Here is a 57,671-nt window from a genome sequence, read left to right as displayed (position 1 = left end):
CGCTTCGACCCGACCGATCCTCTGGTGGACTGGGCGCTGAATATCATGCAAATAACAACCGGTAAAAAGCCGGCATTGCTGCCGAATCTCGGCGGTTCACTGCCTAACGATGTCTTCGCCGATATTCTCGGTTTACCGACGTTATGGGTGCCGCACTCTTATCCGGCCTGCGGTCAGCACGGCGTGAATGAACACATGCTGATCCCCGTTGCGCGCGAAGGGCTGGCGATCATGACCCATCTGCTTTGGGATCTCGGTGAAAACGGTGCGTCCGTTCTGGCCCGTCACCACGCCCATACAGGAGGTGTGCAATGAGCCAGTTAAGCGCCAGTTCCGCTTCCGTCAGCACCACGGCTGAGAAACCGAGCCTGTTGAAAACCCTTTTTGCGACCTGTATCGGGAACGCGCTGGAGTGGTTTGATATCGCCATTTACGGCTTTTTCGCCAGCTACATTGCGCATGCCTATTTCCCGACGTCCGACCCGACCGTTTCACTGTTGCTGGCGTTCGGCAGCTTCGGGGTTTCATTCCTGATCCGGCCACTCGGCGCAATCGTTCTCGGTGCGTATGCCGACAAACACGGACGTAAAGCGTCGCTGCTGATGTCCATCAGCCTGATGATGATTGGCGGCTTAATCATTGTGCTCACACCGTCCTACGCCACTATAGGCATGGCCGCTCCGCTGCTGATCCTCGCGGCACGCCTGATTCAGGGCTTCTCGGCGGGTGGTGAGTTCGGCAGCTCAACGGCGTTTCTGGTTGAACATTTCCCCGAACGCAAAGCGTTTATCGCCAGCTGGCAGTTCGCCACGCAAGGTGCAAGTACCTTGCTGGCCTCGGCATTTGGCCTGGGGTTGTCTGCCATTCTGAGTGAAACGCAGTTGCAGGACTGGGGATGGCGCATTCCGTTTATTTTCGGTCTGCTGATTGGCCCGGTCGGTTTGTATATCCGCCGCCATATCAAAGAATCGGAAAGCTTCAGTAAAGCCGAGAAAACCGCGTCGCCGCTGAAAGAAATCGTGCGCTCGCAAAAAGGCCTGTTCTTTACGGCTATCGGCCTGATGGTGGTTTCCACCGCCATCAACTACATGCTGAACTATGTACCGACGTACGCCACAAAAACGTTGCATTTGCCTGCTTCCGCGGGCTTTAGCGCCACGTTATCGGCGGGGATTATCCTGACCGTCGTTACGCCGGTGATGGGGCTGTGGGCGGAGAAAATCGGTCGTCTGCCGCTGATGTGGGGCTCGCTTATCCTGCTGTTGCTGACCATTTATCCGGCCTTCTGGCTGATGCTGCAATACACATCGGCGCTGTCCTTACTGCTGCTGATAAGCTGGCTGGCGTTGCTGAAATCGGTGTATTTCTCCACAGTGCCGTCGATGATGGCGGATTTGTTCCCGATCACCACCCGCGCCAGCGGCATGGCGATCAGCTACAACGTGGCGGTCACCGTGTTCGGCGGCTTTGCGCCGTTCATCTGTACGCTGCTGATTTCCGCCACCGGCAGCAGCCTGGCGCCAGGTTACTACCTGATGATGGTCGCCCTGCTCAGCGTCTGGGCACTGTTTAAAGCGCAGAAAACACAGCGCTGATTTTCCGTAATCCCATTCAGCGGCGGGGAAACCTGTCGCTGAGTGTTACGCTTAACCCTTCGCAAAACCCCTTCACCTGCCCTATAGTCATTGCCATTGTGCTGGCTAACGTTCTGTTTATTTACCCTTTTCAAATGAGGAGTTCTGAATGATCACCCTGTGGGGCCGCGATAACTCAACGAATGTGAAAAAAGTCCTGTGGTTACTGGATGAACTGAAACTGCCTTTTCAGCAAATTAACGCCGGGGGCGCTTATGGTAAAAATCATGAGCCACTTTATCTGTCACTCAATCCGAACGGACTGGTGCCTTGCCTGCAGGATGATGATTTTGTCTTATGGGAATCGAATGCCATTTTGCGTTATCTCGCCGAACGCGCAGGCAATGAAGCATTCTGGCCTTCTGATCTGCGGGCTCGCGCAAGCGCGGATAAATGGCTGGACTGGACCGCAAACACCCTGACCATTCCTTTCCGTCAGGTCTTTCTGACGCTGGTTCGCGTTCCCGAACCCGAGCGTGATATGAATCTGGTGGCGACAGGCATGGAGGCATTTGAAAAACACTGGGCGATTGTCGACAAGGTGCTGGCGCAGCAGGCATGGTTATCTGGCGAACATTTCGGGCTCGGGGACATCCCGCTGGCGATCTACGCCTACGCCTGGTACGGGCTGAATATTGAACGTCAGGCCCATCCGAATGTAGAGCGCTGGTATAAGCAAATCACCCAGCGCCCGGATTTCCAGAAACGCGTGATGATCCCGCTAACGTAGACTTAAACATAAAAGGCGTGCCGCAACGACACGCCTTTTTTAGCATCCGGCAGTTACTGGCCCGGCGACACCTTCAGCAGTTTCCCGTCACTTTCATCCGTCAGCACATAAACAAAACCGTCCGGCCCGACCTGTACTTCGCGAATACGCTCATTGCGGTCGCTTAGCAGACGTTCTTCATGGGTAATTTTTTCGCCGTCTACGGTCAGACGGATCAGCGATTTCCCGGCCAGCGCGCCCGCAAACAGCGAGTTTTTCCACTGCGGGAATTTCTGCGCGTTATAAAATGCCATGCCGCTCAGCGCCGGAGAAATTGCCCAGTAATAAATCGGATCTTCAGCGCCCGCCAGCGTGGTGCCTTTCGCTTCCGGGATAGGCTGCCCGGAATAGTTAATCCCAAACGTCGCCAGCGGCCAGCCGTAATTTTTTCCCGCTTTCAGCAGGTTCACCTCGTCCCCGCCGCGCGGCCCGTGCTCCGTTTCCCATAACGCACCGCTCCACGGATTCACCGCCAGCCCCTGCGGATTGCGGTTGCCGTAAGTCCAGATCTCCGGCTTCGCGTTTTTGTCACCTGCAAACGGATTATCCTGCGGAATGCCACCTTCCGGCGTCAGACGCAAAATCTTGCCTTGCAGCTGATTCAGGTGCTGAGCGTTGAGGCGCTGATTATTATCCCCGACTGACAGGAAAATATTGCCCTGCGCATCGAAAGCCATGCGCCCGCCCAGATTAATGCCGCTTTCCAGCGCCGGTTGCTGCACAAAAATCACTTTAAAATCCGTCAGACTTTGCTTGTCTGCCGACAACGTGCCATAGCCGAGCGCCGCGTGAGGCTCGCCCTTTTCACCCGGCTGCGCGAAAGAGAGATAAACCCGGCGGTTGTTCGCAAAATCCGGCGACAGGCGCACATCCCACAGCCCCGCCTGCCCGCTGACCCACACGCGCGGCACGCCTTTGAGCGGCGCGGAAAGTGCCTGGTCTGGCTGCCACAGACGCAGCTGGCCGCTGCGCTCAGTAATCAGCGCCCCTTGCGACTGCGGCAGAAATGCCAGCGACCACGGGTGATCCAGACCTTTCGCCAGTTCGGTGACCTCCGCGCGGGCAATCGCAAAGGGAACCGGCGATTTCGGTGCGGCAAATGCGTTCTCCGCCAGAAGTGAAGTTGAGAAAACGAATAAAGCGGCAGCGCGGAAAGAATATGACATCAGGCTTCTCCCGGAGACATTGATCAGCGTTGAATGTTCAGTTTAGGCCATGTACCTGATTTTGCTCAGCGCCACTCAGCGTTCTATAACCAACAGGAATAACGCCAGCCGGAAATATACTATCAACAAAGCATTCCCTACTTCTTAACATACCGGTAGACTGCGTTGTCACAATGGACGTCCAGACAGACGGACTTCCAAACATCCTCAATTTGGTCCGTTCTTTTTGTTCCGAATTTTTATGCCAAAAAACACCTGTGAAACACACATCGCACCCGACGACGGAGTTGTTAAATAATGAAAAAAATATCCGCATCCCTGCTGGCGCTTAGCCTGTTCTCCGCCCTGCCCGCGTTTGCCGCTGATGCCCAGCTGGCACCGGTTCCGGCTGCGATTGCACAACACAACGGCCCGGTGCGCATTGCCGTTATCCGTAACCTCGGCTCCGATGACAACACCACGCAATTTCTCGCGGGAGCCATCAAGCAAGGCCATGCGCTGGGCTTTAAAGTCGATACATTCCTGAGTAACGGCGACGACGCCAAGTTTCAGGATTTCGTGAATCAGGCCATCAGCCAGAAATACGACGGAATAATCCTGTCGCAGGGCCGTGGACCGTATTCCGAAGCGCTGGCAAAACGCATTGCCGCCGCGGGCATTGCGGTTTCAGCGTTTGATACCGAAGTCCCGGATACCATTGCGGGCGTCACCGTCACCCGTCAGGACGACGCGTCTCTGGCGAAAGCCTCCGTCGGCCAGCTGGTTAAAGATTTCAACGGCAAAGCCAACATCATCAAACTGTGGGTGGCCGGGTTCCCGCCAATGGAACGCCGCCAGAAAACTTACGAAGCCATCCTGAAAGAGAACCCGGGCATTCACCAGCTTGAGTCTATCGGCGCGGTTTCTTCAGACGTTCAGGGCGACACCGCCAACAAAGTCGGGGCGATTCTGGCGAAGTATCCGAAAGGCCAGATTGATGCCATCTGGGGTTCCTGGGATGCCTTCAGCCAGGGGGCTTACAAAGCGCTGAAAGAAAATGGCCGGACTGAAATCAAACTCTACAGCATTGATGCCTCGAATCAGGATCTGCAACTGATGCGCGAGAAAGGCAGCCCTTGGTTGTTCACGGCGGCGGTGGATACGCAGCTGATCGGCGCAGTAAACCTGCGTATTGTGGCGCTGAAAATTGCTGGTGAAAAAACGCCGCAGACTTATGAATTCCCGGCGCAGACGATTCCGCAATCCCTGCTGGTCAGCCAGCCGGATGGCCTGAACGTCAGCGGCCTGAGCAAAATCATTCCGGGCTGGGGGAAATCAGAAGATTTCACCGCGCCATGGTTTGCCACGCTGGAAGCAAAATACAAAAAGTAATTGCCTCAGACCTCCCGGAAACGGGAGGTTATTTCATCACTTATCCCCTCAGTGCATCTCCGTTTCCCCCCTGCGATCACAGAAATAAAGAAACATAATTTCAGAATTAAAAATCTCAATAGCCGCAACCGCTTACAACCGTTAAAACCTGTACTCTCCCTTTTCATATGGACATTGAAGCAATGAGTACAGAAATCCTTTCGGTCAAGGAAAAGATTGGATATGGATTAGGCGACGCCGCCAGTCATATCATTTTTGATAATGTCATGCTGTACATGATGTTTTTCTACACCGACATTTTCGGCATTCCCGCTGGATACGTCGGCACCATGTTCCTGTTGGCCCGCGCACTCGATGCTATCTCTGACCCCTGCATGGGATTGCTGGCTGACCGCACCCGCACGCGTTGGGGCAAGTTCCGCCCTTACGTCCTGTTCGGCGCGATCCCTTTCGGCATCGTCTGCGTCTTCACCTACACCACGCCGGAACTGAGCATGACCGGCAAAATGATCTACGCCGCCATCACTTACACGCTGCTCACGCTGATGTATACCGTGGTCAACATTCCGTATTGCGCACTCGGCGGTGTGATTACCTCGAACCCGACACAGCGTATTTCGCTGCAATCCTACCGCTTCGTGCTGGCGACGGCGGGCGGCATGCTGAGCACCGTGCTGATGATGCCGCTGGTAAAACTCATTGGCGGCGAAAATCAGGCGCTGGGTTATCAGGGCGGCATTGCCGTACTGGCGATTGTCGCGGCCATCATGCTGGCAATCTGTTTTGCCACGACCAAAGAGCGTATCGATCCGGGCAAACCGACCGGCACCATGCGCGAGGATTTGCGCGACATCTGGCATAACGATCAATGGCGTATTGTGGGACTGCTGACCATCCTTAACATCATCGCCGTGGCGGTACGCGGCGGCGCCATGATGTATTACGTCACCTATATTCTCGGCAATCCGCTGCTGTTCGTCTGGTTCCTCGGCGTCTATTCCGTCGGCAATCTGTTCGGCAGCGCACTCGCCAAACCGCTCACCGACTGGAAATGCAAAGTGAGCGTGTTTTGGTGGACCAACGCTATTCTTGCCGTACTCAGCGTCGCTATGTTCTTCCTGCCGGTTCATGGCAGCATCGCGATGTTTGCGTTCATCTTTGTTATCGGTGTACTGCATCAGCTGGTGACGCCAATTCAGTGGGTCATGATGTCCGACACCGTGGATTACGGTGAATGGAACGACGGCAAACGCCTGACCGGCATCAGCTTTGCGGGGACCTTATTTGTACTCAAACTCGGTCTGGCATTGGCGGGCGCGATGATCGGCTGGATGCTGGCCGGTGCCGGTTATCAGTCCGGTGCTGCCACGCAGAACGCGACCACGCTGGCCTGCATCGTCGCGCTGTTCACGCTGGTGCCCGCCGCCTGTTACCTGCTGAGCGCGATCATCTGCAAGCGTTATTACATCCTGCGCACGCCGCTGCTGCGCCGCATCCTTGACGAAGTTGCGCAAGGCATCCGCCGCAATCAGCAAGAATTTATGAAATGACATTTTTTGACTTAACGGAATATGCCCCAAATCATTCGTGCTGAATCAAGGCGACAGCTGCCAACGCACAGTCAGTGCGAAGGATGAAGGGCAAAAGGAGGACACAATGAAGATAAGTGACGGCAACTGGTTGATACAAGAGGGTTTAGTTTTAACGCACCCTTTACAGGTATTCGAAGTTCAGCGCGCCGGAAACGAAATGGTGATTTACGCGGCGCCGAAAGACGCCTCTGAGCGCGCCAGCCAGCTCGATTCCCCGCTGTTTACGCTGCGTTTTTTCTCGCCGCAAACCGGTGTGATTGGCGTACGCATTACCCATTTTGACGGCGAAACGGACAAGGGCCCGCATTATCCGCTAATCCAATCCGACACACCGGAGCTGCGCTTTGAAGACAATGCGGAATTCGCTGCATTGCACAGCGGTTCGCTGAGCGTCCGCGTGACCAAAGGCGATAACTGGACGCTCGATTTCCTGCGCGATGGCCGCCGAATTACCGGCAGCGTAGCGAAATCCAACGGTTACGTGCAGGACAACAAATCGCACAAAACCTACATGATGGAGCGGTTGGATCTGGGCGTCGGCGAAACGGTTTACGGGCTGGGAGAACGCTTCACCGCGCTGGTTAAAAACGGGCAAACCGTCGAAACTTGGAACCGCGACGGCGGCACCAGCACCGAGCAATCCTACAAAAACATTCCGTTCTATTTGACAAACCGCGGCTACGGTGTGCTGGTGAACCATCCGGAATGCGTGTCGTTTGAAGTCGGTTCCGAGAAAGTGTCGAAAGTGCAGTTCAGCGTGGAAGGCGAATACCTCGAATATTTCGTCATCGACGGTCCGACGCCGAAAAAAGTACTCGACCGTTATACGCGCCTGACCGGCCGCCCTGCGCTGCCGCCCGCCTGGTCATTTGGCCTGTGGCTGACCACATCCTTCACCACCAATTACGACGAAGCGACAGTCAACAGCTTTATCGACGGCATGGCCGAACGCAATCTGCCGCTGCACGTTTTCCATTTCGACTGCTTCTGGATGAAAGCTTTCCAGTGGTGCGATTTTGAATGGGATCCGCAAACTTTCCCGGATCCTCAGGGCATGTTGCAGCGCCTGAAAGCACGCGGTCTGAAAATCTGCGTGTGGATAAACCCGTACATCGGGCAGAAATCTCCGCTGTTCCACGAAGGCAAAGAGAAAGGGTATCTGCTCAAACGTCCGGACGGCCGCGTATGGCAGTGGGATAAATGGCAGGCCGGGATGGGCATTGTCGATTTCACCAATCCGCAGGCCTGCGAATGGTACGCCAGACACCTGAAACGGCTGGTGGATATGGGCGTGGATTGCTTCAAGACAGACTTCGGCGAGCGCATTCCTACCGATGTGGTCTGGCACGACGGCTGCGACCCGCAGAAAATGCACAACCATTACGCGTTTGTGTACAACAAGCTGGTGTACGAAACGTTGCAGGATAAACTCGGCGCATCCGAAGCTGTATTGTTTGCCCGTTCGGCCTCCGTGGGCGCGCAGCAATTCCCGGTTCACTGGGGCGGCGACTGTTACGCCACTTACGAATCCATGGCGGAAAGCCTGCGCGGTGGCCTGTCCATCGGGTTGTCCGGGTTCGGGTTCTGGAGCCACGACATCGGCGGTTTCGAAAACACCGCACCGGCACATATCTACAAACGCTGGTGCGCCTTCGGCCTGCTGTCGAGCCACAGCCGCCTGCATGGCAGTAAATCCTATCGTGTACCCTGGGTTTATGACGACGAAGCCTGCGATGTGGTGCGCCAGTTCACGCAACTGAAGTGCCGCCTGATGCCGTATCTGTATCCTGCCTCCGCGCAGGCCGCTAAAAGCGGAACGCCGGTCATGCGCGCCATGATGCTGGAATTCCCGGAAGATCCGGCCTGCGATTATCTCGACCGGCAATACATGCTCGGCGATAACCTGCTGGTCGCGCCGGTCTTCAGTGAACAAGGCGACGTGGATTTTTATCTGCCTCAGGGCCGCTGGACGCACCTGCTCAGCAACGAGGTGGCACAAGGTTCACGCTGGCACCGTCAGCAGCATGGCTTCGACAGCCTGCCACTGTACGTCCGCCCGAACACGTTACTGGCGACAGGCAGCCACAGTGAAAAACCGGATTACGACTACAGCGAGCGTCCGGAATTCCATCTGTTCGAGCTGGAAGATGGCGCAATTGCTGAGAGCCGTCTGACCGACCTGCATGGGAATGTGGTCTTTACGCTGAACGCACACCGCAGCGGTAACACGCTGACGCTGACCACGGAAGGCCACGCCACCGGCTGGACGTTGTGCCTGCGCAATATTCACAGCGTCTCGAAATGCAGTCTGGCGACCACTTCGGCGACAGCGCAAGGAATACGCGTGACGCCGGAACACGACAGCCATCAGTTTGTTATTGTTTTATAAATGACGTTATAAAAACCGTCGTATCAGCTTTAATACACAGCCCCGTCGCGAGTTCAGCGCGGGGCTTTTTTCTGGCTTTAGCACTCTGATTTATACGTCCTGATAGACGCTTTCGCCGTGAATACTGCGGTACTCTTTCGGTGTCATTTCATAGCCTTTCCTGAATACTGAATAGAAATATTGCAGTGACGGATACCCGCACATTTGCGAGATCTCATTGATGGAAATCGACGTGGCGGCCAGAAGGTTACGGGCGCGGTCGAGCTTTTCTTCGTGGATCACGCCGTGAATGGTTTGCCCGGTTTCATCTTTAAAACGCTTCTCCAGGTTAGATCGTGACATGCCGATAGCGTCCAGAACCTGCTCGACTTTGATGCCTTTACAAGCGTGATAACGGATGTAATGCATCGCCTGAATCACCGCCGGATCCCGCAAAGAGCGGAAATCCGTTGAACGACGTTCGACGACTTTGACCGGAGGAACCAGAATGCGCTGCAACGGCAGGTCGCGCTGATCCAGCAACTGATGCAGAAGTTTTGCCGCGCGATAGCCCATCTGCCGCGTGCCCTGCACCACGGAAGACAACGCCACGCGGGAAAGATAGCGGGTTAATTCCTCGTTATCGATTCCAATGACGCTGAGCTTTTCAGGCACGGGAATATTCAGATGTTCACAGACCTGCAATAAATGCCGGGCGCGGGCGTCGGTGACGGCGATAATGCCGGTTTGCTGCGGCAGCGTTTGTATCCAGTCCGCCAGCCGGTTTTGCGCGTGCTGCCAGTTCTCCGGTGCGGTTTCCATTCCCTGATACACCACGCCCTGATACTGCTCGGCTGACACCAGTTTCCTGAAAGCAAATTCGCGCTCCTGCGCCCAGCGTTTTCCGCCCGCATCGGGCAAGCCGTAAAAGGCAAAACGGTTGATGCCCTTCTCTTTCAGGTGCATAAACGCGGCTTCGACCAGCGCGTGGTTATCGGTCGCGATGTAGTGAACCGGCGGGTAATCTTCTTCCCGATGATAAGACCCGCCGACACCGACAATCGGCACGTTAAGATCTTCGAGCAGGGTTTCAATTTCGCGGTCATCAAAGTCTGCGATGACACCGTCGCCCAGCCAGTCTTTAATGTTGTCGATACGGCAGCGAAAATCCTCTTCAATGAAGATATCCCAGTCGCTTTGCGAGGCCTGCAAATATTCGCCAACGCCTTCCACAACCTGACGGTCGTAAACTTTGTTCGCGTTAAATAACAGCGTGATCCGATAGCGTTTCTCAAACATGCCTGTTTCTCACCGATGATCAAATAGGCTAAAGCCCTGTTCAAATGCGCGCATGAACAGGGCGGGTTACATGGGTCTGGTGGTCAATAGCACAACGCCGGTTCTGCGTGGCGTTGGCAATCATAATATGTGAAGCTCCTCGGAGTTTTGTGAGTGACTGTCCGTAAACGTACGATTTACCAGCGGTGTTATGCGCGGCTCTTAGTCGCAGAATCCATCCACACCGCCAGCAGTAAAATCGCGCCTTTGACGATGTACTGCCAGAACGTCGGGACATCGAGCATGCTCATGCCGTTATCGAGCGATGCCATGATAAACGCGCCCATCACCGCACCGGCTACGCTGCCGACACCCCCGGCCAGGCTGGTGCCGCCAATGACACAGGCCGCAATCGCATCAAGCTCAGCAATGTTACCTGCAGATGGCGAACCTGCGCCCAGACGTGAGCTCAGAATTAACCCGGCAATCGCCACCATCAGGCCGTTGATGGCAAATACCGCCAGCTTACTGCGCTCGACGTTAACACCCGACAGTCTGGCGGCTTCGATGTTGCCGCCAATAGCATAAATACGGCGGCCAAAGGACGTGCGCGATGCCATGAACATTCCGCCGAGCATCAGCGCCACCAGAATCAGCACCGGCGTCGGTACGCCGCGATAATCGTTGAGCAGATAAATCGCGCCCAGCGCAATAATTGCAGTCAGCGCCTGACGGGTGACGTGGCTTTTCGCCGCCGTGACCGGCAGGCCGAGTGCAGCACGCTGGTTGCGGCGGCGCCATTGCCAGCCGATAAACAACGCTAAAGCAACTGCGCCGATGCCAAAGCCGAAGGAATCGGGCAGATAACTCTGGCCGATTAAGGACATCGCCGGCGTGGTCGGCGCGACGGTCGTCCCGCTGGTGATCCCAATCAAAATGCCACGAAACGCCAGCATTCCGGCGAGGGTTACGATAAACGAAGGCACTTTGCGGTAAGCCACCCACCAGCCGTTCCATGCACCCAGTAGCAGTCCCAGCGCCAGCGTGACGATAATAGTCACCGGTAACGGCCAGCCTAACCAGACGTCAAAAATGGCCGCTGCGCCACCGAGCAGGCCCATCATCGAACCGACGGACAAATCGATTTCGGCAGAGATAATCACAAAGACCATGCCCACAGCCAAAATGCCGGTGATGGCGGTCTGGCGCAGCAGGTTGGAAATGTTACGCGCACTGATATACGCGCCATCAGTTGTCAGGCTGAAAAAAACGATGATCACTGCAATGGCCGCCAGCATGACAAAAACCTGAAGGTTGATGTTCTTCAGCTTCGGTACAGACAATGCACGGCCGTTTTCACCCTCGCCCGCCGCAGCGGATGGGTTTCCCGGTTGGGGAAATTTAGACATGAGCTTCACTCCTCAGGGCAGCTTCCATAACCTGTTCCTGACTTAAATTATTGTTATCCAGACAGGCCTTTACCTGCCCGAGATGCATAACCACTATGCGGTCGCTGAGCCCCAGCACTTCGGGTAATTCGGAGGAAATGACAATAATCGCCATCCCCTGTGCCGCCAGCTGGGCGATCAGTTTGTAGATTTCATGTTTCGCCCCGACGTCGATGCCGCGCGTCGGCTCGTCGAGAATTAAGATTTTGGGTTTGAGTAACAGGCAACGGGCAAGAATGGCTTTTTGCTGATTACCGCCGCTGAGACGACCAATCGCCAGCTCAGGCGAGGACGTTTTAATCTTGAGCTGTCTGACCGATTCGCTGATGGTGTGCTGCTCCTGCGCTTCGCGCAGCACACCACCGCCGCTGAACTGGTCTAATGCCGCCAGCGTGATATTGCTGCCCACCGCCATTACCGGCACAATGCCGTCGCGTTTGCGATCTTCCGGCACCATCGCCAGGCCACGGCGCATGGCGTCACGGCAACCGCTGATTTCCACCTTCTCTCCGCCAAGCCAGATATCCCCACTCCAGCGTCCCGGATACACTCCGAATAAACACTCCATCGTTTCTGTTCTTCCGGCTCCGACCAGCCCGGCCACGCCCAGCACCTCGCCTTTATGCAGGGTAAATCCGGCGTTATCGACGCGTTTGATGTGGCGGTTTACCGGATGCCAGGCCGTGAGATTTTCGATGCGGAGCACTTCCTCGCCAATCTGGCGTTCACGGGGAGGAAACAGCTCGGTCAGCTCACGCCCTACCATCATCGAAATAATGTCTTTTTCCGACGTGCTGGCAGCCTCACAGGTCGCAATGTGCCGACCGTCGCGGATCACACACAGCTTGTCCGAAATGGCTTTGACCTCATTGAGCTTGTGCGAAATATAAATACAGGCGATATCGTGATGCCTCAGGTCGCGGATAATATCGAGAAGCACGGCCGTTTCGCTTTCGGTAAGCGACGCGGTCGGTTCATCCAGCACCAGCAAACGCACCTGTTTGTTCAGCGCTTTGGCGATTTCCACCAGTTGACGCTGACCCAGGCCGAGTTCACCCACCGGCGTATGCGGGTCGATATCCAGCTTCACCTGCGCCAGCATGCGCTGGCAGCGCAAATACATATTGTCAGTATCAAGCATTCCGTAACGGCCCCACTCGTTACCCAGAAACATGTTTTCCAGCACGCTGAGTTGTTTCACCAGCGCCAGCTCCTGATGAATAATGGCAATCCCTTTTTGTTCGGTATCGCGTATCCCTTTTGCGATCAGACGCTCCCCTGCGAAATAAATTTCCCCTTCATACGTGCCGCCGGGATAAATACCGCATAACACTTTCATTAATGTGGATTTACCGGATCCATTCTCTCCGCACAGTGATAACACTTCCCCGGCCGATAACGTCAGGCTGATATTATCTACGGCTTTGACCGCGCCAAATTTCTTGGTGATATTGCGCATATCCAGCAGGGCTGATTTTTCATATTTCTCTGGCATAGTATTTTATCCTGATAAAAACAACACGCCGCAAAGACGTGTTGTTTTCATAGAAAATATTGAAAAATTAAAGGTCGGATTTTTTATGGAATCCGTCAGCCACCACGGTACTTTCGATATTATTTTTATCGACCTGAATCGGTGTTAATAAATAAGAAGGAACTTCTTTTTTCCCGTTATTTAACGTGGCGTTAGATTTTGGTGTTTCCCCCTTGCCTAACTGAACAGCAATTTCCGCCGCATCGTTGGCCAGTTTTGTGATGGGTTTATACACCGTCATGGTCTGTGTGCCAGCTTCGATACGTTTGATAGCGGCCAGATCCGCGTCCTGCCCGGAAATGGCAACTTTGCCCGCCAGACCCTGTGCGGATAAGGCCTGAACCGCACCGCCCGCCGTGGCATCGTTGGACGCCACAACCGCATCAATCTTGTTGTTATTGGCTGTCAGCGCGTTTTCCATGATCTTCAGCGCATTCTCCGGTAGCCAGCCGTCGGCCCACTGATCGCCGACCACTTTGATCTTTCCGTCTTTGATTAACGGATTCAGCACTTTCATTTGCCCTGCGCGGAACAGCTTGGCGTTGTTATCCACTGGCGAGCCGCCCATCAGGAAGTAATTACCCTGCGGCACGCGGTCTACCAGGCTTTGCGCCTGAAGCTCGCCCACTTTTTCGTTATCAAACGAGATATAAAAATCGATATCGGCGTTGTTGATCATGCGGTCATAGGCCAGCACTTTGATGCCTTCACGCCTGGCTTCGGCTATCACGTTGCTCAGCACTTCACCGTTATAAGGAATGATGACCAGCACATCGACGCCCCGGTTAATCATATTCTCGATCTGCGCCATCTGTGTTTCTTCATTGCCATTAGCAGACTGAACAAAAACATCCGCGCCCAGCGTTTTGGCTTTAGCCACGAAAATATCGCGGTCTTTTTGCCAGCGCTCTAAACGTAAGTCATCAATTGCCATACCAATTTTAATTTCTTTCGCGAGCCCTGACTGGCTGAACAATACTAAAGCGGCACAGGCAGAAAGAATTATTTTATTCATTTTCATCATGTCAGACCTTTTATAAGAATAAGAAGCGGCAGATACAGAGAAACTCGTACAGAAATGACCCAAAGATTGTTGACGCTGGGTTATTAATCGGCAATTGCAGATTTTAATCACTGCGTTATGTTTTTTTGTTTATTCTCGGAATTATGATGGGGATCATGGTTTGATTGTAATAAACACAACATAAGTGCAATTATTCTCGAGGCATCATGGAGAACGAATAAAAACGCTAAACAGAACGGCTTATTTATGCGATCTGACGCACACTTAATAATTCTATTAATTTGAGTGTGAAATAACGTAATTGTGAGAAGCGCCGTCAACTCCGAAGATAGAAGCTCAGCCTCCCAGTCCCGCTGGGCCCGTTTTCAAGGAGTTATTCAATGCACGCATATTTCGACAAGCTCGACGCCGTTCGCTACGAAGGTGCTAACAGCACTAACCCGCTGGCATTCCGTCATTACAACCCTGAAGAAGTGATCCTCGGCAAAACCATGGCTGAGCATCTGCGTTTTGCGGCGTGTTACTGGCACACATTCTGCTGGAATGGTAACGATATGTTCGGCGTGGGCGCTTTTGACCGCCCGTGGCAGCAACCCGGTGATGCGCTGGAACTGGCAAAACGTAAAGCCGACGTGGCTTTCGAATTCTTCAAAAAACTGAACGTCCCTTACTACTGCTTCCACGATGTGGATGTCTCGCCGGAAGGCGCAACGGTCAAAGAATACATTAATAACTTCGCTATCATGACCGACGTTCTGGTGCAAAAACAGGAATCCAGCGGCGTAAAACTTTTGTGGGGCACGGCTAACTGCTTCACCAATCCCCGCTACGGTGCGGGTGCGGCCACCAATCCCAATCCGGAAATCTACAGCTGGGCAGCCACACAGGTGGTTCACGCGATGAACGCCACCCAACAACTGGGCGGCGAAAATTACGTGTTGTGGGGTGGCCGTGAAGGTTACGAAACGCTGCTCAATACTGACCTGCGCCAGGAACGCGAACAGCTTGGCCGCTTCATGCAAATGGTCGTTGAACACAAGCACAAAATCGGTTTTCAGGGCACGTTGCTTATCGAACCAAAACCGCAGGAACCGACCAAACATCAGTACGATTATGACGTGGCTTCTGTATACGGTTTCCTGAAACAATTTGGGCTGGAAAAAGAGATCAAAGTGAACATCGAAGCTAACCACGCCACGCTGGCGGGTCACTCCTTCCATCATGAGATTGCCAATGCGATTGCGCTGGGGATCTTCGGTTCCGTGGATGCCAACCGCGGCGACCCGCAGTGCGGCTGGGATACCGACCAGTTCCCGAACAGCGTCGAAGAAAACGCGCTGGTAATGTATGAAATCATTAAAGCGGGCGGCTTCACCACCGGCGGCCTGAACTTCGATTCCAAAGTACGTCGTCAGAGCACCGACAAATATGACCTGTTCTACGGTCATATCGGCGGCATGGACACCATGGCGCTGGCGCTTAAAGTCGCCGCCCGCATGATTGAAAGCCGCGAGCTGGATAAACACGTCGCACAGCGTTACGCGGGCTGGAACACCGAGTTCGGTCAGCAGATCCTGCAAGGTAAAATGTCGCTGGAGTCCCTGAGCCACTACGCGCAGCAACATGCGTTAGCGCCTCAGCATCAGAGCGGCCAGCAGGAACGTCTCGAAAATCTGGTTAACCGTTATCTGTTTGGTTAATTTACCAGGATGGAAAACGCCCTGCTGCCCGAGGTTTGCAGGGCGTGGAACGTTCAGGAAGCGGGTTAACCCATCAACCTTCTCCCGCGCGCCCATGTTGTCATCACCGCCCTGCGTGGAGCAGGAAAAAGGAAAATGTATGTATCTTGGTCTGGATCTGGGCACCTCTGGCGTGAAAGCCATTTTACTCAGCGAAGAAGGTCAGGTTGTTGCCAGCCACAGTGAGGCGTTAACCCTTTCCCGTCCGCACCCGTTATGGTCTGAACAAAATCCTGCCGACTGGTGGGCCGCAACGGATAAAGCGGTGACTGCGCTTGCCAAAAAACACGCGCTCAAAGACGTCAAAGCCCTCGGGCTGACCGGCCAGATGCACGGTGCCACTGTGCTTGATGCTCATCAGCAGGTTTTACGCCCGGCGATTTTATGGAACGATGGCCGCAGCTCCAGCCAGTGCGAAACTCTGGAAAAAAACGTCCCCGATTCGCGCCAGATCACCGGCAACCTGATGATGCCGGGTTTTACCGCGCCGAAGCTGCTTTGGCTGCGTGAGAATGAACCTGAATTATTTGCGAAAATCGATAAGGTTTTATTACCCAAAGATTATCTGCGCTGGCTGATGACCGGCGTTTTCGCCAGCGATATGTCAGACGCGGCGGGCACAATGTGGCTGGACGTCGCAAAACGCGACTGGAGCGAAACGTTGCTGGCCGCCACCGGCCTCACGCGTGATCATATGCCCGCGCTGTTTGAAGGCAATCAGATCACCGGCCACTTGTTACCGGAACTCGCGTCACGCTGGAAAATGGATTCCGTACCGGTGATTGCGGGCGGTGGCGATAATGCGGCGGGCGCAGTGGGCGTCGGCCTCTATAAAACCGGGCAAGCCATGTTATCGCTGGGCACATCCGGCGTTTACTTCGCGGTCAGCGACGGTTTTCTCAGTAATCCGCAGCAGGCCGTCCACAGTTTCTGCCATGCCCTGCCCGATACCTGGCACCTGATGTCCGTGATGCTCAGCGCCGCGTCCTGTCTGGATTGGGCAGCAAAACTCACCGGCACCGCCTCCGTGGGTGAACTTATCAGCCTCGCCGAAAAAACGCCCCCTGCCGCTTCCCCGGTCTGGTTCCTGCCGTATCTTTCCGGTGAGCGCACACCGCACAACAACCCGAATGCCAAAGGCACGCTGTTTGGCCTGACGCATGAGCACGGCCAGTCGGATATCGCCCGCGCCGTACTGGAAGGCGTCGGTTTTGCACTGGCCGACGGCATGGATGTGCTTCACGCCACCGGCCTGAAACCGCACAGCATCATCCTGATTGGCGGCGGCGCGCGCAGCCCTTACTGGCGGCAGATGCTGGCAGACATCAGCGGTGAAACGCTGGAGTACCGCACCGGCGGGGATGTCGGCCCGGCACTAGGGGCAGCGAGACTGGCGCAGATCGCCGTGAATGCCCGTAAACCGCTGGCAGAGTTTTTACCACCGCTGCCGCTGGAGCAGGTACATGAGCCGGACATGGCTAAGCACACAGATTATCTCGCGCGACGCGAAGTCTTCAGGGAGTTGTATGTGAGGCTTGAGGGGCTGATGTGATGGTAGATTGACCATCGTGGCCATTCGTAGCTGACCGAGAATATTTCGGTTTTTCAATTGCTGTGATCGCTCAGCGGTTCGCGCCGAAACCGACCAGAGGTGGAAAACCGCGTATTTTTTCGCGCGGTTTGTAATCCGAATGGAAGGAACCGCGCAGCGGCGGGATTTTGCGGCAATAGCCGGAGCCGCTGGAAAATAGCCAGCGAGCGGAAGCGCGCAGTGAAAAAGCGCGGGAGTCCAGAGGGTGCGCGCTTACGCGCCCTCTGGGCCAGTTTGGGCGGCGAGCCCAAGGTGTTGACCGGCACTTACGGATATATGCCTTTAAACACCGTTTTCTTCCTCGGCTCCGACATGATCCCCTCCAGCGCCTCCACGCATTTCAGATAATGTGGCGTTTTCTTGTGCGCCAGCACCGCTTCATTATCCCGGTAGGCTTCGTAGATGAAGAACTTTGTCGGCTCGTGTTCATCCTGCAACACATCAAACCGCAGGTTGCCCTCTTCTTTTACCGCGCCCAGATGATTGGCGTGAAACACTTCCAGGAATTCGTCAATTTTGTCCGGTTTCACATTAATCTCAACCAGCGTCACTTCCATGATTTACCCCTTTTCACTCAGGAACAGTTCGTAGGCATGCGCCACGCTGGCGTTTTCATGCACCACCGCTTTGACCGCGTGCAGCATGGCGACCGGCGATTCAGACTGGAAGATGTTGCGGCCCATATCCACACCCGATGCGCCCTGATCGATGGCCTGATAACACATTTCCAGGGCCTCGCGTTCCGGCAGTTTCTTACCTCCGGCAATTACAATCGGTACCGGACAACCGGCGGCGATGCGCTCGAAACCGCTGTCCACGTAGTAAGTTTTGATGATGTTCGCGCCCATTTCTGCCGCAATGCGCGTTGCCAGAGAGAAATAACGCTGGTCGCGCGCCATGTCTTTGCCGACGCCGGTGACCGCCATCGTCGGCATACCGTAACGCATCCCCTGATCCACCAGCTGAATGATGTTTTTGATCGACTGATGTTCGTGTTCGCTGCCGATGTAAACCTGTGCGGCCATCGCGGCAACGTTCAGGCGCAGCGCGTCTTCAATGGCGACCGCCACCGTTTCGTTGGAAAGCTCAGTCAGGATCGAATTGCCCCCGGATGCGCGCATCACGATCGGTTTATTGATGGCGGCGGGCACCACGCTGCGCAGCACGCCGCGGGTACACATCAGCACATCGGTATGCGGAAACAGCGGCGCAATATTGATGTCGATGCGTTCGAGGCCGGTGGTCGGCCCCTGAAAATATCCGTGATCAAACGCCAGCATGACGGTCCGGCCGGAATCCGGATTAAAAATCCGCGCCAGCCGCGACTGCATTCCCCAGTCGAGCTGTCCGCTGCCCTTGAGAAAAAACGCGTGGTTATCCTGCGGCGTACCGATGCCGAAGTTTTTACCGTCTCTGATATCGTCCAAATCTGCCATTTCAGTATCTCCTTAGCTGCAAACCGTTATCGTCAGAAATCGTATTTCGCAATGTTGTCTTTGGTGAAGACCACGCGCTCAGGCAATAACACGATGCCGTTGCCTTTGGCCTCATACTGGTAGCCCTGCACGCTGTTCGGCACCACTTCCACCGCTCCGACGCCCGGCACATCCAGCTTGTCACCCACGTTAAGCTCGCCTTTTTTCAGTAACTGATCGGCGACGTAAACCGAAATTTTGCCCTGACTGACCACGTCCCACAGGCCGAACTGTTTCACCGTGCCGCGCTCAACGTACGGGCGCATAACGTTTGGTGTGCTGAAGCCGACAATGGTCACATTGGTGCGTTTAAGGTTTTCTGCCGCCTGCGCGGCGGCCGGTAATGCGTTGGCATCCGGCGCGATAATGGCGTCCAGATCGCTGTAAGATTTGAGGATCCCTTCGGCGGTTTGCAGTGATTTGGTGGCGTCGTTATAGCCATACTGCGTGGTGACCACCTCCCAGCCCGGATGCTCTTTGGCGATTTTGGCTTTCGCCTCTTTCACCCACTGGTTCTGGTCGGTGACCGTCGGGCTGGAGTAGAAGAACGCCACTTTGGCTTTTTCTTTGGTGACCTGGCTGGAGGTCATATCGACCAGCATGGAACCGAGCTGCTGCGGTGTGCCCTGATTGATGTAAATTGAGCGGCACTCCGGTTTGGTGTCGGAATCCCAGGTCAGCACTTTCACGCCGCGCTGCATGGCGCGTTTGAGCGCCGGGCACAGGCCGTCCGGAGAAACCGCCGCCACCACAATGGCGTTGTAGCCCTGATTGACGAAGTTATTGATCATCTGCACCTGACCGGACACGCTCGGTTCGGTCGGGCCATCGTAAGTGACATCCACGCCCAGCGCTTTGCCCGCCGCCGTTGCGCCGTTGCCACCGCTGGTGAAATAGCCGACACCCACCAGTTTCGGGATAAACGCGATACGTTCGGCGGCCTGCGCGCTCAGGCACGCAAGGCTCACGGCGCTGGCGATCAGCATGGTTTTCAGCATTTTTGTATTCATCTTGCACCCCGGTTCATTTGGTGGATAAAGAAGGAGAAGACGCAGACCCGCGCTGGCGATAACGCTGGAAAACACTGCGGATAAGACCACGGTTGAGGCTGGCAGAACGGCCAATCACCACCAGAATCAGCAGCGCACCCGAAAGCGCGCTGGACACCTGGCTGGATACGCCGATCATCTGCAAACCCTGCTGTAAGTACCCGATCAGCAGCGTCGCCAGCGCCGTGCCGAGAATGGAACCTGAGCCGCCGTAAATATTGGCTCCGCCTAACACCACGGCGGTGATCGCGGGCATCAGCAAGGAGACGCCGAGATCAGAACGCGCGGAACCGAAATAGGAGGTCATGACGATCGCCGCCACCGCCGACGCCAGCCCGGTCATGCCGTATAACGCAAACGCCGTGCGGCTGACCGGCAGCGCGCCGTAGCGTGCCACGCGGGCATTCTGGCCGATAAGAAAGACGTTGCGGCCGGTGCGGCTGCGGTGCATCAGCAGCCAGAAAAACAGCGTGGCGAGCAGGAAAATCAGCAGTGGCATCGGCAGACCGAAAATCACCTGATTCGCAAAATTTGTAAACGCATCGGGGAAGTTACCGATTCCTTCAAAACCGGTCGCGCCCGCCAGCCCGGAAAGCAGTAAGGCGCTGCCGCCAAACAGGTATAGCGTGCCGAGGGTGATCACCAGCGGATTGACGCCGGTATAAAGAATGAGTGCCGCATTGAGCAGGCCGCAGGCCAGACCGAGCGCGAGCGTCAGAATGATAGCGACCACCAGCGGAATCCCCGCCTGACACAACACGCCCAGCGCGATGGCACACAATCCGATGGTCGAACCGAACGAAATATCAATGCCACCGCTGACAATCACCAGCGTTAACGGCAGCGCTACAATGCCGATAGTGATGAAGTCGCTGGTGCTGAACAGCAGCGTATTGGCATCCAGCATGCGCGGGTTTGCGATGCCGAATAGCGCAATTTCAAGGATCAGCAGCACCAGTAATGCTGCTTCCCAGCCGTAGTTGCGTAAGGAATTCATCACATCACCCCGCTTTTTTACCGGTGCTTAACCGGCGTGTGAGATGTTTCGGCTGCTGGCTTTTATATCCGACAGATTTCTTTTGAACCGGCGGGCTGGCTGCCAGAAAACGGGCATATTTCTGGCGGCGCAGGTTTTTCTGCAAGGCCTGCCGCAACCGACCGTCGAGCACCAGAACGCCGAGCAATACCAGTCCGGCGATAAAATCGTTCCACCAGGCAGGCAGGCGCAGCAACACCAGAACGCTGTCGATTTGCGTCAGGAAGTACGCGCCCAGCACTGCACCGAGAATCGAACCGGTACCGCCGAGCAGGCTGATCCCGCCCAGTACGCAGGCCGCGATGGCTTTCATTTCCAGCCCGCTGCCGGTCTGGTTAGGCACGAAACCGATTTGCGAGGCGAAAACAATCCCCGCGATGGCGGCCATCACGCCGTTGATGCCAAACGCGAGAATGCGCACCCGGTTAACCGCCACGCCGAGCTGGCGTGCGCCCTGTAAGTTATCGCCCACCGCGTAAAAGCTGCGGCCAAACGCCGTCCGGCTGAGTACACAGAACATCGCCACCAGCAGAACAATCACCAGCCAGCCGAGCGCGGAGACGTTAAGAAACACCGGGGCCGACAGGGATTTCAGCCCGGCGGGTAAGCCTTCAATCCATTTACCGCCGGTCATGAGCAACATCAGGCCGCGGTATAAACCGAGCGTCCCCAGCGTGGCAACAATTGCCGGGATGCGCAGCCAGGCGACCAGTACGCCGTTGAACAATCCCGCCAGCAAACCGGTGCCGAGCGTCAGCAGGCAAGCCAGCGTCAGGTCAACGCCGCTGTTAAGCAAAACGCCGAGCGTCACCGCGCAAAGGCCGGTGATTGACCCTACCGAGACGTCTATGTTGCGCGTCAGCATGACCAGCGTTGCGCCCATCGCCAGCAGCATCAGGATCTGCGCGCTGCCGAAAATCATGCTCAGCGTCTGGAAGCTGAACGACTGGTTGTCCATCACGCCGAGCAGCGCAAACAGCGCAATAATCGCCATCAGCGCGGTCAGTTCACGGTTGTTTTGGATCCGCTTCAGCATGAGGTTCCTCCGGTGTCGGCCGTCTGGGGATGATTACCAAAGGCAATGTGCATGATGTTGTTAACGTTGATTTCACTGCCCTGCAATTCGCCACTCATTTCGCCCTGATGCATGACGAAAACGCGGTCGGCCAGCCCTTCTATTTCGTCCAGATCCGATGAAATCAGAATGACCGCGACGTTCTGTTCCACGACGTTTCGCAACAGCTGATAGATGTCGGCGCGGGCGGCAACGTCAACGCCGCGCGTCGGTTCATCGACAATCAGCACCGCCGGTTGCGCTTCCAGACATTTGGCAATGAGCAGTTTTTGCTGATTCCCGCCGGAGAGCGTGCGCGCCGTTTGTGCGCCGTCGCGATATCTGATGCCCAGCGCGCGGTGATAACGCTCCAGTACCGCCGCTTCACGTTTGATATTCAGCCACCAGCTTTGCCGGTTAAACGTCAGCGACGTGGTGTTCCAGCTCAGCGGCGCATCGAGGTATAAGCCGGACGCCTGCCGGTCTTCCGGCAGATAAACCAGCCCCTTTTTCAGGCGTTGTACGGTATTCAGCCCGCTGATGTCTTGCTGCATCAGAAGAACCTGACCACTTTGGGCATCACGCAGGCCGTAAAGCGTTTCCGCCAGTTCGGTGCGCCCTGCCCCCACAACGCCTGCCAGCCCGACGATTTCCCCGGCGCGGGCGCTAAAGGAAATATTGATAAACCCTTCACCGGTGAGATTAAGCACCTCTAAAACCGGCTCGCTCCCCCCCCTGTTTCCTGCTGACGCCTGGCGACGCGTGCCGGGTAAATCCAGCCACAGTTTTTGTTCTGCCGGTAAGGCGGCATCCTGCGTGTGGGGTGTAATGGCACGAATTAAGGCGTCGTTATCCAATTCGGTGAGCGTACCGCTCAGGGCAATTTTGCCGTCGCGCATGACGCTGACACGGTCACTGATGGCGCGGATCTCAGGCAGTTTGTGCGAGATAAACACCACTCCCACGCCGCCGGCCGTCAGATGACGAACCTGAGTGAATAAGCGGGCGGATTCCGCCGGTGTCAGCGAGGCGGTCGGTTCATCGAGGATCAGCAGACGGGCGTCGCGCATCAGCCCGCGCAGGATTTCCACCAGTTGCTGATCGGCGACTTCTAATGTGCCCGCCAGCGCGCCGAGCGGCAGATTGCAGCCCAGTTCCGTCAGGGTTTGTTGCAGCTTTTTCTCGCTGTTCTGATGCGCCGGTAAACGGAAGAGGATGTTTTCGCGCACGGTCAGGCTGGGAAATAGCATCGGTTCCTGCGGCACCAGATAGATTCCGGCCTGATGTGCTTTCGCAGGCGAGCGTGCCAGCAGCGGTTCACCGTTTAACAGCATCCTGCCGCAGTCTGCGGTTTCAACACCGGCAATGATTTTCATCAGCGTGGATTTCCCCGCGCCATTGCCGCCGAGCAGCGCATGCACTTCGCCACGTTGCAGGCTGAAATCGATATCTTTCAGCACCGCCACGCCGGAAAAGCTTTTACTGACACCGCTCACTTCCAGCAGTGGCGCGGCAGATATCGGGGAATGTGCTGAATGCTCGCTGTGTTGCATACATCAACCTCAGGCCGGATACATTTAATGAACAAATGTATTTATTATTTAACATTGTTCATAAACCTAGTCTGACGCGCTGAGGAAAACTTTTGCGCTGATCACAGTTTGTTCAACTCATAGAGTCTGCGATATGATTCAACCAGAATTCATTTGGAATTTGCCAAACACATCACAGTTAACAACATTTCGTTAACGAACAATTGATCTACATTTTGATAAGTGTTCACTATGAATGATAAGACAACGCTTTCTGATCTGACTAACCTTCCGGAAATCAGCATGGGCGAAGAAGAACTGCTGGCGCGCACCGCCTGGTTCTATTACCACGACGGTCTGACCCAGAATGAGATTGGTGAACGACTTGGCCTGACGCGGCTGAAAGTGTCGCGTCTGCTGGAAAAAGGCCGGCAATCCGGGGTGATCCGCGTGCAAATCAACTCGCGTTTTGAGGGGTGTCTGGCGCTGGAAAACACTCTGCTCGAACGTTTTGGTTTACAGCAGATCCGCGTCCTGCCGCAGCTTGCCGACGGTTCGCTGAGTGCCCGTCTGGGTGTCGGCGCGGCGCATATGCTGATGACTTTACTGAAACCTGAACAACTGCTGGCGGTCGGATTTGGCGAAACGGCCATGAGTACGCTGCAACATCTGAGCGGCTTTATCGCCTCACAGCAAATCAGGATGGTCACGCTTTCCGGCGGTGTCGGCCCGTATATGACCGGCATCGGGCAGCTCGACGCGGCCTGCGGTGTCAGCATTATTCCCGCGCCACTGCGTGCCTCATCGGCCAGCGTGGCGGCGATTTTCCGGCAGGAACGCAATGTTCATGACGTGATGCTGGCGGCCTGCGCGGCGGATATTGCGGTGGTCGGCATCGGTTCGCTGAACCAGAAACAGGAAGCGACGATCTTGCGCTCCGGTTATATCAGCGAAGGCGAACAGTTGCTGTTTGGTCGCAAAGGCGCGGTCGGCGACATCCTCGGCTTCTTTATGCAGCGAAGCGGCGAGCTGGCGGAAAACATGGCGATCCACGATGAACTGATCGCCGTCGCGCCCGCGGATCTGGCAAGTATTCCGACTGTTTTAGGGGTGGCAGGCGGCGTCGAGAAAGCCGAAGCCATCGTCGCGGCGCTGAAAGGCAAACGAATTAACGCACTGGTTACTGAAGAGAGCACAGCAAGAGCCATGCTGGCGTTGCTCGACTGACCCGCAGGGAGTGAGGGGTGTGGCGGTCAGGTAAACGGTGCCCGATAAACTGGCACGAGAGAACGTAGCGATGACCTCTACCCTGAATTCTGACGACGATCGTAGCTATTTAATGGCGCTGGATGCCGGTACCGGCAGTATCCGTGCGGTGATTTTCAATCTCGAAGGCGAACAGATTGCCGCCGGACAGGCCGAGTGGATCCATCTGGCACTGCCGGATGTGCCCGGTTCGATGGAGTTTGATCTGCATAAAAACTGGCAGCTCGCCTGCCAGTGTATCCGCCAGGCGCTGCACGAAGCGCATCTCCCCGCCTCAGCCATCCGCGCCGTCGCCGCCTGTTCAATGCGCGAAGGGATTGTGCTTTACGATAAATCCGGTGAACCGATCTGGGCCTGCGCTAACGTTGATGCCCGCGCCAGCCGTGAAGTTTCCGAGCTGAAAGAAATCCACGATTTCGAATTTGAACGCGAAGTGTATGAATGCTCCGGCCAGACGCTGGCGCTCAGCGCTATGCCGCGTCTGCTGTGGCTGGCGCACCATCGGCCAGACATTTACCGTCAGGCCGCGACCGTCACCATGATCAGCGACTGGCTGGCCTGTATGCTCAGCGGCGAGCTGGCAGTTGACCCGTCTAACGCCGGCACCACCGGCATGCTGGATCTGGCCACCCGCAACTGGCGGCCTGAGCTGTTAGACATGGCCGGGCTGCGCGCCGATATGCTTTCCCCCGTCGCCGAAACCGGCACGCGTCTGGGCTATGTCACCGCCAGCGCGGCGGAACTCAGCGGCCTGAAAGCCGGCACGCCTGTCGGCATGGGCGGCGGCGATGCCCAGCTCGGCACCCTCGGTTTAGGGCTGGTGCGCCCCGGTCAGACCGCCGTTTTAGGCGGTACTTTCTGGCAGCAGATTGTGAATTTACCGGAGCCGGTCACCGATCCGGAGATGAACATCCGCGTCAATCCGCACGTCATTCCCGGCATGGCGCAGGCCGAATCCATCAGTTTCTTTACCGGCCTGACGATGCGTTGGTTCCGCGACGCATTCTGCACCGAAGAGAAAACCCTCGCCGGACGGCTGGGCGTAGATGCTTACAGCCTCCTGGAAGACATGGCCGCGCGCGTGCCGGTGGGTTCGTGGGGCGTGACGCCGGTCTTCTCCGATGCAATGCATTTTAAAAACTGGTATCACGCCGCGCCGTCGTTTATCAATCTGTCCATCGACCCGGAAAAGTGCAACAAACCGACGCTGTTCCGCGCGCTCGAGGAAAATGCCGCCATCGTCTCGGCCTGTAATCTGGATATGATCGCCCGCTTTTCCGGCGTGCGCGCAAAATCGCTGGTGTTCTCCGGCGGCGGTTCCAAAGGAAAGCTGTGGTGTCAGATTCTGAGTGATGTCACCGGCGTTCCGGTCAGCGTTCCGGTCGTGAAAGAAGCCACCGCGTTGGGCTGCGCGATTGCGGCCGGTGTCGCGGCAGGCGTTTATGCCTCGCTGGCCGATACCGGAGAAGCGCTGGTGCGCTGGGAACGGGAATATCAGCCGGACGTGGCGAATCACGCGAAGTATCGGGTGCAGAAAGCCAACTGGCAGGAAGTGTACGCGGATCAGCTGAGGCTGGTGGACAGGCAACTGACGACGTCGATGTGGAAAGCACCCGGGTTGTGATGCTAAAGGTGGATGGTTTAAAAACAACTTCAAGACCTTGGGTCTCGCCGCCCAAACTGGCCCAAAGGGCGCGTTAACGCGCGCGCCCTCCGGACACCCGCGCTTTTTAACTGCGAGCGGCAGCGCGTGTTGTAAAAGACGTGGAGATTCCAAAGAGGCCCCGTCCTGGGCTCTTTGGTCGGTTTCGGCGCAGCACGTTAAGTGATCACTGCTATTGAGAAACCGAAACTTGCGCCGTACTGCTTTTAAAACCGCCTGGTGCGGTGATCACTGCTACTGAGAAACCGAAACTTGCACCAGCCCGCAATTGAAAATCGCAATGCGGCGATCTCCGCAATCGAATACACTTCATTCCTAAATTTCATACTTGGTTATGTGGCGCAGATCACATCTTAATTGTATGATGAATACATCATTCAAGCGGGCAAATCACTATGAACAACGCATTATCTCTGGCTTTCCACTATATCCGGGCATTTATCCTGATATACCTCTGTCTGTTCGCCGGGAACGCGATTTCATCTCTTTTACCGATCACTATTCCCGGCAGCATCATCGGGATGCTGATCCTCTTCGGGCTGCTTTCCACGCAAATTCTGCCGTTTAAATGGGTCAAACCGGGCTGCAATGTTCTCATCCGTTATATGGCGTTGCTGTTCGTGCCCATCGGCGTCGGGGTGATGAATTACTACGAACAGCTGCGGACACAGTTCGGTCCGCTGGTGGTGTCTTGTCTGGTGAGTACGATTATTGTGTTGCTGGTCGTCGCCTATTGTTCCCACTATATTCATGGCGATCGCGGTGCGGTGACTGACAAGGCGGAGAAGAAAAATGATTGATATTCTGTGGTCACTTCCGCTGACGCTGCTGGTGTTTTTCGCTGCACGCAAGCTGGCAATCAAACTCAAAATGCCGTTACTCAATCCGCTGCTGATGTCGATGGTGATTATCATCCCTCTGCTGCTGGTCATGAATATCCCTTACACGCGCTATTTTGCCGGCAGTAAAATTCTCAACGATTTGCTGCAACCCGCCGTCGTCGCGCTGGCGTTTCCGCTTTATGAGCAACTGCACCAGATCCGCGCGCGGTGGAAATCCATCATCAGCATCTGTTTTATCGGCAGCATCGTGGCGATGACCACCGGTACTGCAATTGCGTTATGGATGGGGGCGACGCCGGAAATTGCCGCGTCTGTCATGCCTAAATCCGTCACCACGCCGATTGCGATGGCCACCGCGCAATCCATTCACGGAATTCCGGCCATCAGCGCCGTGTGCGTTATCTTTGTCGGGATCCTGGGTGCAGTCTTCGGCCACAGCATTCTGAATGTTCTGAAGATCACCACCAAAGCCTCACGCGGTCTGGCGATGGGCACCGCCTCTCACGCACTCGGCACCGCACGTTGCGCAGAAATGGATTATCAGGAAGGCGCGTTCAGTTCGCTGGCGCTGGTGATTTGCGGGATTATCACCTCCCTCCTCGCCCCGTTCCTGTTCCCCGTCCTGCTCGCCTTATTGGGTCATTAGGCCGTTTCATTGATCACCTTTTCCCCGAAATAGTCCGGATTGGATCGAGGCGGCAACTGAACGAATCCCCGGGAGCATACAATAAGTATGTGACCGGGGTGAGCGAAGGCTCCAGCGCTGAGCCAGTTCGGAATAGGAAGAGGAAGAGGAAGAGGAAAAAGCGTATGTCACTTCAACCTTAGAAAAAGTGACATACAAAGCTGAAGGTACCCGGTTTAAGTACAATCAGAAAAGGGCCTGCGTGTCTGCTTTAGCCACAGACGGCAGTCGATAACGAAGAGAGTAAGCGGGCGCGTCAGGAGACGCGCCGGAAGAATTACGAATTCATCTGGAACAGGGACATCCCCTGCATGGCGCTGTAGGTTTTGTAAGAGGCCTGAAGCGCGACCTGTTGCAGCGTGTACGTCGAAATTGCGGATGTCCATTCGGTATCGACCAGATTACTGAGTTTGGTCGAGTTTGCCACTTCGCGGTTATCTCCGAGCGTATCCAGGTTATCCAGTTCGCTCATCTGGGTACCCAACTCTGAACGCACAGACAGCACGTTGTTGAGTGAGTTGCTCAGCCCGCGGTTGGCTTTGTCGATCGCATCTGAATATTCTGTATCAGAGGTGTAATCCGCAGAAGGTGTTTTCAGCGCAGTCAGCGCACCGTCGATGGTTTTGAAAATATCGGATTCGCTGGCGGAGCCATCGGGTTCCGCTTTCGCATCGCCAGTCAGGGTATTGAAAACCTGATTACCGGTATGGCTGATGGTCATGGTACGGCTGGCATCAACCTGCTGGGTCAGCGCCGTTGTGCCACCGGAATAGGTTACAGCGCCCGTTGTCGCGTCCTGCGTGTACGGCGGCGTATCACTTTTGTAACCGGCAAAAATGTAACGGCCATTGCCGTCGGTGCTGTTTGCCAGGTTCAGTAACTGTGACTTCAGGCTTTCCAGTTTGGTCGCCAGAGAGGAACGGTCGTCGTCGCTCAGGGAACCGTCACCGGCCTGGACAATCAGCGTCTGCGCATCCTGAATGGTGGATGTCACGCTGCTTAACGTCGATTCTTCCTGACTCATACTCTGGTTGGCAAAGGTACGCGCCACGGAAAACTGGCTGTTTTCAGCCTGTGCCTGACGAACCAGAACGGCCTGCGAAGCGGCCAGCGGATCATCAGAAGGCTTGCTGACTTTCGAGCCGGTGGACAGCTGTAAACCGGTCGCCTGGAAACGGTTCTGACCTTCTAACACCGCGTTCATGTTCTGGTCGTAAATCATGTTGGTACTAAGGCGCATGGCATCAGTTCCTTATCAGTTCAAAGATCAGCGAATGTTGATGATCGCGTCAAAGATGGTCGAAGCCGTCTGCACAACCTGCGCGTTCGCCAGATAATATTGCTGGTAACGTTGCAGATCGCCGTATTCTTCATCGAGGTTAACCCCGGAGATAGACTGCTGTTGCGTGGTCAGTTGCGTCACGATATTGGCCTGCGCCGTGCTGGTGGTGGTCAGCGTGGCAACCTGGTTACCGACGTTACTCACCAGGCTGGCATACGCGCCGGTCAGGGTAGATTTACCTTCCACCAGTTTTGCGGTTTGCAGGTTCAGCAATTTTTGGGCGTTGGTGTTATCGCTGACGCCGCTGTCTGCTGCGCCTGCGGCGGCAATCAGGGAAGAATCATTGATAGCGACATTAATGCTGCCGGCAACGTTGCTCACCGTTTTGATGGTGATGCTGTCGTTAGTGGCTGGCGTTCCGGTGACGGAAACGGATAGGCCGTCAAAGTCCATCGTCGGATTACCGCTGCTGTCGGTGCCTGCCGTTGGCGTGATTTTTGCGCCATCGGAAACGCGGGTGACGTTCCACGATGTACCGTCGTAAGCCATGGTGTAATCGCTGGCTTTCACAGCGGTGGTGTCTTTATAAGCCACACTCACGTCCGCAGTGCCGGTGTTTTTGGTATTCGCCACCGTAGTTGCGCCGGTGAACGAGAAGAAATCTGTACCGGCGTCACCGTTGAGATCAAAACCGGCTTTGTTGGTGCTGTTGAAGGCATCTGCCATGGACAGCGCAAGCTGACCCAGCTGGTTGATCGCCGGTTCCAGGTTGTCTTTGCGGAATGCCAGTGTGCCACCGAGTGAACCGGTAGTCAGACGGCTTTCCTGAATTTGTGAAACCGTGCCATCAGGCTGGGTCATGCCGACCGTCAGTTTTGACGGATCCGCGCTGGACGGTATTGCCACAACCGTTTTCGACGTTCCGCCACTCACCAGCGGCGTACCGTTAGCAAAGGAAACGTTGTACGTATCACCGTCCTGCTGCGTGACGGTCACACCGGTAATGTCATTAAGCTGACTGACCAGTTGATCACGCTGATCGAGCAAGGCGTTAGGTTCCTGCCCGCTGCTGCCGCGCGTCGCGGTAATCTGGTTATTCAGCTTGGCAATCTGCGCCGCATAGGTGTTGATCTGATCAACGTTCTGCGTAATTTGCTGGTTAACGGCGGTATTCATGTCGCTCAGGTATTTCGCCGAACTGTTGAACTGCGCGGTTAAACCCTGCGCTTCACCCAAAACGGCCTGACGCGCCGAGCTGTCGCTGGCGTTGCTGGTCAGCGTTTGCAGGCCGGTAAAGAACGTTGCCATGGTGGCATCGATACCGGTCGAGCTGTCACCCAGCAAATCATCGATGGAGCTGGCCTGATCAAGCTGCGTTGACAGCGCACTGCCTGTCGCGCTCGCGCCCAGCAGTTGCTTGACGACAAAAGAGTTGTACTCACGGTTCACGCCCGTCACCGTCACACCATTGCCAATATACCCGGCAGACGTCGACGTCCCGTTGCTCTGAGTGATGATGGCAGTCTGGCGGTTATAACCGGCTACGCTGACGTTCGCGATGTTGTTGCCGGTGGTACTGAGCGCGGCCTGCGCTGCGTTCAGTCCGCTCATTGCGGTATTAATTAAGCTACTGGACATGAGTGACCTTTTGGCTGCCGGTGACTTTTTTACCACCGTGTAATTAAGGGAACTGAAACGGGGCTTTCCCCTTTTCCCATTCTTAACGTGTTATCGGCCTGTACGGCTAAAACTTGAGAAAAAAAACACGCTTTTGCGGCACTAAAAAATATCTTTTAAATCATGGCTGTAAGCTTTCACAGCCTGCTCGCCCGCGCCTTTGATTTTCTGGATCACACTCACCAGTTTTTCGGCATAATTCGGATCCGTCGCATAGCCCGCGCGTTGCAGTGCATGCGCGGCCTGTTCAGGCGTATTCGCGGACGCCACCTGGGCGTAGCGCGGGTTGTTGGTGAGCAGTTTGATGTAGTCGCTGATCGCTTCCACGTAAGAGCCGTAAACACGGAAACTGGCCTGAACTTTTTTCGCCACGCCGTTGGCATATTCCGTGGTAGTAATATTGGTCGTCGGGCCGTCCCAGCTGCTGCCGGCTTTGATGCCGAAGAGGTTGTAGCTGCGCTTACCGTCGGCGGTTGGAATTTCGCGCTGACCCCAGCCGGATTCCAGTGCGGCCTGCGCCACAATCAGCTGATGGGAGATGCCGCTGTCTTTACTCGCCACCTGCGCCGGAATACTCAGGCTGGAGACGAACTGGCCGCTGTCGGTTGGCAGTGGCGCGCCGCCGGTGGTGCGATCCGGCGCGGTCGGAATGACTTTGCGCAGATACTGTTCCATCGCCTGAATGGGCATGGTTTTCAGCACTTCGCCGTCGAGCGCCATTGGCGTTGTGCCCGCCAGTTCAGACGGCTGTTTTGAGCCGCCGGTCAGCTGTTCCACCATCATGTCGGCCATGCCCAACCCTTTGTCGGACATGTCCTGCGCAATTTGCTGATCGTACATCGATGTATAAAGCTTGGTGGACTGGTTATCGAGGATCCCGCCCTGCGGCAGCGCCTGACGCATGCTTTTCAACATCATCTGCACGAAGACGCCTTCGAACTGTTTAGCGACTTCTTTGATGTGGGCCTGCGGATCCTGCGAAACGTCCCGCTTCAGTTTGTTCAGGGAATTCGTGTCGTACGCCGCACCCTGCGGGTCAAACGCCCCTGACATCGACATCAGATCGCTCATCAGATAATTTCCAAATCAGCACGCAGGCAGCCGGCTGTTTTCATCGCCTGCAGGATGGACATCAGATCGATAGGCGTCGCGCCTAACGCGTTAAGTGTGCGGACCACGTTGTTCAGACTGGCGCTCGACCGCACCTGCTGAATAGAACCCCCGGACTGACGGACGGAAATATTGGTATTTGGCGTCACGACGGTCTGGCCGCCGCCAAATGGCGTATTCGGCTGGCTGACGTCGTTCTGGCGATCGACCACCACAGACAGATTGCCCTGCGCCACGGCGCAATTGTCGAGCGTCACATCGCGGTTCATCACCACCGAGCCGGTACGGGAGTTGATGATCACTTTCGCATCCATTGGCCCGACGTTGACTTCGATGTTCTGAATCTGCGCCAGAATGCGCACCTGCGAGGTATTGCCGCGCGGCACGATGACCTGAATATTGCGGGAATCCAGCGCCGAGGCAGACCCCATTCCCTGACGGTTAATGGCGTCGCTGACCTGCTGCGCGAGATTGAAGTCTTCATCATTAAGCTGAAGGTTAATCACGCCTTCGGTGCCGAAGGTGCTTGGCAGTTCGCGTTCAATGGTCGCGCCGCCGGTAATACGGCCACCGGAAACCTGGTTAACCGTTACGCTGCTGCCGCCGGCAGATGCCCCGGCACCGCCGACCAGCACGTTACCCTGCGCCAGCGCGTATACCTGATTATCGACCCCTTTCATTGGCGTCATCAGCAAAGTTCCGCCGCGGATGCTTTTGGCATTACCCATTGAGGAAACCACGACATCAATCGCCTGACCGGCGCGTGAGAATGGCGGCATTTTGGCGGTAACCATCACGGCTGCCACGTTTTTCAACTGCATGTTGGTGCCCGCCGGGACGGTGATCCCTAACTGAGACAACATGTTGGTCAGCGTCTGGGTGGTAAATGGCGTCTGCGTGGTCTGGTCACCGGTTCCGTCGAGACCAACGACTAAGCCGTAGCCGATCAGGGCGTTATCACGCACACCTTGTACCGTCGTCAAATCACGAATACGGTCGGCGGATGCGGGCAGTACCACCAGGGCGGACATCGCCAGACAGATAACACCGGAAAGGAATTTTCGCATGATTGCCTCGTTATAACGGCGATAAGTTTAGGAAGAACCGCTGCAACCAGCCCATGTTCTGCGCTTCATTGATGTAGCCGTTGCCCACGTATTCGATGCGCGCATCAGCCACTTGCGTGGAGATAACGGCGTTGGCACCGCTGATGGTGCGTGGGTTGACCACACCGGAGAACCGGATAAATTCGGTTCCCTGATTAATCTCGATTTGTTTTTCACCGACAACTTTCAGGTTGCCGTTAGCCAGCACTTCCGCAACCGTCACGGTCAGTGTGCCGCTGAAGGTGTTGTTGGCCGCCGCACCGCCTTTCCCGGCGAAGGTGTTGGCACCGCTCATATCGACATCGGCGCGCGCATTGCCGAACAGGCCTTCAAGATAGCGGGGCGCAGTGGCGGCACCAAAGGTGGTTGACCCGTTGCGGCTGGCGTTCGCTGAGGAGCTTTTGCTCGCACTCACGTTTTCCTGCAAGACGATAGTCAGAGTGTCACCGATGTTACGTGGACGGCGGTCTTCAAACAGAGGCTGATAACCATAGTTCATCGGCTGAACGGACTGGAAAATCGAACCGTTGGGAACCGGCGGTGCGGCAGGTGCAGGCGCGGCGGACGTTGCGCCGGGTACCAGCGGAGTATGGGGCATATACGCACAGCCATTCGCCAGTAACGTGACTAACAGTGGCAGCACCAGCTTGCCTGGTCGGTCTGTATAAGAAGTCATTACCGACGTTATTTTTTTGGTCACCACAGTTATCGCCTTAAAAAAATCGACCTGGTAGGGATCTGAACCGGTTCAGGGCAGAAGCAAATTTGCCCCTGCCCTCTTATTTTTCTTACCACCACAAAAAACTTACAGCTGAGAAAGTTTTTGCAGCATTTCGTCCGACGTGGACACCGCTTTACTGTTGATTTCGTAAGCACGCTGCGTCTGGATCATGTTGACCAGCTCTTCCGCCACGTTGACGTTAGAGGTTTCGACATAACCCTGATACAACAGGCCCGCACCGTTCAGACCCGGCGTGCTGTCTGTTGGTGCGCCAGAACTTTGGGTTTCCTGGTACAGGTTTTCACCCATAGATTCCAGACCGCTGTTGTTGATGAAGGTGCTCAGCGTCAGCTGGCCGACCTGTTGTGCGGCGGTCTGCCCTTGCACAGTCACGCTGACGATACCGTCACGACCCACGGTCATGCTCAGGGCATTCGCCGGAATGGTGATCGCAGGGATGATCTGGTAGCCGCTGGAAGTGACCAGCTGGCCGTTCTGATCAACCTGGAAAGAACCGTCGCGGGTATAGGCGGTGGTGCCATCGGGCAGCTGCACCTGGAAGAAACCTTCGCCTTTGATCGCGATGTCTTTACTGTTGCTGGTCTGCGACAGGTTGCCCTGTGAGAACAGGCGCTCGGTCGAAACCGGACGAACACCGGTACCGATTTGCAAACCGGAAGGCAGGTTCGTCTGTTCAGAAGACTGTGCACCTGGCTGACGGACTGTCTGGTACAGCAAATCTTCGAAAACCGCACGCTGGCGTTTGAAGCCGTTGGTGCTGACGTTCGCCAGGTTGTTGGCGATAACATCCATGTTGGTCTGCTGGGCATCCAGCCCGGTCTTCGCAATATATAGCGATGGGATCATGTCATTACTCCTCTGCCATCATCAGCTCATTGACAGCAGATTGTTGGCACTCTGTTCATTTTCATCGACGCTGTGGATGACTTTCATCTGCATCTCAAAGCGGCGTGCGTTGGCTATCATGTCAACCATGGTCGAAACCGGATCCGCGTTACTGCCTTCGAGTGTTCCGGGCATCACGTGAATGGTCGGATCGGCCTGCAATGTCGCGCCCCGGGCTTGCGCCGTCGCGGCGGTCGGACGGAACATGCCGTCGTCTCCGCGGGTCACTTCATTGCCAGCCGCCTTCACCAGTTTCAGTTTGCCGAGCTGCCCCATGGTGTTGGGATCAGCGCCGGCTTCCAGGACAGCAATGGTCCCGTCCGCAGAAATCGTGAGCTGAGACTGCGGCGGAACTTCGATTGGCCCGTTATCCCCCATCACCGGATGACCCTGAATGGTCAGCTGGTTGGTAGGTGAGACCTGCATGTCACCGTTGCGTGTGTACGCTTCAGTGCCATCAGGCATCTGCACCGCCAGGAAACCATCCTGCTGTAAAGCCACATCCAGCGGACGACCGGTGTAGTTAAGTTTCCCCTGAGTCATGTCTGCGCCCGGTGTGGACGCCGTGACCAGCGTACGCGTTTGCAGGCTTTCGCCATCCACCGGTACGGCGCGCATGGCTAAAAGCTGTGCGCGAAAGCCCGGTGTGGAAGCGTTAGCCAGGTTACTTGACGTGACCGACTGCTGAACCAGCGTCTGGCTGGCTGCGCCGCTCGCGGTGTAGATAGCGCGATCCATAGTGCTGCCCTGTTTTTAAGTCGCGCGTTAGCGCAGGTTAACCAACGTGTTCAGGATGGAGTCCTGAGTTTTGATGGTCTGCGCATTCGACTGATAGTTACGCTGAGCCACGATCATGTTGACCAGCTCCGCACTCAGATCGACGTTGGAAGATTCCAGCGCGCCACTGGTCATGGATGCCAAACCGCCCTGACCCGCGATACCGGTCACGGCCTGACCTGAAGAAGAGGTCGCCGTCCACACGTTATCGCCTTCAGATTTCAGACCTTCAGGGTTGGAGAAGTTACTCAGCACAATTTGTCCCAGTAACTGGGTTTTATTGTTGGAGTAAGTCCCGGAAATGGTGCCGTCGTCATTGATGGTGTAGCCGGTCATCTGGCCTGCTGCATAACCATCCTGATTCTGGGAACCGATGCTGTCGCTGCCGGTGCTCTGCTGAATACTGCCGGTGAAATCCAGAGACACGGTTTGCGGCGTCACCGTGCCGTTGGTGGCGGTGTTCATCGGCAATGTCAGTGCCAGACCCGCGTTGGCAGCGCCTGTTGCGTCGGTGGTGCTGACCAGTGCGCCACTGGTGTCGTATTTAAGAGAACCAATTTTGGCCGCCGTTGAACCTGAAACACTGCCGTCCTGAGCGTACACATCCCAGTTGTTCGCAGAGGTTTTCACGAAGTACAGGTTGTTATCGTGCGCGTTACCCTGTGAGTCATAGGTGGTGATGCTGTTGACGTAGTTGTAGCTGGTGTCATCGCTGCTGCTAAACGTTGCCGTGGTTGGCACGGTGTCGGTTGAGTTCAGGTTGGCCACCATGGTGGCTGCGGTGGTGGCTTTCGCGCTCATCATGGTGGTCGGGACGCTCAGTGCAACAGGCTGTGCGCCCGCCGCGATAGTTGGCGGTGTACCAGTCGCCGGGTAACCGGTCACGCTCAGCCCCTGCATGTTCACCAGATTACGGTTCGCATCGAGGGAGAACTGGCCATTGCGGGAGTAGTAAACCGCACCGCTGCTGTCGGTCAGACGGAAGAAACCGTTACCGCTCAGTGCCACATCCAGCCCGCGGGAGGTGTTGGTGGTGGTACCGTCGTTAAAGTTCTGTGTGACAGCGGCAACTTTTACGCCCATACCGGTCTGAGAACCGGCAAACATATCGGCAAAAGAGGCGGTGGCTGTCTTAAAACCAACGGTGGCGGAGTTGGCGATGTTGTTACCAATCACGTCGAGGTTGGTCGATGCCGCGCTCAGGCCGCTGACTGCTTGGGAAAAGCTCATGTTAGCTCCATTTTACTGTGTGTAGTGTTTGTAGCTCCTCCCCCTGAGAAGGGGGAGGTTGGGAGGGGATTTTGCAGGCAGCGACTGCGTTGCCATTCGGACCCCACCCCAACCCTCCCCTTCGCAGGGGAGGGAGCGGTCTGAGTGACTCTCTTACAAAATCTGGCGTACAGAATCGACAGTTGCGGTTCCGCGCACGCCCAGATCCAACGCGGTATTCCCGGATGAATCTTTGGTTACACCATTGACCAGCGCATAGTTCAGCGGTGTTGCCACCATTTGCTGACTGTTGTTCAGGGCATTGATGCTGAAGGTGTAGCTGCCATCCGGGGCTGCGGTGCCATCGTCCTGCGTGCCGTCCCAGGTGTAGCTGTGAACGCCCGCTGTCTGAGACCCCAGGCTGAGGGTTTTCACCACTTTGCCGGTGGAATCGCTGACGGTGGCGGTGACGCTGCTTGCCGCGGTTTCCAGCTCGAAGCCGAAGGGTGTGGTACTGACCGTGCCGTCGGTATCTTTGCCCACCAGGATCGCACTGCCGGAGACCATCACGCCGTGGCCAATCAGGGAACTGGCCTGAACGGAAGTGCCGCTGGAGATTTGTCCGGAGATGCCGCCCAGCGTGGTGTTGAGTTTTTCAATCCCGCTCACGGTGCTGATTTGTGCCAGCTGGCTGGTGAGCTGGCTGTTATCCATCGGATTGGTGGGATCCTGGTTTTTCAGCTGAGCGACCAGCAAGGTCAGGAAACTACTGGAGAGATCATCGGCCGAGCTGGTTCCGGTTGTGGACGTGCTGGAGCCGGTACTGGTGATCGTTGTGTTATCAGTGGTGTCATTAATCGACGTCGTTATAGACATATTTCGCTCCGCTATTGCCCCAGAGTGAGAGTTTTCATCATCAACGACTTAGTGGTGTTGAGCACCTCGACGTTGGCCTGATAACTGCGGGAAGCGGAGATGGTGTTGACCATTTCGCTGACCACATCTACGTTTGGCATCTGCACATACCCTTTCGCATCCGCCATCGGATTACCGGGCTCGTACACCATGCGCACCGGCGCCGGATCATCAACGATCTGCGCCACTTTCACGCCGCCGGTTTCCTGCCCCGGCGCCGCGTTCACCTGAAACACGACCTGTTTAGCCTTGTAAGGCTGACCATCCGGGCCGGTCACACTGTCGGCGTTGGCCATGTTACTGGCGCTGACGTTCAGACGCTGAGACTGCGCGGCAAGCGCAGAACCGGCGATATCAAAAATACCGAGCATCGACATAGGTTTTATCCTTGCAGCACCGACATCATCCCTTTAATTTGGCCGCCAAGGACGGTCAAATCGGTCTGATAGCGCACGCTGTTATCCGCAAAGTTGGTACGTTCACGGTCCATATCGACCGTGTTACCGTCTGCCGACGGTTGATCAGGGATCCGGTACATCAAATCCATGTCGGCGGGCGAAACGTTTGACGCCGCGATGTGGCGGTCAGACGTCAGCGACAAAGACATGCCGCTTTCACTGGCGCGGCCCTGCTCCATCACTTTCTGCAACTGACTGGCGAAATCGATATCGCGCGCCTGATACCCCGGGGTATCGGCGTTGGCGATATTGGCTGAAAGTATTTCTTGCCGCTGGGCGCGCAGGTTGAGCGCTTCCTGTTGGAACTGTAGTGCGGCGTTCAATTTGTCGAGCATGCGCCCTCCGCAAAGTGAGATTTTGGAGTCGACAGCATAAATGCGGGTGTCAACAACCGATCGTCTGAATAAGCGCAAAATCGTCCGCTATTTGTCCCTTTAGGAATTGCAAACTGAGGGTAGACTTGTCCCCAGTAGACTTTTCGCCGACACATCGGGCACAAAGGTAAATCGCGTATGAACAGGCTGGAACTCCGACGTTTAAGCATCACGCTGGGCTGCATTCTTCTGGGTCTGACATCCGGCGGCACCAGCTTTGCACAAAATGCGCTGGCCAAAAGCGTGCCTGCGTCGGCCAATAGCGATACACTACTGACCTCGCAGCTCCAGCAGTTCTTCCGTCAGCAATATGCCGACAGCGGAATGCAGGTGAAAGTGGTGGTGATGACACCTGCCGCGCGTCAGCCGCAGTGTTTATCGCCACAATTTATGCTTTCGTCTAACAGCCGCACCTGGGGAAATGTCTCGGTGGCGGTGAACTGTAACGGCCAGAAAATTTATGTGCAGACCAAGGTTCAGGTGAGCGGAACTTACTGGGTTGCGGCGAAAAATGTGCCTGCGGGAGCGCATCTGGCGCAAACGGATCTGGAAGCCAGGAACGGGCGTCTGGATCTCCTGCCGCCGAAAGCGATTCTTGACAGTAATCAGGCGATTAACGGCGTTACGCTGCGCAATATCAACATCGGCCAGCCGTTAACGTTGTCGATGCTTCGCCGTCCGTGGATGGTGCATGCGGGTCAGGAAGTGCAGGTACAGGCGACAGGCAGTGGTTTTAACGTATCCAGCGCCGGTAAGGCAATGAACAACGCAGCAGCAAATGAATCCGTGCGGATAAGAATGCCGTCAGGCGTAATTGTGAACGGGACAGTGGGCTCAGATGGGTCTGTGACAGTGACAATTTAGGTTGAATTGCAACCGTATTTGTAGAAAAAGCTGCAATTAAGGCTAAAGTTATTTCGCCACATGTCGATAACAAACGTATCAGAGTCGTCCCACGACGGCATTTTTAGGGTTTGCGTCACATTAAAGGCCCTGAATACCCTTACCGGAGAATATTTATATGGCTATCGATCGTACTCAAGGTGTTTCACCTTTAACTTCGATCCAGCAGCGTGATCCTTCTGAAGCTTCTGTTCAGAATACGCGCAAAGAAGACACTGTTTCTGGTACCACCACCAGCGGTACGGCGGTGACCCTGAGCTCAGCGCAAACGTCTCTGACTCAGTCAAGTGCGCAGGACATCAATACGGCACGTGTCGACGAACTGAAACAAGCTATCCGTGATGGCAAACTGACCATGGATACCGGCAAAATTGCTGATGCTCTGTTGAAGGACACGCAGGATTATCTCAAAGGTTTTTAAGCCGCAGACCCGGCTCGGAGACGAAAAAGTTGGAAGGTAATAAGGCCCGATGAAGAATTTTATCAAGTCCATGACTACCTTGGTTGAAACGTTGCAAGCGCTGGATCAAGTGATTAATCACGAACAAACGATACTGTGCTCAGGCCGCGTGAACGGAGCGGCCCTGCAGCATATCACCGAGCAAAAGAGCTCATTGCTCGCTACGGTAGACTATCTTGATAAACAGCGTCGTCAGCATGACGAACGTCTGAAACAAAGTGCCCCCTACTCCCGTCAGCCGGAAATCGCCGCGATGTGGAAAGAGGTGGTGCAACTGACCACCAAGCTGAGTCAGATCAATCGTCACAACGGCATGTTGCTGGGCAAACAAATTGCTTACAACACCGAGGCTTTGGCTATTCTCAACGCCAGCCAGACACAAAAATTCTACGGACCGAACGGGCAGGAAACTGTATCCGGGCAAACCGTCAGGAAGATTTCCGTTTAGACCGGAACGGGCACGGTTTTTCACTCGCCGTGAGGGCGGGCAGATGATCGGGAAAGTTTCGGTTTTCAGTAACTGTGATCACATAACTCCTTGCGCCTAAACCGACAAAAGAGACCCAGGACGGGGCCTCTTTTGACTCTCCGCGTCTTTTTACTGCGCGGTGCCTTCATTTCGGTGTTCGGGCCTTTCGGTCTCGAAATACTCATTCAGCAAGCTTTCTGAAAGCGGCCGGAAGCTATGCAAATCTGCAATCCTTTGAAAACGTTCTCTTCCCCTTGCATGCACTTTTAATCAGTTCAGATTGGCGAACCTTTCTAACGTTGAAGGATCCTTTTCTACCCGTTTGATCAACAGTATGGCCTGTTTATTGGGTGAGTGATGAGCTGCAAACCTGCCGTATTTCCTTCACCAGCGCCTGTGCGGCGGGGGAAAGCAGGCTTCCTGCGCGGAAAGTCAGGCCGATGGCGCGATGCGTATCGGCCAGATCCAGCGGCAGTTTTATCAGCTCGCCGCTTTCCAGTTCGTGTTCCAGCTGGCGGGCGGAAACGGCGGCCAGCATATCTGAACCGAGCAGCAAGCCGCGCACAATGCCCAGATCGCCGCTTTCCACCACCGGATCGGGCGGCGGGATTTCCATCGCGGTAAAGCTGTTATCCAGTAACCGCCGCGCCGGGGTTTCTGCCCGCGGCAAGACCCAGCGCGCGGTACGCAGATGTTCCTGCGTTACCGGTTCGCTGAGCAGCGGATGCCCTTTTCGCGCCAGGATGACCATGCTTTCGGTGAACAGCGTTTCCGTCACCATATCCGCCGCATAATCGCTCGAACGCAGCGCGCCGAAGATAAAATCCACCTCGCCCGAACGCAGCTCGGACGCCAGCGCGCTGAACGCACTTTCATTGGTGATCACTTTGACGCCACCGTAACGCTGTGTCAGCCCGATGATCGCTTGTGGCAGCAAACGTGTGCGCCCGAGCGGCAGTGCGCCGACCTGCACCGTGCCTTCCAGCACGCCACGGCGGGCGGCGATATCGGCGGGAATATGCCGCAGTTCGTTGAGCGCACGGCGCAAATTCGGCACGATATCCTGCCCGGCCAGCGACGGCATCATGCCGTGCGGCGTGCGTTCCAGCAGCGCCTGACCTGCACCGTTTTCCAACACCTTCAACGCCGCGCTGACCGCAGGCTGGCTCAGCCCGAGCAGCGTGGCGACCGTCTGCATATGCCGCGTTTTACACAGTGAAATGAAAATTTGCAGGCGCCGGACATTAAACAAATACAGCGGTTCGGTTTCACTGCGCGTTTGCCCGGCTTTGCCGTGTAATTTCGCCAGCTGCGACGGGATCAGCCGCAATTCGGCAATCGCCCGGCGCGCACGCGGCAGCACGCATTTACCAAAATCGGTGAGCAGCATTCCGTTGGCATGACGTTCAAACAAAGGCACGTCGAGAGCCTGTTCCAGATCGCGGATCGCCCTCGTCACCGCCGACTGCGTGCGGTAAAGCTCATCGGCTGCACGCGATACACTTCCCTGATCGACCACCTGACAAAAAGCGCGTATTTGCATCAGGTTACTCAGCATCTCGTCTTGTGCCATCCCCTTCTCCCGTCAGGCTTTTTTTCGTGACATCCCTCAGCAATATAAATAAAACGCATACCCCCTGCAATCAAATGAATTACCCGCCGCAGGCACGGACTGACAGCATGGAACTCAGGCAATCAGCTCACCCTAAACCCAGGACATAGTCATGACTCAGCCAAAAAAAGATGAAAGCAAAAGTGCATTAGTCGTCAGCGCCCACTCCGCCGATTTCGTCTGGCGCGCAGGCGGTGCCATCGCGAAACATACACAGGCCGGTTACGCCGTTCACATCGTTTGCCTGTCTTTCGGCGAGCGAGGCGAATCCGCCAAACTGTGGCGCAAAGGCAATATGAACGAAGAGATTGTGAAAGCGTCGCGACGCGAAGAAGCGATGGCCGCGGCTGAGATCCTCGGCGCCACCGTCGAGTTTTTTGATATGGGTGATTACCCGCTGCGCGCTGACAAAGAATCGCTGTTCCGTCTGGCCGATGTTTACCGCCGCGTGCAGCCGCATTTCGTCCTGACCCATTCACTGAAAGACCCATACAACTACGATCATCCGATGGCGACACATCTGGCGCAGGAAGCCCGGATCATCGCGCAGGCCGAAGGTTATAAGCCCGGCGAAACCATCATCGGCGCACCGCCGGTTTACTGTTTCGAGCCGCATCAGCCGGAACAGTGTGAATGGAAACCTGACGTACTGCTCGATATCACCGACGTCTGGGACAAAAAATATCAGGCGATTCAGTGCATGGCCGGTCAGGAACACTTGTGGGAATACTACACCCGTGTCGCCCAGCAGCGCGGCGTGCAGGCCAAGCGCAACGTCGGCATCACCAGCACCAAAAACATCGTTTACGGCGAGGGTTATCAGAGCATCTTCCCGCGCGTGACGGAGGATTTAGCATGAGTCTGGTCGGTAAAAAAGGCGTCGTGGTTCGCCATATTCCACGGGCAAATAAAGCCGACGTTTCGGCACTTGCGGCTTTCGGTGTCGCAACCGTGCATGAAGCGCAGGGCCGCAAGGGGTTGCTGGATGCGGGCATCCACCCTATTCAGCAGGATTGTGCGATTTCCGGCAGCGCTGTCACCGTGCTCACCGCTCCGGGCGATAACTGGATGTTCCATGTGGCTGTCGAACAATGTCAGCCGGGCGACATTCTGGTGGTTGCGCCGACATCGCCCTGCTCTGACGGGTTCTTTGGCGATCTGCTGGCCACGTCGCTGAAAGCGCGTGGCGTGGTCGGGCTGGTGGCAGATCTCGGTGTGCGTGACACCAAAACGCTGCGTGATATGGGATTTCGCGTCTGGTCGCGGGCAGTTCATGCACAGGGCACCATCAAGGAAACGCTGGGTTCGGTGAACGTGCCAGTGGTCTGCGCCGGACAGCTGGTGTATCCGGGCGATGCTGTCGTCGCCGATGATGACGGCGTGGCAGTCGTCCGCCGTGAAGAAGTCGCCCATGTCGTGCAGGCCAGCCGGGAGCGCGAAGCGCTGGAAGAGAGTAAACGCGCAAGAATGGCCGACGGCGAACTCGGGCTGGATATCTACAATATGCGTCCGCGTCTGGCTGAAAAAGGGCTGAAATATTTCGATTCCACTGAAGAATTAGAACAAGCCGAAAAACGCTGAGGAGCCGATATGCCGCAGACCCGAATTCCCTGCCTGCTGATGCGCGGCGGAACCTCGAAAGGCGCGTTTTTTCTGGCGGATGATTTGCCGCAAAATGAAAAGCTGCGCGACCGCGTGCTGCTGGCGGTGATGGGTTCTCCCGATCCGCGCCAGATAGATGGTCTTGGCGGCGCCGATCCGCTGACCAGCAAAGTGGCTATTATCCGCCCCTCTGACCGCTCTGACGCCGATGTCGATTACCTGTTTGCGCAGGTTAACGTGGACAAAGCCGTGGTGGACTACGGCCAGAACTGCGGCAATATTCTGGCCGCCGTCGGCCCGTTCGCCCTCGAACGGAATCTGATTGCCGCCCGAAACGGCATCACGCCGGTGCGTATTTATATGGAAAACACCGGTCAGATTGCCACGGCACATGTCCCGGTAGAAGACGGTCAGGTTTGTTATCAGGGCGATTTGCACATCGACGGCGTACCGGGAACGGCGGCAAAAATCAGTGTGGAATTTGCCGATATCGCCGGTTCCAGCTGCGGCGCATTGCTGCCGACCGGCCACGCCCGCGACACATTCGACGGAATCGACGTCACCTGTATCGACAACGGCATGCCGGTGGTTCTGCTGCGTGCGGCAGATTTAGGCCGCAGCGGCTATGAAAGACGTGAACAGCTCGACGCCGATTCGGAGCTGAAAACGCGTCTCGAATCGATCCGTTTACAGGCCGGTTTCAAAATGAATCTCGGCGATGTGACGCAGCGTACAGTGCCTAAAATGACACTCATCGCGGAACCGCGAAACGGCGGCGCAATATCCAGCCGGACGTTCATTCCGCACCGCTGCCACGCCTCGATTGGCGTACTCGGCGCGGTCAGCGTCGCCAGCGCCTGCCTGATCCCAGGCAGCATCACCGAAGGACTGGCGCATACGCCTTCCGGCGACACGCCGTTAATCAGCGTCGAACATCCGACCGGCGAATTCAGCGTGGAATTACAGCTCGATCCGGCAAAAACCGGCGCTGAACGCCTCACAGGTTGTGGTCTGTTACGCACTGCCCGTCTGATTTTCGAAGGACGTGTTGCGATCCCCGCCAGCGTCTGGGACGGGCGTCAGGAGAATCATCATGAATAATGTTACGCGCATTACCTTAATTGGCCTCGGTGAGGTCGGTACCATCCTGGCGACAGATTTGAAAAAGCTTAATCCGTCGCTGGATATTGTGGCATTCGATAAGCAGACCGGTTCCGCAGTCATCCGGCAGCGCGCCCGCGCGGCAGGAGTGAGCTTTGCATCGTCAGCAGAAGATGCGGTTAAGGACAGTCAGATTATATTTTCCGCCGTCACCGCCGCCGAAGCGCTGAATGTGGCTGTAGCCGTCGCCGGTCATCTCGCCCCCGGCCCGTTTTTTCTCGATCTGAATTCCGTTTCACCGCACACCAAACACGAGGCGATGGCGTTAATTGAACAGGCTGGCGGCAATTATATCGACGTCGCGGTGATGGCACCTTATCCGCCTGCCCGATTGAAAACTCCGCTGCTGCTGGGCGGCACGCAGGCGTATGCCATCAGCGAATGGCTGAACGAAAACGGCTTTAACAGCAAAGTACACAGCACCACTGTCGGAGAAGCGTCCGCCATTAAAATGTGCCGAAGTGTGATGATCAAAGGCCTCGAAGCCCTGACCGCCGAATGCCTGAGCGCTGCGCGTCAGTACGGCGTCGAAAAAGAAGTGCTGGCCTCGCTGCACGCCAGTTTCCCGTCACTCGGCTGGAATGCACAGTTACCGCATTATCTGATCAGCCGGATTGCGGAACACGGCAAGCGCCGCGCCGAGGAAATGCGTGAAGTCGTGAAAACGCTCGCGGATGTGGGTGTCGCGCCCAATATGAGTGCCGGTACGGTGCTGGCCCAGCAAGAGCTGGTGGATTCGCTGGCCGAAAAGGGGATCCGGTATTCGGATCTGGAGCCGTTCGAGTGGGAGAGGACCGTGGATCTGTTGATGTCGGGTCGTACATCGTGACGACTTAACATCAAAATCAAGACTTTGGGTTGCCACCCAAACTGGCCCTAAGGTCAAGACCTTGGGTTGCCACCCAAACTGGCCTCAAGAGGCGCCTGTCGCCGCGCCTCTTAAGAATCTCCGGCTCTTTTACTGCGCGCTCTGCTCGCTGGCTATATTTCAGGTACCGCAGCGACAGGCTGGAAATCTTGCCGCTGCGCGGTTCCTTCTCCCGGTCCTGGAGCCTTTGGTCTCCAGGCCGCTCCGTTCAGCAAGATTTCTGAATCGCCCGCACGATCTTAAAGTCAAAAGCAGACTTTTTTTCATCTTTTAGAAAAGTGGATTGGCGTGATTAAAATTCAGCTGAACGGAGCGGCTTCGAGACCATAGGCTCGAAGACCGAGAGAAGGCAGTGCGAAGCACCTGGATTTGCGCCACCCGCTAATGCGCCGGAACATGTCCGTCGTGCCTGCGACAGCGCGCAGTAAAAGAGCCCGGGGGGTCTTGGGGGGTGGCGGCGACAGGCCGCCCCCCAAGTCGGTGTGGGCCGACGCCCACGACTTTGACCTTAAGGCCAGTGTGGGTGGCAACCCAAGGTCCTGACCTTGACCTGGAAATAATAAAAAAAGCGCCTTTATGCCCGCTCCGGCATAACCCGATGACATCTCGCCACCACACCCCCTGCCCCGCAGACAAGCTCCTGCGGCAGCTGGCAGCCGTCACCTGCCAGCGGACAGCGTTCGCGAAAATAGCATCCCATCGGCAGGTTCCGGTTGCTCGGTAATTCCCCTTTTTTATCGACGACGCCGTCATCTAATAGCCGTCCGGCACGGGGAACGGAATCAAGCAGCAAACGGGTGTAAGGATGCTGTGGTGCTGTCAGCACTTTTTCCGCCGCGCCCAGCTCTACGATTTGCCCGAGATACATCACCGCCACGCGGTCGCTCATGTGACGAACCACCGACACATTGTGAGAAATCAGCACATACGTCAGATTGCGCTGTCGTTGCAATTCCACCAGCAAATTGAGGATTTGCGCCTGCACGGAAATATCCAGCGCCGAGGTGGGTTCGTCGAGCACAATGATATCCGGCTCTGAGGACAACGCGCGGGCGATGGAAATACGCTGGCGCTGACCGCCGGAAAATTCATGCGGCAGACGGTCGAGGTATTCTTTGCGGATGCCGACCTGCTCCGCCAGTGTGGCGGCGAGTTCACGGCGTTCGCGGCTGCTGTTGTGTTTCTGCACAAACACCGGTTCGGTGATAATCCGCCAGACTGGCAGACGCGGATCCAGCGACGATTGCGGATCCTGAAACACCATTTGCATGCCGGAACCGAACCAGGAATTATCATGACGCGCACGGTGAATTTCTCCGCTGCTCGGCTTTTGCAGCCCCATCAGCAACTGAGCCAGCGTGCTTTTACCGCAACCGGACTCACCGACTATCCCCAGCGTTTCACCGCGGATGATATTCAGATCCAGTCCGTTGAGCGCATGGACGTAACCGGTCGGTTTACCGCGCCAGTTAAAACTGGCGGGGAAACGCACGCGGACATCCTGCAATTCGACTAACGCTTCAGTAATCATCAGGAAAGCTCCTCAGTGCGTTGGATGGGATTTTGCGGGTGCCAGCAGGCCACCGACTGACGCGGAAATTGCGGCAACGGCGCGAGCCCCGGCGTTTGGGTGCAGCGGTCATCGGCGTGATTACAGCGTCCTCGAAACGCACAGCCCTGCGGCAGTTTTGACAGGTTCGGCACCGTGCCGGGAATGGCTTTCAGCAGGCTGCGCGGTTCGCCATTTTCCGGCGCGGCCTGCAACAGGCCGATGGAATACGGGTGCGACGGCGAGTCGATCACGTCTGTCGTGTTGCCGCTTTCAATCACATGCCCGGCGTACATCACGTAAACGCGGTCGCAAAGTTGCGAAACGACCGCCATATCGTGAGTGATAAACAGGACGGCGGTACCGCTGGCACGGGCTTTGCGCTGCAAAAGGCGAAGAACCTGACGCTGCACGGTAACATCCAGTGCGGTGGTCGGTTCGTCGGCGATAATCAGTTCCGGTTCACAGGAAAACGCCATTGCGATCAGCACGCGCTGGCGCATACCGCCGGAAAGTTCGAACGGATAACGCGACATCACCTGCTCCGCGTCGGCAATTTGCATATCTTCCAGCAGGCCGGTGGCTTTTTTCCAGGCCTGCGCTTTGCTGATCTTCTGGTGCAGACAGATAACCTCACACATCTGTCGCCCGATTTTGCGCGTCGGGTTCAGCGCATTCATCGGTTCCTGAAAAATCATCGCCACCCGCGCACCGCGCAGCGTACGCATCTGTTCTTCGCTGGCGTGAACCACATCGGTGCCCAGCATGCGCAATTCGCCGCCCGTCACGGTAAAACCATCAGGGGGTAACAGGCGCATCGCCATCATCGCCGTGACCGATTTACCGGAACCGGATTCACCGACCACGCCGACAATTTCTCCGGCACTGACCGACAGCGATACCTGATTCAGCGCTTTCACTTCGCCGCCGTAAACCGGGAAAACCAGTTGCAGATTGTCGATTTCCAGAACCGGCGCGTTGTTTTGTTCAGCCATTTCAGCGCCCTCTGCTTTTCGGATCGAGCAGGTCGCGCAGACCGTCACCGAACAGGTTAAAACCGGTGGCGGTGATCAGGATCGCCACGCCGGGGAAGGCCGAATACCACCACTGGTCGAGAATATAATTACGGCCATTCGATACCATCGCCCCCCATTCTGCCGTCGGCTGTTGCGCGCCAAGGCCGATAAAGCCGAGCGTCGCCGCCATCAGAATCGAGGTGCCGATATCGAGTGATGCCTGCACCACCAGCGGCGGCATCACGTTTCGCAATACGTGCCAGGTGATCAGATGCCAGCGCGACGCGCCAAACGTTCGCGTGGCCTGCATGTACGCCTGATGGCGCAGCATCAGCGTCTGTCCGCGCGCCAGCCGGACGTAAAACGGAATGCGCACCACGGCAATCGCCAGCATCGCGTTGAACAGACTTGGGCCGAGCGCCGCCGCGAGCGCCATCGTTAAGACCAGCGACGGCACCGACAGCATGATGTCCATGCAGCGCATGATCAGCGCATCGACGACTCCGCCAACCACGCCGGAAAAACAGCCCAGCAGTGAGCCAATGGTGCCCGCAATGATCACCACTGCCAGCCCGGCGGCGACCGACTGCTGGCTGCCGATCAGCACGCGGCTGAACAGGTCGCGCCCGACTTCATCGGTGCCAAACCAGTGCGCAGCAGACGGTGCCTGCAAGCGGTCGGTCAGGCTGATGGCGTTCGGATCGTGCGGCACCAGCCATGGCGAAAAAATCATGATAAACAGGACAATGAGCATGATCGCCAGCCCGAGCATCGTCAGCGGGCTGCGGCTCAGCAGATGGAAAGTCCGCCGCCAGGTGGCGAAGCGCGGTTTGACGTCCGGCGGCACAATACCCGCACGGTGGTTATTCACGCCAGGTTCAATCACAGACATTCACTCACCCCTCCCGGCCAATGCGCGGGTCAATCCACACATACAGCAAATCCACGCACAAATTGACGATGACGTAAGCAAACGACACCACCACCGCAAAGCCCATCACCGCCGGGAAATCCAGCGCCTGAATCGAATTCACCACATAAGCGCCCATGCCCGGCCAGGCAAAAACCGTTTCGGTCAGCACTGCGCCGTAAAGCAGATCGCCCATCGCCAGCCCGAGTACGGTCACGGACGGGATCAGCGCATTCGGCAACGCGTGGCTGAGGATCACGCGCCAGCGCGACAGCCCGTTAGCGCGCGCCGTGCGGATGTAATCCTCACTCAGTTGCTCCAGCATCGCCGAGCGGATTTGCCGCGCCACAATGCCCATGTGGACGAACGCCAGCGTCAGCGCTGGCATCGCCAGATGTTGCAAACTGTTCCAGAAGGCGTCCCAGTTGCCGGTCAGCAGCGAATCGAGGACATAAAAGCCGGTGATATTTACGGGCGGATCCATCCAGTCATCCAGTCTTCCACCGCCCGGCAGCAGGTTCAGATGACCATAGAACAGGATGATGACACCCAGTCCCAGCCAGAACGCTGGCGTGGAAATTCCCAGTACGGAAAGCAGACGCACCAGGTGATCCGGGAATTTATTGCGATATACCGCTGACAACACGCCCAGCGGAATGCCGAGCACGATGGCCAGAAACAGTGCGCTGACGGCCAGTTCCAGCGTGGCGGGGAAGAAAGCCTTGAGATCGTCGAGCACCGGTCTGCCGGTGCGGATCGACGTCCCTAAATCACCGTGTAACAGGTCGCTCACGTAACGGAAAAACTGCACATACAAAGGCTGGTTCAGCCCGAGTTGCTCACGGATATGTTCGACCATTTCGTTGCTTGCGCGATCACCTGCCAGAAGACGCGCCGGATCGCCGGGGATCATGTGCGAGATGATAAAAGTGATGACGCAAACGCCCGCCATCACCAGTATCAAACCCCAGCATCGCTGACGGATCAGAGTCCAGAAAGTCATAATATCTCCGGTCAAATGCCCTAAATAATTCGAGCTGCAGGAAGGCGGCCAGCTCACAAGTCCCCGGGAACAGGGATGAACCCTGTGACCGGGGCGACTGAGCGCAGCCAACGCACCTGCGGTTCGAAGTATGACGGGGATTTATTGTTTGCTCATTTGCGCAACGTTAAACACCTGTTCAAGCATCGGGTTGAAAACGAAACCTTTGACGTCTTTGTTCATCGCGACCTGATAATTTTTCTGGAACAGATAGACATACGCCGCTTCGTCGATGACGATTTTCTGCGCCTGCTGGTAATAGTCCGTGCGCTGTTTCTGGTCAGTGACTGACACCGCTTTTTTCAGCAGCGCATCGACGTCAGGATTGGAATAAAACGAACGGTTGCCCGGCAGCCCTTTTTTGTCGGACTCGAACCAGTAGTTCATGAACATGTACGGGTCGGCGAAATCCGGGCTCCAGTTACCTATCGAAATATCGTAATCACCCTGCCCGATACGGTCGCGCATGGTGGCGTTCGCCAGTTTTTCCAGCTTCACGTTGATCCCGGCCTGACCGAGGCTGGCCTGTACGGCAAGCGCGATGGATTCCCAGTTCGGATCGTTATCGGAATAAAGGAAATCCAGCGTCTGAGGTTTGTCTTTCACTTTGCCCAGATCGGCTTTCGCCTGCGCCAGATCCAGAGTGTATTGTTTGGCCGTCGGGTCAAAACCCCACATGCCATCCGGGATTGGCCCGCGCATCTGTTTAGCATTACCGCCGAGAATGCCCTTCACCATGCCCTGATAATCCACCGCAGACGAAATCGCGCGGCGCAAATCCACCTGGTTAAGCGGCGTTTTGGCGTTATTGAGATACAGATACGTCACGCGCAGCGACGGGAATTCTTCCACCGCGACTTTGTCTTCTTTTTTCAGCGCCGCCAGCTGGTCCATCGGCAGGGAATCAGCAATGTCCAGATCGCCGCGCGACAGTTGCAGACGGCGTGTGGCGCTCTCACCAATAATCTTAACCGTGACGCGTTTAAAAGCCGGTTTTTCGCCGCTGAAATGCGGGTTCGGCACCAGCACCAGTTGCTGACCTTTCTGCCAGCGATCCAGTTTATACGGGCCGGAACCGGCAGTATGACCGGCCAGCCAGGCTTTGCCTTCATCAGCCGGATTGGCTTTAGCAATCGCCGGATTCACAATGCCCGCGCCGTCATTAGCCAGCGTATACAGGAACGGCGCGAACGGCGTTTTCAGCGTGAACGTGACGGTCAGGGGATCCACCACCGTCACCGCCATGTCTTTTGGAAAGGCTTCCGACGGCCCCTGCGCAATTTTCATCAGGCGCTCAAACGACCATTTCACCGCATCGGCATTGACGTCGGAACCATCATCAAATTTCGCGCCCGGTTTGAGTTTAAATGTCCAGACCAGCTGATCGGGTGAAGCCGTCCAGCTGGCTGCAAGATCGCCTTCTACCTGCGTTGAGCCTTTGCCGTTTTCGGTTTTATACTGCACCAGACGCTGATACGCCGGATACGTAACCGTCCAGTCGTTATTGTCGATGGTCACCGCCGGATCCAGCGTTTGCGGATCAGCCGCTTTACCAATCACCAGCATGTCTTTCGGAACGGCGGCCTGCGTGGCAAAACTCAAACCTGACAGGGCGAGAAAAATGGCACCGGCGACCTGCGTTTTCGTATTTTTGCGGAACGTGTTAATTGCTGTGTTGCTCATCATAGAACTCCTGGCTCTGTCAAAAAGTGAGAAGAGACGTGCAATGATTACGCGGCATTCACCGGCGGATAGCAGCCGAACCGCTCCTCCAACAACGGATACGTTTTGGCATCCGGTAATTCAAAGTGCCACCACTCGCTGGTGATACCCTTAAAGCCGCCCGCCGCCATCACGGCATTGAGCAACAAACGGTTACGCTGAATTTCTGGCGGTAAGTCGGGATAAAACGGATGCGAAACTTCGGTCATTTCATCAAAGCCCGCGCCCATATCCAGCACGTCTCCCCGCGCATCCAGCAAGGTCAGATCCACCGCCACGCCGCGGCTGTGGTGCGAACCAAGTTTGATATCCACGACGTAATCCGGATTCGGAAATGCCGCCCATAAACAGGCCTGCGCGGCCTGCGGCCGGTAGGCGTCGTAGATTTTCAACCGGAATCCCGCCAGCTTCGCGACCTCATTGCAGCGCACCAGCGCAGCCGCCGCATCGGGATGTAACAAACAGCGCGCTTCGCGATAAATCGGCTGACCGGTCAGGTTATCGGCGGTGGCATATTTCAGGTCGATCACCGCGTCAGGCAGGCTTTCCGCCAGGTCAATCAGGGCAACGTCGGGTATTTTTGTGTTCATCAATAAACTCTGTCCGCTGGTGGTAGAAAATTACGATTCAAATTGTCCGAGCTGTTTCTGCAAAATCCGGTTGTTGGCCAGCCGCTGTTCCACATCGTTCCCGCGCAGTTCCAGCACTGAAGAACACAGCAGGTTGAAGAGGCAGCTGAGCGGCGCCATCGAATCCCAGAACTGACCGGTATCCGTTTTCACCTGCAATAAATCAACCGGATAATCGCGCGCCCACGGACAGTAAATGTCGGTGATCAGCGCCACGTTCAGCCCGCGTTCGCAGGCCGCTTCACAATAGGTTTGCGCCATTTTCGAGTAAGCGCGGGTATCGGTCACCACCAGATAAGGCTGCGCGAATTCCGAATTGAGCGATTCCACGTAAGTGCCGGAAAGCCCGTCGGCGAAATAGACTTTCGGGCGAAGATATTCGAGATAGCTCGCAAAATTATTGGCGATACCGCGCACCGACTGAATGCCGAGAATAAACACCGCATCGGCCTCTGCCAGACGGCGGCTGACCTGGGCAAAACTGTCGGTCTGCGCCAGCTGATACACGTGATTAATGGCTTCGAGCTCGAGCGCCAGTGACTGTTGCAGCTTTTCCTGCTGCGGCTGTTTGCTGCGTTCGCGGTAAGCGCCAAGGCGATCGGTCACCACCCAGGGCTGATAAGACGAGCCGCTTTGCAGGCGCAGCGTTTGTTTGAAATCATCCAGGTTGCGATAGCCCAGACTGCGCAGATAACGCCCGACAGAAATGCCGCTGGTCGCCGCGCTGCGCGCAATGCTGTCGGCAGTTTCGAAAGGAATTTGCGCCAGATTCGCCAGCAGATACCCGGCAATGCGTTTTCCTGTCGGCGTTTGCGCGGAGAATGACGCTTCGATTTGTTCAATCACATCCTGCGCTGGCTGCATCGGTTAATCCCCTGTTGCTGTTTTTGTTGCTTCATTGTCAAAAAACTAGCCGCTGTTAGTAAAATAACAATGCACGGGGTGTGCCAACTCCCACAAATGTGTGAAATTTGTGGAGCAGATCGGAAAATATGACGTTTTAATGAACAGAAAGTGGCAAAGAACGTGCTAAGCAATTTGTAAAACGCTGCTTGCGCGCAACCACCGCACAACAATCAGGCAACTTGTGGTTGTTTTTAGTGCAAACGCTTTCCGGTAAGCTGAGAAAAGAAGTAAAAAAGGGAGAGGATTTAATCGCTTTGTCTTAAGAGTCAACAAGTTGGATATTAAGAGAGCACTCAGACAAGTTTTTGCGTTAACCCTTTGACATGCCCACAGCCAGTCGCTATTATTCGCCCCGTTCCAACGATTCCTCTGTAGTTCAGTCGGTAGAACGGCGGACTGTTAATCCGTATGTCACTGGTTCGAGTCCAGTCAGAGGAGCCAAATTAGAGACGCTTGCTTAAGGAAACTTAAGCGGGCGTTTTGCTTTCGCATTAAGACTGACTCTTATTTCTGTCGTGATACCAGACTTCCAAATCCCCTGCTCTCATCGGCCTGGCATAAACATATCCCTGCACTTCGTCACAGCCCAGTGCACGTAATATCTCTACCGTTTTGTCATCTTCCACACCTTCGGCCAGCACCACATAATCAAGTTGCTTAAGTAACCTGACAACGTTGCGCACAATGATGCGGCTGGATTTATCGCTGGCAATCTTACTGACAATCGAACGGTCAAGTTTAATGATGTCCATAGGGATCTGACGCAGATAATTGATATTGCTGTAGCCCGAACCAAAGTCATCCAGTGATATTTTGAATCCGCGTAACTTCAGCATTTCAAGCCCGTTGAGAGCCGCCGGGCTTTCCAGCATTTTCTCCGTTTCCAGACATTCCACACCGAGTAACGCGGGAGTGAGTCCGGCGTTTCGCATTTTATGGTCGAGTTCATCCGCAAAATCTGGCCGCGAAAAATCGCTGGCGGCCAGATTAATAGAAACAGGCAGAGAAATACCCTGACTGCGCCACTGGCCTAACTGGGCGATAGCATGATCAATCACCCACCCCGTGAGTTCCCGCATCAGGCTGGTCCGCTCCACCAGCGGGATAAACAACCCGGGCAAAACCTCACCGTGCGTCGCGTGTTTCCAGCGCAGAAGCGCTTCGACGCCCGTAATCTGACCGTTCAGCAAAGAAACTTTCGGCTGATAAACCAGATACAATCCCCGGTCTTCGTGGAGTGCCTCTCTCAGACCCGTGAGCAGGCTGAAATCATTTTTCTTCCGGTTATCCAGCACCTCATCGTAGGTCATATACCGGTGCCCGTGACTTATTGCTTCATGCAAAGCACTAACAGCGCGACGCAGAATTTCACCCGGCGTCATAGCGTTATCACAACACCCTGAATCGCCGATATGAATATCCAAATCCAGCGGAACCTCAGGGCTGATTTTGGCCTGTATCCCCCGTAAGCGCTTGGCGACATTTTCGAGGGCCGAATTCTCTTTATCATGGGTGAAATAGGCAAACCGCCCCACTGCCACGGCGTAAAGTTGTTCGGTCAGTTGCAGCCGGGCCTGAAGCTGCACCGCCATGTCGCGCAATAAATTTTCCACGACGGTCATGCCCAATGACCGCGCCATTTCGTACGCAAACGGCATGTCGATACAGTCAATGATGACGAGTTTAAACGTGCTCTCTTTTGACACAGAGATATCTTTAAGCATCCGCTGCCGGTTCGGCAAGAGTGTCACAATGTCGATATATCCGACGTTATGCCAGGACGCCAGAAAGCCCGACACTAACCCGGCCAGCTGTTCAAAAATATTGATCTGCTCGCCGGACAGAGTGCGCGGTTGAGTATCTAAAAGGCACAATGTCCCTACTGCGACCCCATCCTGCGTTTTGAGCGGGCAACCGGCATAAAAACGAACAAAAGGCGCCTCCGTAATGGCGTCGTAAGTTTTGAAATCTGGATGCCGGTGGGTATCCGGACAAATATACGTTTCGCCCTGTTCCAGCGTATTTGTGCAAAACGCTTCGCCGAGGTTCGTTTCCGTCACCGTCATATTCTGGGCTGATTTAATGTACTGTTTTTCATCATCCAGAACGGAAACAAAGCACATCGGCATATCGAATAGCTGACAGGCCAGAAGTGTATATTTTTTTAACGCCTCGTCCCGAACCTCATCGTGGCTCTTAAGCAGGTTTATCGCTGCGCGCTTTTTACTTTCATCGCTGCGGAGATCAGTCAACATAGCAATACTCCGGTATAATGAGTCTTTTCTATTCTCTTGCCTGTGGTCATACCTTCGTTAGCCTGACAAAGGTGACAACATTGGCGTCACATCACATCCTATCGCCACATCATAAAGTTTCCCAGTAAATGTCGGCGGCAACTATGTCAGGCTGCCCACACCGTATTGTGAACAGGTTTCCTAATAAAAAACCCCTGCCGGCGGTCTGTGCGGGAATATCCGTCACGTGTAACTCTTGAAAATATTATGATTGCTAATGTTTTTATCCGTTTTTTAAAAAGATATAACGCTTAAAATCAGTCAATTAGATTTGTTTCATCGATCAATAGATATTTATCAATAGGTTTTATCATAGGAAAAATCGATCAATATGTGTTTATTAATTCGCGAAAGTGATCAATGATCACCTCTGCAAAATGGCGGACTTTTAAGGAGGAAATGATGTTGCGTTTAAATTTTCAAGTCTCATGCAAATTCAGATGTGAGCCTATCTATAGTGTCGGAGGTTTACTACACGCAGTCGAATTATTAACGGGCTTCGAAGGTGGATACAGCGGCGGAAAAATCGAACCTCAAAAATTTATCAGTTCCCTGGATACAAAATCTAAACACGAATTATTGCTAGCACAGCTAAATGAAATTAACGCGCGCTCCCTGTTTTTCAAACGTAATAAATTGCTTTGTTCCCTTAATATCGACCAAAGCATGGCAATTATGATACTCGAAGATCATCATATAAAAGAAATCCTGGACAGTAATGATTTTATAAGACTGGAAATATCTGAACGTTTTCCCAAAATAGATAAATTAGAAGGCAATATACTGGTAGACACTCTGTCCGGAAAATATAAATTATGGCTCGACGACTACGGTACTGATTTCAGCAATATAAATACTCTGAAGAACACTCAATTTGAATCAGTCAAAATAGATAAAAAATTCTTTTGGGAAAATGGTGATTCCGTCATGTGGCCAACCATTATTGATAATATCAACCAGTATTGCAACTCAATCATTGTTGAAGGTGTTGAAACCGGAACCCAGCTAAGAAACCTGCGATATAGCGGCGTCTCCTGTGCACAAGGTTTTCTATTCCCTTCCGTTCCCCTGGAAGATATCGAAATTCTGATACCCGGGAAAGGTCAAACTCATTTATAAATACGTTAACTTATCCTGTGGACAATAACGATAAATGAATCATCTGCCGCGGCGCAAAAAGCAACAATGTCAGGCGGCGGATTCACTGAGTATCATGGTCTTATTTTTCCCGCTCGTTTTAGCTTTATATAGCGCGTTATCAGCGGTTGCTATGGTTTCAAGCACAGATTGTATGTCATTGTGTTCAGCCAGGCCTATTGAAACGGTGACATGTACTTCATGGCTGTCTAACTTTATGTTGCTATCCTGGATAAGGAGCCTGATGTCTTCTGCTATCCTGGCCGCATTTGCTAAGTCAGCGTTTATAAAAACAATGAACTCTTCCCCGCCGTATCTGCCAACGAAATCATTGTCTCTGACATTTTCCTTCACAAGATAAGCAATTCTTTTAATGACTTTATCTCCAAAAGGATGCCCGAAGGTATCATTCAAATATTTAAAGTTGTCAATATCCAGCATGAGCACACAGAATTTCTCACCATAGCATTCATTCAGCGATTCAATATAGGCGTCAATACTTCTTCGGTTGTTAATCCCTGTAAGTGGATCCGTTTTTGAAGCCATTTTGAAAAATAATTCTCTTTTAGATAAATTAATTAAGTTATTTAAAAAAACATAGACCAGCGAGATATAAAGCAAACTGAGGATGGTTTTGATAATTGCGAGAGCCCAATAACCATTTTCGTTGAGCGCACTGACGTGCGTGAGCAGATTAAAGGCTTGCGCAATGCAGTATGCATATATTACATAACGGATCC

At 55.2% G+C, this 57,671-nt stretch carries 52 protein-coding genes and 1 tRNA gene (2 of these 53 cut by a window edge); 21 read left to right on the top strand and 32 right to left on the bottom strand.

Annotation, left to right across the window (positions count from 1 at the left end; all coding sequences use genetic code 11):
• The 3 genes from M2403_RS18000 to M2403_RS17990 all read left to right on the top strand — a co-directional run.
• Positions 1-315: the final stretch of a M20 family metallopeptidase gene (locus M2403_RS18000; RefSeq protein WP_259230357.1), read on the top strand. It extends 1,107 nt beyond the left edge of the window; only the last 315 of its 1,422 coding nucleotides appear in the window; its start codon lies beyond the left edge, outside the window; it ends in the stop codon at positions 313-315.
• Positions 312-1,595, top strand: a complete 1,284-nt coding sequence (locus M2403_RS17995; protein WP_152326942.1) for an MFS transporter — start codon at positions 312-314, stop codon at positions 1,593-1,595. Before M2403_RS18000 ends, M2403_RS17995 begins: the two co-directional genes overlap by 4 nt.
• A gap of 148 nt (positions 1,596-1,743) precedes the next feature.
• On the top strand, positions 1,744-2,364 hold the full coding sequence (locus M2403_RS17990) for a glutathione S-transferase family protein (protein WP_152326941.1): 621 nt from the start codon (positions 1,744-1,746) through the stop codon (positions 2,362-2,364).
• 53 nt (positions 2,365-2,417) lie between these two features.
• Here M2403_RS17990 and M2403_RS17985 read toward each other — a convergent pair whose 3' ends face one another.
• Entirely contained in the window at positions 2,418-3,569 is a 1,152-nt protein-coding gene (locus M2403_RS17985; protein WP_259230356.1) for a PQQ-dependent sugar dehydrogenase, read from the bottom strand.
• A 297-nt stretch (positions 3,570-3,866) separates the two neighbouring features.
• On the opposite strand from M2403_RS17985, the gene M2403_RS17980 reads away from it, so the two are divergent.
• From M2403_RS17980 to yicI, 3 genes are all read left to right on the top strand, one after another.
• Positions 3,867-4,940, top strand: a complete 1,074-nt coding sequence (locus tag M2403_RS17980) for a sugar ABC transporter substrate-binding protein (protein WP_165057910.1) — start codon at positions 3,867-3,869, stop codon at positions 4,938-4,940.
• A gap of 182 nt (positions 4,941-5,122) precedes the next feature.
• The gene (locus M2403_RS17975; RefSeq protein ID WP_217153737.1) at positions 5,123-6,490 is read left to right on the top strand and encodes a glycoside-pentoside-hexuronide family transporter; all 1,368 of its coding nucleotides are present in this window, start codon (positions 5,123-5,125) and stop codon (positions 6,488-6,490) included.
• Between the two features lie 106 nt (positions 6,491-6,596).
• Complete coding sequence (gene yicI / locus M2403_RS17970) at positions 6,597-8,921, top strand: alpha-xylosidase (protein ID WP_259230355.1); 2,325 nt, start codon at positions 6,597-6,599, stop codon at positions 8,919-8,921.
• Between the two features lie 90 nt (positions 8,922-9,011).
• Here yicI and xylR read toward each other — a convergent pair whose 3' ends face one another.
• The 4 genes from xylR to xylF all read right to left on the bottom strand — a co-directional run bounded on the left by xylR (position 9,012) and on the right by xylF (position 14,181).
• Positions 9,012-10,199: a D-xylose utilization transcriptional activator XylR gene (gene xylR / locus M2403_RS17965; protein WP_152326936.1), complete on the bottom strand. Its 1,188-nt coding sequence runs from the start codon at positions 10,197-10,199 to the stop codon at positions 9,012-9,014.
• Positions 10,200-10,387: 188 nt separating this feature from the next.
• A complete protein-coding gene (gene xylH / locus M2403_RS17960) occupies positions 10,388-11,587 on the bottom strand; it encodes a xylose ABC transporter permease XylH (RefSeq protein WP_259230352.1) in 1,200 nt (399 codons plus the stop codon).
• Positions 11,580-13,121, bottom strand: a complete 1,542-nt coding sequence (locus M2403_RS17955; RefSeq protein ID WP_259230351.1) for a xylose ABC transporter ATP-binding protein — start codon at positions 13,119-13,121, stop codon at positions 11,580-11,582. The genes xylH and M2403_RS17955 overlap by 8 nt, the downstream gene beginning before the upstream one ends.
• A 67-nt stretch (positions 13,122-13,188) precedes the next feature.
• Positions 13,189-14,181, bottom strand: a complete 993-nt coding sequence (xylF, locus tag M2403_RS17950) for a D-xylose ABC transporter substrate-binding protein (RefSeq protein WP_152327189.1) — start codon at positions 14,179-14,181, stop codon at positions 13,189-13,191.
• 383 nt (positions 14,182-14,564) lie between these two features.
• On the opposite strand from xylF, the gene xylA reads away from it, so the two are divergent.
• Together xylA and xylB are read left to right on the top strand one after the other, a co-directional pair.
• On the top strand, positions 14,565-15,884 hold the full coding sequence (xylA, locus tag M2403_RS17945) for a xylose isomerase (RefSeq protein WP_259230349.1): 1,320 nt from the start codon (positions 14,565-14,567) through the stop codon (positions 15,882-15,884).
• Between the two features lie 139 nt (positions 15,885-16,023).
• Positions 16,024-17,475, top strand: a complete 1,452-nt coding sequence (gene xylB, locus M2403_RS17940) for a xylulokinase (protein ID WP_259230348.1) — start codon at positions 16,024-16,026, stop codon at positions 17,473-17,475.
• Between the two features lie 305 nt (positions 17,476-17,780).
• Here the strand turns inward: xylB and lsrG are convergent, their stop codons facing one another.
• From lsrG to lsrA, 6 genes are read right to left on the bottom strand one after another with little or no spacing between them, the layout of a single operon-like run.
• Positions 17,781-18,071: a (4S)-4-hydroxy-5-phosphonooxypentane-2,3-dione isomerase gene (lsrG, locus tag M2403_RS17935; RefSeq protein WP_152326931.1), complete on the bottom strand. Its 291-nt coding sequence runs from the start codon at positions 18,069-18,071 to the stop codon at positions 17,781-17,783.
• 3 nt (positions 18,072-18,074) lie between these two features.
• Positions 18,075-18,950 (bottom strand): 3-hydroxy-5-phosphonooxypentane-2,4-dione thiolase, encoded by an 876-nt coding sequence (lsrF, locus tag M2403_RS17930; protein WP_152326930.1) that lies wholly within the window; start codon positions 18,948-18,950, stop codon positions 18,075-18,077.
• A 32-nt stretch (positions 18,951-18,982) separates the two neighbouring features.
• Positions 18,983-19,987 carry an autoinducer 2 ABC transporter substrate-binding protein LsrB gene (gene lsrB / locus M2403_RS17925; RefSeq protein WP_374101295.1) on the bottom strand — a complete coding sequence of 335 codons (1,005 nt, stop codon included), beginning with the start codon at positions 19,985-19,987 and terminating at the stop codon, positions 18,983-18,985.
• A 25-nt stretch (positions 19,988-20,012) separates the two neighbouring features.
• Positions 20,013-21,035 carry an autoinducer 2 ABC transporter permease LsrD gene (gene lsrD / locus M2403_RS17920; RefSeq protein ID WP_208951821.1) on the bottom strand — a complete coding sequence of 341 codons (1,023 nt, stop codon included), beginning with the start codon at positions 21,033-21,035 and terminating at the stop codon, positions 20,013-20,015.
• 4 nt (positions 21,036-21,039) lie between these two features.
• On the bottom strand, positions 21,040-22,110 hold the full coding sequence (gene lsrC / locus M2403_RS17915; RefSeq protein WP_259230346.1) for an autoinducer 2 ABC transporter permease LsrC: 1,071 nt from the start codon (positions 22,108-22,110) through the stop codon (positions 21,040-21,042).
• The gene (lsrA, locus tag M2403_RS17910; protein ID WP_259230345.1) at positions 22,104-23,681 is read right to left on the bottom strand and encodes an autoinducer 2 ABC transporter ATP-binding protein LsrA; all 1,578 of its coding nucleotides are present in this window, start codon (positions 23,679-23,681) and stop codon (positions 22,104-22,106) included. Before lsrA ends, lsrC begins: the two co-directional genes overlap by 7 nt.
• Positions 23,682-23,912: 231 nt before the next feature.
• Between lsrA and lsrR the strand changes: the two genes are divergently transcribed.
• From lsrR to M2403_RS17890, 4 genes are all read left to right on the top strand, one after another.
• On the top strand, positions 23,913-24,887 hold the full coding sequence (gene lsrR / locus M2403_RS17905; protein WP_259230344.1) for a transcriptional regulator LsrR: 975 nt from the start codon (positions 23,913-23,915) through the stop codon (positions 24,885-24,887).
• Positions 24,888-24,957: 70 nt separating this feature from the next.
• Entirely contained in the window at positions 24,958-26,550 is a 1,593-nt protein-coding gene (gene lsrK / locus M2403_RS17900; RefSeq protein WP_165058729.1) for an autoinducer-2 kinase, read from the top strand.
• Positions 26,551-26,984: 434 nt separating this feature from the next.
• A complete protein-coding gene (locus M2403_RS17895; RefSeq protein ID WP_152326924.1) occupies positions 26,985-27,389 on the top strand; it encodes a CidA/LrgA family protein in 405 nt (134 codons plus the stop codon).
• On the top strand, positions 27,382-28,077 hold the full coding sequence (locus M2403_RS17890; RefSeq protein ID WP_165057925.1) for a CidB/LrgB family autolysis modulator: 696 nt from the start codon (positions 27,382-27,384) through the stop codon (positions 28,075-28,077). Before M2403_RS17895 ends, M2403_RS17890 begins: the two co-directional genes overlap by 8 nt.
• Positions 28,078-28,393: 316 nt before the next feature.
• Here M2403_RS17890 and flgL read toward each other — a convergent pair whose 3' ends face one another.
• From flgL to flgB, 11 genes are all read right to left on the bottom strand, one after another.
• Entirely contained in the window at positions 28,394-29,356 is a 963-nt protein-coding gene (gene flgL, locus M2403_RS17885; RefSeq protein WP_152326922.1) for a flagellar hook-associated protein FlgL, read from the bottom strand.
• Positions 29,357-29,383: 27 nt separating this feature from the next.
• On the bottom strand, positions 29,384-31,036 hold the full coding sequence (gene flgK, locus M2403_RS17880; protein WP_165057929.1) for a flagellar hook-associated protein FlgK: 1,653 nt from the start codon (positions 31,034-31,036) through the stop codon (positions 29,384-29,386).
• 141 nt (positions 31,037-31,177) lie between these two features.
• Positions 31,178-32,146, bottom strand: coding sequence for a flagellar assembly peptidoglycan hydrolase FlgJ (gene flgJ / locus M2403_RS17875; protein ID WP_165057931.1), 969 nt, complete (start codon positions 32,144-32,146; stop codon positions 31,178-31,180).
• Positions 32,146-33,252 (bottom strand): flagellar basal body P-ring protein FlgI, encoded by a 1,107-nt coding sequence (locus M2403_RS17870; RefSeq protein WP_152326919.1) that lies wholly within the window; start codon positions 33,250-33,252, stop codon positions 32,146-32,148. Before M2403_RS17870 ends, flgJ begins: the two co-directional genes overlap by 1 nt.
• Before the next feature lie 10 nt (positions 33,253-33,262).
• Positions 33,263-33,967, bottom strand: a complete 705-nt coding sequence (locus M2403_RS17865) for a flagellar basal body L-ring protein FlgH (protein WP_208951823.1) — start codon at positions 33,965-33,967, stop codon at positions 33,263-33,265.
• A 129-nt stretch (positions 33,968-34,096) separates the two neighbouring features.
• Entirely contained in the window at positions 34,097-34,879 is a 783-nt protein-coding gene (flgG, locus tag M2403_RS17860) for a flagellar basal-body rod protein FlgG (protein WP_152326917.1), read from the bottom strand.
• A gap of 21 nt (positions 34,880-34,900) precedes the next feature.
• A complete protein-coding gene (locus M2403_RS17855) occupies positions 34,901-35,656 on the bottom strand; it encodes a flagellar basal body rod protein FlgF (RefSeq protein WP_152326916.1) in 756 nt (251 codons plus the stop codon).
• Positions 35,657-35,683: 27 nt separating this feature from the next.
• Positions 35,684-36,925 carry a flagellar hook protein FlgE gene (gene flgE, locus M2403_RS17850; RefSeq protein WP_152326915.1) on the bottom strand — a complete coding sequence of 414 codons (1,242 nt, stop codon included), beginning with the start codon at positions 36,923-36,925 and terminating at the stop codon, positions 35,684-35,686.
• A 153-nt stretch (positions 36,926-37,078) separates the two neighbouring features.
• Positions 37,079-37,780, bottom strand: a complete 702-nt coding sequence (flgD, locus tag M2403_RS17845) for a flagellar hook assembly protein FlgD (RefSeq protein WP_152326914.1) — start codon at positions 37,778-37,780, stop codon at positions 37,079-37,081.
• A gap of 11 nt (positions 37,781-37,791) precedes the next feature.
• Positions 37,792-38,196, bottom strand: coding sequence for a flagellar basal body rod protein FlgC (flgC, locus tag M2403_RS17840; RefSeq protein WP_152326913.1), 405 nt, complete (start codon positions 38,194-38,196; stop codon positions 37,792-37,794).
• Positions 38,197-38,201: 5 nt separating this feature from the next.
• Positions 38,202-38,612: a flagellar basal body rod protein FlgB gene (gene flgB, locus M2403_RS17835; RefSeq protein ID WP_104922288.1), complete on the bottom strand. Its 411-nt coding sequence runs from the start codon at positions 38,610-38,612 to the stop codon at positions 38,202-38,204.
• Between the two features lie 177 nt (positions 38,613-38,789).
• Here flgB and flgA point away from each other — a divergent pair, with 177 nt between their 5' ends.
• The 3 genes from flgA to M2403_RS17820 all read left to right on the top strand — a co-directional run bounded on the left by flgA (position 38,790) and on the right by M2403_RS17820 (position 40,462).
• Positions 38,790-39,515: a flagellar basal body P-ring formation chaperone FlgA gene (flgA, locus tag M2403_RS17830; protein ID WP_259230339.1), complete on the top strand. Its 726-nt coding sequence runs from the start codon at positions 38,790-38,792 to the stop codon at positions 39,513-39,515.
• A gap of 157 nt (positions 39,516-39,672) precedes the next feature.
• Positions 39,673-39,975, top strand: a complete 303-nt coding sequence (flgM, locus tag M2403_RS17825; protein WP_152326911.1) for a flagellar biosynthesis anti-sigma factor FlgM — start codon at positions 39,673-39,675, stop codon at positions 39,973-39,975.
• Positions 39,976-40,024: 49 nt separating this feature from the next.
• Positions 40,025-40,462 (top strand): flagella synthesis protein FlgN, encoded by a 438-nt coding sequence (locus M2403_RS17820; protein ID WP_152326910.1) that lies wholly within the window; start codon positions 40,025-40,027, stop codon positions 40,460-40,462.
• 364 nt (positions 40,463-40,826) lie between these two features.
• Here M2403_RS17820 and M2403_RS17815 read toward each other — a convergent pair whose 3' ends face one another.
• Complete coding sequence (locus M2403_RS17815) at positions 40,827-42,056, bottom strand: LysR family transcriptional regulator (RefSeq protein ID WP_165057938.1); 1,230 nt, start codon at positions 42,054-42,056, stop codon at positions 40,827-40,829.
• Between the two features lie 151 nt (positions 42,057-42,207).
• On the opposite strand from M2403_RS17815, the gene galB reads away from it, so the two are divergent.
• From galB to M2403_RS17795, 4 genes are read left to right on the top strand one after another with little or no spacing between them, the layout of a single operon-like run.
• Positions 42,208-42,954 carry a 4-oxalmesaconate hydratase gene (gene galB / locus M2403_RS17810; protein WP_259230338.1) on the top strand — a complete coding sequence of 249 codons (747 nt, stop codon included), beginning with the start codon at positions 42,208-42,210 and terminating at the stop codon, positions 42,952-42,954.
• Positions 42,951-43,676 (top strand): 4-carboxy-4-hydroxy-2-oxoadipate aldolase/oxaloacetate decarboxylase, encoded by a 726-nt coding sequence (locus tag M2403_RS17805; RefSeq protein ID WP_259230336.1) that lies wholly within the window; start codon positions 42,951-42,953, stop codon positions 43,674-43,676. Before galB ends, M2403_RS17805 begins: the two co-directional genes overlap by 4 nt.
• A 9-nt stretch (positions 43,677-43,685) precedes the next feature.
• Positions 43,686-44,798 carry a 4-oxalomesaconate tautomerase gene (locus M2403_RS17800; RefSeq protein ID WP_259230334.1) on the top strand — a complete coding sequence of 371 codons (1,113 nt, stop codon included), beginning with the start codon at positions 43,686-43,688 and terminating at the stop codon, positions 44,796-44,798.
• Entirely contained in the window at positions 44,791-45,687 is an 897-nt protein-coding gene (locus M2403_RS17795) for an NAD(P)-dependent oxidoreductase (protein WP_259230333.1), read from the top strand. The genes M2403_RS17800 and M2403_RS17795 overlap by 8 nt, the downstream gene beginning before the upstream one ends.
• Positions 45,688-46,300: 613 nt before the next feature.
• Here M2403_RS17795 and M2403_RS17790 read toward each other — a convergent pair.
• From M2403_RS17790 to M2403_RS17760, 7 genes are all read right to left on the bottom strand, one after another.
• Positions 46,301-47,257 (bottom strand): ABC transporter ATP-binding protein, encoded by a 957-nt coding sequence (locus tag M2403_RS17790; RefSeq protein ID WP_259230330.1) that lies wholly within the window; start codon positions 47,255-47,257, stop codon positions 46,301-46,303.
• Positions 47,257-48,270, bottom strand: coding sequence for an ABC transporter ATP-binding protein (locus tag M2403_RS17785; protein WP_259230329.1), 1,014 nt, complete (start codon positions 48,268-48,270; stop codon positions 47,257-47,259). Before M2403_RS17785 ends, M2403_RS17790 begins: the two co-directional genes overlap by 1 nt.
• 1 nt (position 48,271) lies before the next feature.
• Positions 48,272-49,183, bottom strand: coding sequence for a D,D-dipeptide ABC transporter permease (ddpC, locus tag M2403_RS17780; protein ID WP_152326901.1), 912 nt, complete (start codon positions 49,181-49,183; stop codon positions 48,272-48,274).
• A gap of 4 nt (positions 49,184-49,187) precedes the next feature.
• On the bottom strand, positions 49,188-50,204 hold the full coding sequence (locus tag M2403_RS17775) for an ABC transporter permease (RefSeq protein ID WP_208952444.1): 1,017 nt from the start codon (positions 50,202-50,204) through the stop codon (positions 49,188-49,190).
• A 141-nt stretch (positions 50,205-50,345) separates the two neighbouring features.
• Positions 50,346-51,929: an ABC transporter substrate-binding protein gene (locus tag M2403_RS17770; protein ID WP_217153725.1), complete on the bottom strand. Its 1,584-nt coding sequence runs from the start codon at positions 51,927-51,929 to the stop codon at positions 50,346-50,348.
• A 44-nt stretch (positions 51,930-51,973) separates the two neighbouring features.
• On the bottom strand, positions 51,974-52,555 hold the full coding sequence (gene ddpX, locus M2403_RS17765) for a D-alanyl-D-alanine dipeptidase (protein ID WP_152326899.1): 582 nt from the start codon (positions 52,553-52,555) through the stop codon (positions 51,974-51,976).
• A gap of 30 nt (positions 52,556-52,585) precedes the next feature.
• On the bottom strand, positions 52,586-53,458 hold the full coding sequence (locus M2403_RS17760) for a MurR/RpiR family transcriptional regulator (protein ID WP_152326898.1): 873 nt from the start codon (positions 53,456-53,458) through the stop codon (positions 52,586-52,588).
• A gap of 407 nt (positions 53,459-53,865) precedes the next feature.
• Between M2403_RS17760 and M2403_RS17755 the strand changes: the two genes are divergently transcribed.
• Positions 53,866-53,941, top strand: a tRNA-Asn gene (locus M2403_RS17755).
• 50 nt (positions 53,942-53,991) lie between these two features.
• Here the strand turns inward: M2403_RS17755 and M2403_RS17750 are convergent.
• The gene (locus tag M2403_RS17750) at positions 53,992-55,755 is read right to left on the bottom strand and encodes an EAL domain-containing protein (protein WP_259230327.1); all 1,764 of its coding nucleotides are present in this window, start codon (positions 55,753-55,755) and stop codon (positions 53,992-53,994) included.
• Positions 55,756-56,154: 399 nt separating this feature from the next.
• On the opposite strand from M2403_RS17750, the gene M2403_RS17745 reads away from it, so the two are divergent.
• Entirely contained in the window at positions 56,155-56,913 is a 759-nt protein-coding gene (locus M2403_RS17745) for an EAL domain-containing protein (protein ID WP_152326896.1), read from the top strand.
• A gap of 69 nt (positions 56,914-56,982) precedes the next feature.
• Here M2403_RS17745 and M2403_RS17740 read toward each other — a convergent pair whose 3' ends face one another.
• On the bottom strand, positions 56,983-57,671 hold the 3' portion of the coding sequence (locus tag M2403_RS17740) for a GGDEF domain-containing protein (RefSeq protein ID WP_259230326.1). 226 nt of this gene lie beyond the right edge of the window; the window shows 689 of its 915 coding nt (coding positions 227-915); its start codon lies off the right edge, out of view; it ends in the stop codon at positions 56,983-56,985.

This window comes from Rahnella sp. BIGb0603, from assembly GCF_024808755.1.
Lineage (GTDB): Bacteria > Pseudomonadota > Gammaproteobacteria > Enterobacterales > Enterobacteriaceae > Rahnella > Rahnella contaminans.
This window is presented reverse-complemented; position numbering and strand designations above follow the sequence as displayed.

What these genes read in the sequence shown, in the direction of transcription:
- M2403_RS17870 (WP_152326919.1), bottom strand. Translation starts at nt 33,252, where the DNA reads ATGCGAAAATTCCTTTCCGGTGTTATCTGTCTGGCGATGTCCGCCCTG.
- lsrA (WP_259230345.1), bottom strand. Translation starts at nt 23,681, where the DNA reads ATGCAACACAGCGAGCATTCAGCACATTCCCCGATATCTGCCGCGCCA.
- flgA (WP_259230339.1), top strand. Translation starts at nt 38,790, where the DNA reads ATGAACAGGCTGGAACTCCGACGTTTAAGCATCACGCTGGGCTGCATT.
- M2403_RS17775 (WP_208952444.1), bottom strand. Translation starts at nt 50,204, where the DNA reads ATGACTTTCTGGACTCTGATCCGTCAGCGATGCTGGGGTTTGATACTG.
- M2403_RS17815 (WP_165057938.1), bottom strand. Translation starts at nt 42,056, where the DNA reads ATGGCACAAGACGAGATGCTGAGTAACCTGATGCAAATACGCGCTTTT.
- M2403_RS17790 (WP_259230330.1), bottom strand. Translation starts at nt 47,257, where the DNA reads ATGATTACTGAAGCGTTAGTCGAATTGCAGGATGTCCGCGTGCGTTTC.
- flgE (WP_152326915.1), bottom strand. Translation starts at nt 36,925, where the DNA reads ATGAGCTTTTCCCAAGCAGTCAGCGGCCTGAGCGCGGCATCGACCAAC.
- flgD (WP_152326914.1), bottom strand. Translation starts at nt 37,780, where the DNA reads ATGTCTATAACGACGTCGATTAATGACACCACTGATAACACAACGATC.
- M2403_RS17995 (WP_152326942.1), top strand. Translation starts at nt 312, where the DNA reads ATGAGCCAGTTAAGCGCCAGTTCCGCTTCCGTCAGCACCACGGCTGAG.
- M2403_RS17855 (WP_152326916.1), bottom strand. Translation starts at nt 35,656, where the DNA reads ATGGATCGCGCTATCTACACCGCGAGCGGCGCAGCCAGCCAGACGCTG.
- M2403_RS17805 (WP_259230336.1), top strand. Translation starts at nt 42,951, where the DNA reads ATGAGTCTGGTCGGTAAAAAAGGCGTCGTGGTTCGCCATATTCCACGG.
- M2403_RS17990 (WP_152326941.1), top strand. Translation starts at nt 1,744, where the DNA reads ATGATCACCCTGTGGGGCCGCGATAACTCAACGAATGTGAAAAAAGTC.
- xylF (WP_152327189.1), bottom strand. Translation starts at nt 14,181, where the DNA reads ATGAAAATGAATAAAATAATTCTTTCTGCCTGTGCCGCTTTAGTATTG.
- flgM (WP_152326911.1), top strand. Translation starts at nt 39,673, where the DNA reads ATGGCTATCGATCGTACTCAAGGTGTTTCACCTTTAACTTCGATCCAG.
- lsrF (WP_152326930.1), bottom strand. Translation starts at nt 18,950, where the DNA reads ATGGCAGATTTGGACGATATCAGAGACGGTAAAAACTTCGGCATCGGT.
- flgG (WP_152326917.1), bottom strand. Translation starts at nt 34,879, where the DNA reads ATGATCCCATCGCTATATATTGCGAAGACCGGGCTGGATGCCCAGCAG.
- M2403_RS17980 (WP_165057910.1), top strand. Translation starts at nt 3,867, where the DNA reads ATGAAAAAAATATCCGCATCCCTGCTGGCGCTTAGCCTGTTCTCCGCC.
- flgL (WP_152326922.1), bottom strand. Translation starts at nt 29,356, where the DNA reads ATGCGCCTTAGTACCAACATGATTTACGACCAGAACATGAACGCGGTG.
- M2403_RS17785 (WP_259230329.1), bottom strand. Translation starts at nt 48,270, where the DNA reads ATGGCTGAACAAAACAACGCGCCGGTTCTGGAAATCGACAATCTGCAA.
- lsrR (WP_259230344.1), top strand. Translation starts at nt 23,913, where the DNA reads ATGAATGATAAGACAACGCTTTCTGATCTGACTAACCTTCCGGAAATC.
- ddpX (WP_152326899.1), bottom strand. Translation starts at nt 52,555, where the DNA reads ATGAACACAAAAATACCCGACGTTGCCCTGATTGACCTGGCGGAAAGC.
- flgJ (WP_165057931.1), bottom strand. Translation starts at nt 32,146, where the DNA reads ATGAGCGATCTGATGTCGATGTCAGGGGCGTTTGACCCGCAGGGTGCG.
- lsrB (WP_374101295.1), bottom strand. Translation starts at nt 19,987, where the DNA reads ATGCTGAAAACCATGCTGATCGCCAGCGCCGTGAGCCTTGCGTGCCTG.
- xylA (WP_259230349.1), top strand. Translation starts at nt 14,565, where the DNA reads ATGCACGCATATTTCGACAAGCTCGACGCCGTTCGCTACGAAGGTGCT.
- galB (WP_259230338.1), top strand. Translation starts at nt 42,208, where the DNA reads ATGACTCAGCCAAAAAAAGATGAAAGCAAAAGTGCATTAGTCGTCAGC.
- M2403_RS17760 (WP_152326898.1), bottom strand. Translation starts at nt 53,458, where the DNA reads ATGCAGCCAGCGCAGGATGTGATTGAACAAATCGAAGCGTCATTCTCC.
- xylB (WP_259230348.1), top strand. Translation starts at nt 16,024, where the DNA reads ATGTATCTTGGTCTGGATCTGGGCACCTCTGGCGTGAAAGCCATTTTA.
- lsrC (WP_259230346.1), bottom strand. Translation starts at nt 22,110, where the DNA reads ATGCTGAAGCGGATCCAAAACAACCGTGAACTGACCGCGCTGATGGCG.
- flgC (WP_152326913.1), bottom strand. Translation starts at nt 38,196, where the DNA reads ATGTCGATGCTCGGTATTTTTGATATCGCCGGTTCTGCGCTTGCCGCG.
- ddpC (WP_152326901.1), bottom strand. Translation starts at nt 49,183, where the DNA reads ATGTCTGTGATTGAACCTGGCGTGAATAACCACCGTGCGGGTATTGTG.
- M2403_RS17770 (WP_217153725.1), bottom strand. Translation starts at nt 51,929, where the DNA reads ATGATGAGCAACACAGCAATTAACACGTTCCGCAAAAATACGAAAACG.
- flgB (WP_104922288.1), bottom strand. Translation starts at nt 38,612, where the DNA reads ATGCTCGACAAATTGAACGCCGCACTACAGTTCCAACAGGAAGCGCTC.
- M2403_RS17750 (WP_259230327.1), bottom strand. Translation starts at nt 55,755, where the DNA reads ATGTTGACTGATCTCCGCAGCGATGAAAGTAAAAAGCGCGCAGCGATA.
- M2403_RS17800 (WP_259230334.1), top strand. Translation starts at nt 43,686, where the DNA reads ATGCCGCAGACCCGAATTCCCTGCCTGCTGATGCGCGGCGGAACCTCG.
- M2403_RS17745 (WP_152326896.1), top strand. Translation starts at nt 56,155, where the DNA reads ATGATCACCTCTGCAAAATGGCGGACTTTTAAGGAGGAAATGATGTTG.
- lsrD (WP_208951821.1), bottom strand. Translation starts at nt 21,035, where the DNA reads ATGAATTCCTTACGCAACTACGGCTGGGAAGCAGCATTACTGGTGCTG.
- M2403_RS17890 (WP_165057925.1), top strand. Translation starts at nt 27,382, where the DNA reads ATGATTGATATTCTGTGGTCACTTCCGCTGACGCTGCTGGTGTTTTTC.
- M2403_RS17955 (WP_259230351.1), bottom strand. Translation starts at nt 13,121, where the DNA reads ATGCCAGAGAAATATGAAAAATCAGCCCTGCTGGATATGCGCAATATC.
- lsrG (WP_152326931.1), bottom strand. Translation starts at nt 18,071, where the DNA reads ATGGAAGTGACGCTGGTTGAGATTAATGTGAAACCGGACAAAATTGAC.
- M2403_RS17895 (WP_152326924.1), top strand. Translation starts at nt 26,985, where the DNA reads ATGAACAACGCATTATCTCTGGCTTTCCACTATATCCGGGCATTTATC.
- M2403_RS17985 (WP_259230356.1), bottom strand. Translation starts at nt 3,569, where the DNA reads ATGTCATATTCTTTCCGCGCTGCCGCTTTATTCGTTTTCTCAACTTCA.
- yicI (WP_259230355.1), top strand. Translation starts at nt 6,597, where the DNA reads ATGAAGATAAGTGACGGCAACTGGTTGATACAAGAGGGTTTAGTTTTA.
- M2403_RS17865 (WP_208951823.1), bottom strand. Translation starts at nt 33,967, where the DNA reads ATGACTTCTTATACAGACCGACCAGGCAAGCTGGTGCTGCCACTGTTA.
- flgK (WP_165057929.1), bottom strand. Translation starts at nt 31,036, where the DNA reads ATGTCCAGTAGCTTAATTAATACCGCAATGAGCGGACTGAACGCAGCG.
- xylH (WP_259230352.1), bottom strand. Translation starts at nt 11,587, where the DNA reads ATGTCTAAATTTCCCCAACCGGGAAACCCATCCGCTGCGGCGGGCGAG.
- M2403_RS17975 (WP_217153737.1), top strand. Translation starts at nt 5,123, where the DNA reads ATGAGTACAGAAATCCTTTCGGTCAAGGAAAAGATTGGATATGGATTA.
- xylR (WP_152326936.1), bottom strand. Translation starts at nt 10,199, where the DNA reads ATGTTTGAGAAACGCTATCGGATCACGCTGTTATTTAACGCGAACAAA.
- M2403_RS17820 (WP_152326910.1), top strand. Translation starts at nt 40,025, where the DNA reads ATGAAGAATTTTATCAAGTCCATGACTACCTTGGTTGAAACGTTGCAA.
- lsrK (WP_165058729.1), top strand. Translation starts at nt 24,958, where the DNA reads ATGACCTCTACCCTGAATTCTGACGACGATCGTAGCTATTTAATGGCG.
- M2403_RS17795 (WP_259230333.1), top strand. Translation starts at nt 44,791, where the DNA reads ATGAATAATGTTACGCGCATTACCTTAATTGGCCTCGGTGAGGTCGGT.